Here is a 57,671-nt window from a genome sequence, read left to right on the forward strand (position 1 = left end):
AATCAGGAATTTGACCTCGCAAATTATCATTTCAAAATTTTGAAAATGAATAATAAGAGCGTTGAGCTTGTAGAATTGGTTTATAATGAGCCAAATAGCCTGAGTGATCTGGCTGATAAATTAGGGGAAGTTTAAAAATAATTAAAAATGATTTTTTATAACAGTATAAAAGATTACGAAGATCCAAAACGTCAATATGAAGAAGAAGTTCTGGTATTGGAAGAAACGGATGATGTTTATAAATTAATCTTACATAATGATGATATTCATACCTTTGATTATGTAATTGATTCTCTCATAGAGGTTTGTAAACATACGTTAGAACAGGCCGAGCAATGTACAATGTTGGTACATTATAAAGGCAAATGCACGGTGAAAACAGGATCTATGGATATTGTAAAGCCTATGCATGAAAAACTTATTTCAAGGGAATTAACTAGCGAAATCGTATAAATAAGAGCTCTGACAATTGTTAGAGCTTTTTTTGTTATACATTTTCTTTTTTATGAATTTTTAATGATTTTTTGTTAATTATTGTCAGGAATTATTAATATTTCGATAATATTTTTTATTTTAGCTAAATAACATAAAAAAAAATCACATGAAATTAAAAATTAATTCTTTAATTCTGGGCTGTGTACTTTCCTGCTCAGCATTGGCGGCGCAGGAATCGTCGTTGGAAGCTCCGGCTAAAAGGTGGCTCAGTGAAAATTCCAGAAGCTTGGGAATTCAGAATTTCAGTCAGCTTAAATTAAATTTCGTTAAGAAAGGAAGTACTGGGGAAACATTACGTTTCCAGCAGATGATTAAAGAAGTTCCGGTTTTTCAATCAGAAATCGTATTACACTTTAACAAAGAAGGAAAAATCACTTATACTTCTACAGACAGCTTTAAGAAAGATATTAAAGATATCAATACGAATCCTTCTTTAGCAGCTTCAGAAGCTCTTCAGAAAGCTCATGTAGCATCAAAAACGAAAGGAGAAATTACCTTTGAAGAAAATAAATTATTAGTTTATCTTACAGAAAACGGAGAAACTAAACTGGTTTATAGAATTCTTACCAATTCTCACGACAATCCTGGAAGTTGGGAAACAATCATAGATGCGCAAAGCGGAAACGTATTAAGCGTAAAAGATATTGCAAATTACCATCATGGTAAAAATGAGGCTCCAAAACCAACAAAAAAAAATCAAAAAAAAGAAATAAGCGCTAAAAAAGTTCTGGTATCTGGTTCAGGATATATTTTCAATCCGGATCCACTTTCTAAGATGCAGGTTGCGTACGCAGGACAGTATCTTGACAACAATGATGCTACCAATGCAAGTTTAGATGCAGCAAGAACTTTGGTTACAATCCCGGAATTGGATTTCACAGGCGGAGTTTATAAATTAAAAGGATCTTACGCAGAGATTAAAGATTTAGAAACACCTTCTACAGGGCTTTTTACTCAGGCAACCAATCAATTCTTATTTAATAGAAATGATCAGGGATTTGAAGCAGTAAATGCTTATTGGCATGTTGATAACAGCTTACGTTATATCAATCAAACATTAAATATTGCTTGTATACCATTAACTAACGCTGGAATATTATGGTACGACCCGCATGGGTTGGACGGTGATGATAATTCTTATTACAGTAACGGAAGATTAGTTTTCGGAGAGGGAGGGGTAGATGATGCTGAAGATGCAGACGTTGTTTTGCATGAATTAGGACACGGACTTCACGATTGGTTAACCAACGGAAGTTTATCTCAGGTTCAGGGATTAAGCGAAGGTTGCGGAGATTACTGGGCGCAGTCATACAGCAGAAGTTTAAATCAATGGCCTTCATCAGCACCAGCCTATAACTGGATGTTTAGCTGGGATGGTCACAATGAATATTGGGCAGGAAGAATCACCAATTATACTGTTTTGTATCCTGGATCAGGAGCGATTCATACAAGAGGGCAAATCTGGGCCTCTGCATTGATGAGAATATATGATAAAATCGGGAAAGCAAAAACCGACAGAGCCTTTTTAGAAGGATTATCCATGACAGATTCAAGTACAAATCAACAAAATGCGGCTATCGCTGTAAGACAGGCTGCTATTGATATGTTGGGAACTTTCGGATATACTTGTGGAGATATTGCTATAATGACGCAGGAATTTACTGCTGCAGGATACGTTTTGCCGGCTTACAATTGTCAGTTAAGTGTTGATGATGTTGCTAAAAAAGAAATTATCGCTATTTATCCAAATCCGGTTACTGATGTATTGAATATTTCAATGAAAATAAGCAAGGAGGAAAAAGTAGAAGTTTATAATATGGAAGGAAGAAAAGTGTTGGAAACTACCATTAATAATGGTAAAAACACTATAAATGTTTCTCATCTTCAGACAGGAGACTATATTTTAAATATCAAAGGAATAGAGTTGTCAACTAAATTTATCAAAAAATAAGACTTAAAAATTTGAATTAAAATCCGGTGTTTGCGCATCGGATTTTTTTATTGGGTAAATTCCGTACCCATTATTTTACTTGCATTCAACTAAAATAGTATATTTGTAAAAACTATATAGAAACAAAAAGAATGCTTGTAATAGGAATTGCGGGAGGTACAGGATCCGGCAAAACTACAGTTGTTGATAAGATACTTCAACAACTTGATATCGAAGGAATGAATATCCTTTCTCAGGATAATTATTATCATGATAACCATAATTTAACGCTTACAGAGAGAGAAGCCTTAAATTATGACCATCCAAAGTCGATAGATTTTGAATTGATGCTGAAACACGTAAAAGCTTTAAAGAATCACGAGCCTATAGAACAGCCGATTTACAGCTTTGTGACGCATTCCAGAACCGGAGATCACGTAACTGTAGAACCTAAAAATGTATTGGTCGTAGAAGGAATTTTGGTACTTACAAATAAAGAATTATTAAAGGAATTTGACCTGAAAGTATTTGTTCATGCAGATTCTGATGAAAGATTAATCAGGAGGATCAGGAGAGATACACAAGAGAGGGGAAGAGATTTGAGTGAGGTTTTACACCGTTATCAAACGACTTTAAAGCCAATGCATCAGGAATTTATTGAGCCTTCAAAAAATGAAGCCGATCTTATTATCCCGAACATGAAGCAAAATTCTGTAGCGATTGATTTTCTGACCACCGTCATCAAAAACTCGTTAAGAAAACACTAAAAATGGAAGAAAATAAACTTATTAAAGAAATTAAACCAAAGTCGGAGACATTCATATTTATTAAAAATTATGTTTTAAATAAATATGTATTAACAATCTGTCTATTTTTGGTTTGGATGGTTTTCTTTGATAAAACTTCGTTCTTGGTTATTAATGAACTCAATGGTGAGATCAATAAATACGAAGAGCAGTTAGCATATTATAAAACGGAATACGAAAAAAATGATACGTTTTATAAGAAACTAATGAACAATAAATCGGAAAAAGAAAAATACGCAAGAGAAAATTATTTTATGAAAAAGCCGAATGAAGAAATCTTTATTTTGGTTGTCGACAGCACAAATGTTGCTAAAAAATAATTAAAAAAGTGAATTATGAATAGTCAATTCGCTTTGCTTGTTAATTTTTAAAGATTTATTTTATTACTAATTACCCATTATTCATTACTTATAATTGATATGTCAAATACAGATACTTTTCCAAACTGGGAAAATTTAGTAAAGAAGCAGCTTAAAACAGAAGATATTTACACCATTCTAAAAAAAGAAAATTTAGAAGGAATTGATGTGAAACCTTTTTATAGTTCGGTTAAGAAACCTTTAGTAAACCTTCCAAAAGTCGAGGAAAGTACACATTTAGTGGCAAAGTACCATGAAAGTTTAGAAGATGATGTTTTCGCATTTCTATTGGATCATAATGTTGAAAATCTTGAGGAGAAAACAATTTTCATCAATAATAAAGATTTAGCGGAACATATTAGTCCCGCAGATAATGATCAGTATTTTTCGTTGATTGATGTATTTGATGAAAAAAATGGAGTTATTGATGATCAGCTGGCTAAAGAATTACTAGCTAAAGACTTCAAAAGAAACATCTGTGTTGATATTTCTCTTCACCAAAATGCCGGAGCTGCAATCTATCAGCAATTAGGGATTGCTTTAGCAAAAACAAAAGAACTTGTAGAAGTTTACGGACAGGAAATTTTAAATAAACTGATCTTCAAAATAGCTGTAGGAGGAAATTATTTCTTCGAAACGGCTAAATTAAGAGCTTTTAAACTGGTTTTCAATCAACTTTCTAAAGAATACGGTTTAGATGAAATCCCTTACATTTTTGCTGAAACTTCATTAAGAAATAAAGCAATTGTGGACAGCGAAAACAACCTTATCCGTTCTACATTGGAGCTTGCTTCTGCGATGATCGGAGGTGCAGATGCTGTCTACAGTACAAATTATGCTGTTGAAAAAAGCACGGAAAATTCGGAAGAAATATCCTTCAAACAACAGATCGTTTTGGCTTACGAAAGTATCATTAATGTATTTGAAGATGCGTCTAACGGAAGTTATTATATTGAAGATATTACCCAGCAAATTGCAGAAAAATCTTGGGCTTTCTTTGTTGAAATTGAAGATACCGGAGGCTATTTAGAGCTTTTAAAAAATGGAGTTATCCAAAAAAAGATATATGATCAAGCTATCGAAGAGCAAAACTGGGTTGAAGAAGGTAAAATAAAAATAATTGGAGTTAATTTATATCCAAAATTAGACATTAAAAAGTCTGTTGCTGAATTATATAACGAAAAAGAAATAAAAGCCGTTCGTTGGGCTGAAATGTTTGAATAATGAAAGAAAAACTAATTGATTTATTTGAATATACCTATCATTTCAACCATGAAATGATCAAAATTATTTCAGAAAATATCTCAAAGATCGACGAAAAAACAATCAGTTTGATCAACCATACTTTAAATGCGCAACAAGTTTGGAATTCAAGGATTTTAGGCGAAAAATCTTTCGAGGTTTGGCAAATCAATCATTTTGAAAATTTGCAGGATATTAATCATCAAAACTTTCAGAAAAGCATTCAAATTGTTGAAAAATCAGATTTTGACCGAAGAATTGAATACCAAAATTCAAAAGGAGCAAAGTTTGAAAATAGTATTTTTGAAATGCTTTTTCAGGCAATTAATCATTCAACATATCATCGAGGTCAGATCAATTCTTTGTTAAAACAAACTGGAATTGAGCCCGTATTAACAGATTATATTTTTTATAAAAGATAAATTTAAATAGATGCTTCGACTTCGTTCAGCATGACAACGCTACAAAATGACGTTTAGTATTAGAGATGTCATGCTGAACGAAGTCGAAGCATTTCCATCAAAGAATCTTACGAATCTGTGGGAAATAAAATACTAAACAAAGAAATCCAAAACTACATCAATGCAAATCTAACCACAGACTTGCATTCATTACTATTAAAAAAATCCCCATTTCCTGAAACTTCTATGCAGGAAATTGTTCAACAGATCAAAGGAAAACAAGTCGCACAGAGAAAATTCCCTTTTTTATTAAAAGAAGGAATTATCTTCCCTCCACAACTTAATTTAGAGCAATCATCCTCAGAAAAAACAGCTTTATATAAATCTGAAATTTTAAAAGGAAAGAAATTCATAGACTTAACCAGCGGCTTCGGGATCGATGCTTATTATCTATCTCAAAACTTTGATGATATCACGCTTGTTGAACAAAATTCAGAGCTTTTAGAAATTGTAGAACACAATTGGAGTGTTTTAGAAAAGAGAGCGAAATTTATCAATCAAAAATTAGAAGATTTCCTTACTGAAAATCAAGAAACTTTTGATGTCATTTATTTAGATCCAGCGAGAAGAGATAACAATAAAAACAAAGTCTTTTTGTTGGAAGATCTTTCACCAAATATTCTTGAAATTCAGAAAAAATTATTGTCAATTTCAAATGAAGTGGTGATAAAACTATCTCCATTGATCGATTTGAAATATTTAGTTTCCGTATTACCGAATATTTTCAGAATTGAAATTATTGCTCTCAAAAATGATGTAAAAGAAGTTGTCGTTTTCTTATCAAATGAAAATTCAGGGAAGATTATTTGTAATTGCGTAAACTTAGAAAGCGGAGAATCCGACTTCGAATATCAGTTTGGAGACGAAGAAAATGCCCATTCTGAATATTCTGAGCCCGAAAAATACATTTATATTCCAAATAATTCAATTTTAAAGGCAGGAATTTTTAATTTGATCTCAGAAAAATTTAAGCTAAAAAAGCTTCATCCAAATAGTCATTTCTATACTTCTGATGAAAAAATAAATGATTTTCCGGGAAGAGTTTTAGAAGTAAAAGTGATTGACAGTAAGGGTATTAAGAAGAAAGAGCAATTTAATATCATCTCAAAAAACTATCCGCTAAAACCCGAAGAACTCAAAAAGAAATACGGACTAAAAGACGGTGGTGAGAGCTACCTTATTTTTACACAATCCAAAAAAGGAAAAATTATTTTAAAATCAATATAAAAATGTTGCCGAAAAAAGCAAGATTTCTTAATTTTGGGCAATCAAAAATTTAGGCATGAGAAAATTAATTATATGTTTAGCTATTGCAACTGTAGCTGTAAGCTGTAAAAAGATACAAGCTGGAGGAAACAAGAATATCATTAAACTTGAAGAAGGTACAGAAAGATATTCTGATGATCATCAGGGAGGCGCTGAAGCTCACGGTCATGGTCACGAAGCTGCTGCAGAGCATAAAGAAGAGGCTACTGCTGAAAAACACGGTGCTGAAGCTCCGAAAACAGACAGTACAGCTGCTGTAAAACCTGCAGAGGCTGATAAAGCTAAAGCTGAACACTAATTATTTAGTAAAATATAAAGAATGTCCTGCAGAAATGTGGGATATTTTTTTTTGAAGCTTTATCCCGCTTTCCGCACTCGCTATTTTGGTAGTTTCGGCGCGGTGGCTTTGCCTCCGCGCCGAAACTACCAAAATGAGCTCAAACAAATGCTGCAATCGGGGCTAGGGTTGCAGTCGGTTCATCAATTTCTCACACCAAAATAATAGTCATTAGGCTTGAAAACTCTTCATAATAATAAACCTGAGGAAAATTATACGTTTTTGTTTGCTCCTGCAGGGCATTTTTTTTACTTTTAGCAAAACAAATTTTTACAATGCAAGAGACATTAAATTACATTAACGAAAACAAACAGCGTTTCGTAGATGAATTATTTGAGTTACTGAGAATTCCTTCTATTTCTGCTGATCCTGCTTATAAAGATGACGTATTGAAATGTGCAGATGTTGTCGCAGAACACCTTAAAAATGCAGGTGCTGATCATGTTGAAGTATGCCAGACAAAAGGATATCCTATCGTTTTTGGAGAAAAGATTTTAGATAAAAACTTACCGACGGTATTGGTTTACGGACATTACGATGTTCAGCCTGCTGATCCGTTGGAACTTTGGACAAAACCTCCTTTCGAACCTTATATCGAGAAAACAGCACTTCATCCGGACGGAGCAATCTTCGCAAGAGGTTCTGCAGATGATAAAGGACAGTTTTTCATGCATTTAAAGGCTTTTGAAGCGATGATGAAGACAAATTCTCTTCCTTGTAACGTTAAATTTATTTTAGAAGGAGAGGAAGAGGTAGGCTCTGTAAGCTTAGGAGATTTCGTAAACGAAAACAAAGAGAAACTATCTTGCGACTGTATCTTAATTTCTGATACTCATATTTATAGCAATGAACAACCAACTGTTACAACAGGTTTAAGAGGTTTAAGCTATGTTGAAGTTGAAATTGAAGGTCCAAACAGAGATTTACACTCAGGACTTTACGGTGGAGCGGTTCCAAACCCGATTCACGTACTTTCTAGAATGATTGCTAAATTGATCGATGAAGACGGACAAATCACAATTGACGGGTTCTATGACAACGTAGAAGACGTTTCAGACGAAGACAGAGCTGATATGAATAAACTGAAGGATAATCCTGAAGAATTCAGAAAATCAATCGGATTAGAAGGGGTAGAAGGTGAAAAAGGATACACAACATTAGAAAGAACTTCTATTCGTCCTACATTAGACTGCAACGGAATTTGGGGTGGTTACACAGGAGAAGGTGCAAAAACAGTTATTCCTTCTAAAGCTTCTGCTAAAATTTCGATGCGTTTGGTTCCTTATCAGACTCCGGAAGAAATCACTGAAAAATTCACGAAATATTTCAATAAAATCGCTCCGGATAATGTAAGAGTAAAAGTAACTCCGCACCACGGAGGAATGCCTTATGTTTTACCGACTGACACTAAAGAATTTGCAGCTGCAAAAAAAGCAATGGAATCATCATTCGGAAAAGAAGTTCTTCCATACAGAGGTGGAGGAAGTATTCCTATTACAGCAATGTTTGAGCAGATCTTAGGTGCTAAGTCTGTTTTGATGGGATTCGGATTAGATTCTGATGCGATCCACTCTCCAAATGAACATTACGGATTATTCAACTTCTATAAAGGAATTGAAAGTATCCCATTGTTTTTTGAGAACTATTCAAAATAATTTGAAATTATAAAATGATAAAACGCTCTTATTTTAGGGCGTTTTTTTGTTGTCTAAATGTTTTCCATCTTAATATAAATGATTGATAAGTGATAAATCTTAGTATGAATAAACCATTTTTATTGACAGGTTTTATTTATTTTAGAGAATTAAAATTAATTCTATGTTAGAAAATAAAGTCGCATATATAACAGGAGGAACCAAAGGAATAGGTTTTGGTATTGCAAAAATTTTACTTGAAAACGGTATTTCGGTGGCATTTTCGGGGAGAAAAAAAGAAGATGTAGAAAAAGCGGAACAGGAATTAAAACAATATTCTCAAAATGTTTTAGGTGTTATTTCTGATGTGAAACTTCTTGCCAATGAAGAAGAAGCTGTAAAACAAGCAGTTGAGAAATTCGGAAGATTGGATTTTGTGATCGCCAACGCAGGATTAGGAATTTTCAAACCGGTTGACGAATTATCTGCCGAAGAATGGAACGATATGATAGAAACCAATCTTACAGGTGTTTTTTATACTTTAAAAGCCTCTGTTGATGAACTAAAGAAGTCCGAAGGCTATTATATCACCATCTCAAGTTTAGCAGGAACTAATTTCTTCGAAAACGGAACGGGTTACAACGCCTCAAAATTCGGAGTTGTAGGATTCACACAAGCTGCAATGGTTGACTTAAGAAAATACAATATCAAATCTACGGTAATAATGCCGGGATCGGTAGCAACCAATTTCAACGGAAATATACCTTCAGAAAAAGACGAATGGAAGATCCAGCCCGATGATATGGGAAATCTGGTTTTGGATATTTTAAAAATGAATCCTAGGGTTTTACCTAGCAAGATAGAGTTTAGGGCAACAAAACCAGCCAAGTAAATACATCTAATGCTTTGAATAATAAATTAATAAGTATTATGCATGCATAATATATTTTTTATTTATATTAGCAAAAATTAATTAAAACAAAATCTCTTCATAAAACACCTGTTTTTATGGTGTAAAAAAGGGAAACAATAAAATAGTACACATGAAAATATTAGTTTGTATTAGTAGTGTTCCGGATACTACTTCCAAAATTAACTTCACAGCAGATAAATCTGCATTCGACAAAAACGGTATTCAGTGGGTTATCAATCCATTAGACGAATTTGCGTTGACAAAAGCGGTTAAACTTCAGGAGTCTCAAGGAGCTACTGTAACAGTGATCAATGTAGGAGATACTGCTACGGAACCGGTAATCAGAAAAGCTTTGGCAATCGGTGCAAATGATGCGGTAAGAGTAAATCTTGATCCAAAAGACAGTTATTCTACAGCTAAAGAAATTGCTGCTGTTGCTCAAAATGGGGGTTATGATTTAATCCTTTGTGGTAAAGAATCTATCGATTATAACGGTGGATCTGTTCCGGGAATGGTTGCTCAGTTGTTGAATCAGCCTTTCGTAAATGCATCTGTAGGTTTAGATGTAAACGGAGCTGAAGCTACTGCAGTAAGAGAAATTGAAGGTGGTAAAGAAACTATTTCTGTGAAATTACCTGCTGTAATTGCTGGTCAGAAAGGATTAGTGGATGAAAAAGATTTGATCATTCCAAACATGAGAGGGATTATGTCTGCAAGAACAAAGCCTTTGCAAGTTGTAGAGCCTACTTCTTCAGAAGTGAAAGTTCAGGGAGTTTCTTATGACAGTGTTCCTCCAAGAGCTGCTGTAAAGCTTGTTTCTCCGGATAATTTAGATGAATTGGTAAGATTACTTCACGAAGAAGCTAAAGTTATCTAATCTTTTAATCATTAAATTTTTTAATCTTTAAATTAATTGTAAAATGGCAGTATTCGTATACGCAGAAAATATAAATGGAGTTTACAAGAAAGCAGCTTTTGAAGCGGTTTCTTACGCTAAAGCTGTTGCAGATCAGGCTGGAGATACCGTTACAGCGATCTCTGTAAACCCTACAGATTCTTCAGATTTATTATATAAATATGGAGCATCAAATGTTATCAATATTAAAGACGAAGGTCTTAAAAGCTTCTCAGCTAAAGCTTATGCTCAGGCTGTAAGTGAAGTAGCAAACGGAAACATCATCGTTTTCCCTCACACTACAGATGCCTCTTCAGTTGCTCCAATGTTGGCAGTAATGAACGGACATTCTTTAATTACTAATGCTTTGGATGCTCCGGAAAGTCTTTCTCCATTCCAAGTGAAAAGAAGAGCTTTCTCAGGAAAAGGTTTCATGCATGCAAAATCTGAAGCAGCTGGTGTAATCATCACTGTTTCTCAAAATGCTTTCGGTGTTAAAGAAAATGCTGTTTCAGGTTCTGAAGAAGTGAAAAACTTATCAGTAGCAAACGAAGATACTAAAGTAATTTCTCACGAACAGAGTTCTGGAAAACTAGACCTTAAAGAAGCTGAAGTTGTAGTTTCTGCAGGTAGAGGTATGAAAGGTCCTGAAAACTGGGGAATGATCGAAGAATTAGCAAACGTTTTAGGCGCTGCTACAGCTTGTTCTAAACCAGTTTCGGACATCGGTTGGAGACCTCACACAGAGCACGTTGGACAGACTGGTAAAGCAATTTCACCAAATCTTTACATTGCAGTTGGTATTTCTGGAGCTATTCAGCATTTAGCTGGAGTTAACTCTTCTAAAACTATCGTTGTAATCAACAGTGATCCTGAAGCTCCGTTCTTCAAATCAGCTGATTACGGTGTAGTTGGAGATGCTTTCCAAATTATTCCTGCATTAACTGAAAAGATTAAAGCAATCAAAGGATAAGAAAGTGAATTGTGAATTTTGCTTCGCAAGCCAATAGTAAATTTTTAAAATTGACAACGAAGTGAATTGACATTTGACTATTCACATTCAAATAAATACAATAAAAGCTCGGCTTCCGGGCTTTTATTTTTGTCTAAAAAGTAAATCCTACAATAAAAAATTAATTTATATTTGTAGTTATGGATTATAAACAGCTAATTATTCGCGGAATATCGTACAGCCAGACCCAATCAGGGGCGTACGCTTTGTTATTGGAACATGAAGAAACACACATAAAATTACCTGTTGTTATAGGAAATTTCGAGGCACAATCCATTTCTCTTGGTCTGGAGAAAGATATACATCCGCCCCGTCCTCTTACACACGATTTATTCACAAAATTTATAGTTTCTGCTAATTATGAATTGATCTCTGTGATCATCTATCAGATCGTAGACGGCGTTTTCTTTTCAAATATTAATTTAAAAAATAAAGTTAATGATGAAGAGTTAATTCTTGATGCCAGAACTTCCGATGCTGTTGCAATGGCAGTAAGATTCGATGCTCCTATTTTTACCACTCAACAAGTTTTAAATGAAGCAGGAATTCTTCTTGAACTTGATGATGTTGCTAAAGAAGAGCAGCCGTTTTCTGAAACCATTCAGTCGGAAGACAACTTAATATCTCTTTCTATGGAGGAGCTTCAGAAATTATTGGATGAAGCCGTAAAAGAAGAGGATTATGACACTGCTTTGGAGATCCAGGAGGAGATCAAAAGAAGGAAAAAGAAAATTGACTAAAAGAGATATTTTACACTAACTATGAATTTAAAACTACGACTTACCATCCTTAGCTTTCTTCAGTTTTTTGTCTGGGGAGCATGGCTAATTACGATGGCTAATTTCTGGTTCGGTACAAAACATTGGGACGGAACTCAGTTTGGGGCTGTTTTCGGAACAATGGGAATAGCTTCTATTTTTATGCCAACCCTTACAGGAATTATTGCCGACAGATGGGTGAATGCAGAGCGAATTTTTTCTGTTTTACAAATCCTTTACGGGGTTACACTTTTCATTTTACCACATACAGAAACTCCCAGTTCTTTTTACTTGATAATGCTTGTTGCGATGTGTTTTTATATGCCGACAATCGCTCTTGCGAACTCTATTTCTTATACTGTTTTGAAGAACAGTAATTTGGATGTTGTTAAAGATTTCCCCCCGATTCGTGTTTGGGGTACAATAGGTTTTATTGTGGCCATGTGGGTTACCAATCTTACAGGAAATAAGGCTACGGAAGGACAATTTTATATTGGAGGAATTGCAGCCATTATTTTGGGAATTTACGCGTTGACTTTACCAAAATGCCCGCCACAGAAATTAATAGATAAAAGTACATCTTTATTTGAGCAATTAGGTTTGAATGCATTCAAGCTATTTACTAATTATAAAACGGCTTTATTTTTCGGATTTTCTATGCTTTTGGGAGCTGCGTTACAGTTGACAAACGCTTATGGAGACGTATTTTTGAGTGAGTTTTCTCATTTTCCAAAATATGCAGATTCTTTTGTAGTTCAGAGATCCACCATTGTAATGTCTATTTCTCAGGTTTCTGAGACGTTATTTATTTTGGCGATTCCTTTCTTTTTAAAGAGATACGGAATCAAAAAAGTAATGTTGATTTCAATGTTTGCATGGGTATTAAGATTCGGATTCTTTGCATATGGAACTCCGGAAGGATATGGTGTTTCATTAATCGTTTTATCTTGTATTGTTTACGGGATGGCTTTCGATTTCTTTAATATTTCGGGTTCACTTTTCGTTGAAACGACTACAGATAAGAAGATGCGCTCTTCTGCACAGGGATTATTTATGATGATGACAAATGGTTTTGGAGCGTATTTCGGAAGTAATATCGCAGGTTGGGCAATTGATAAATTCTTCACCCATAAATTTGTAAATGCTACAGAATTATCAACTTATCTGGATACAACACCAAACAATCCTACTTTTCTTGAGATTCTTAAAAATACATTTAATTCAGCTGTAAATGCAGATGGAACTTTATCTTCTGCAGTAATGCTAAGAGACTGGACAAATATTTGGCTGGCTTTTGCAGCTTATGCGTTGGTTTTAGCTATTTTGTTTGCTGTTTTATTCAGACATGAACATAAACCTGAAGATGTTTCTGTTGTAAAACATTAATTTATTTCACGGATTATTAAAATATTAAATTGCACTTTTGAAAAAAAGTGCAATTTTTTTTGTTTTCAGGCAACCTTTTGCAATTTTTACCGTCTTATAAATAGAAACTGATACATGAAGCATTTAGAAGAGAATTTTATTTTAGCTAAAAAGCAGGATCGGAAAGGGCAGAAAGCTCTTTACGAGATGTTTTCGGCTAAAATGCTTGCCATAGCAAATTCTTACACCAATAACCTTCATGATGCGGAAGATGTTCTACTCAATGCATTTATGAAGTGTTTTTCTAAACTTGATGAATGCCGAGATTGGAAAAGTTTTCCTTTTTGGCTGAGGAAAATCGTGGTGAATGACTCAATAAGTTTTGTTAGAAAAAATAAAAACGTCCTGTACGTTGATATGGAAATTGCCGATGATTACACAGATGATAATTTTGAAGAGAGACTAAATGAAATTAATATTGAAGAAATATTTTCTCAAATGCCAACCGGATATAGATTGATTTTTAATCTTTATGTATTTGAAGAGAAAAAACATCAGGAAATCGCTGATATTCTCAATATTACAGAAGGAACGAGCAAAAGCCAATTAAGTAAGGCTAAAAAATGGCTTACTGATTATTTAAAAGCAAAAGAAAATGAAAAAAGAAATACTGAAACAGCTAAAATCTGATTACGAAAAGCTCGAAACAAAGCCTTCCACAGATCTTTGGGATAGATTGGAGCTGGAAACAGATAAAATCCCTCATTTGCCTGCTAAAAGATCTTTTCAATGGTTGAAATATGCAGCTGTGATACTGCTTTTACTTACTGTAGGAGGTTTGTTTTATTTTAGTTCAAATCAAATTGAAAAGGAGAATATTGTTGCAAAAATTAATCATTCAACAAAACCGAAACAATTAAAACCGGAAGTTGAAATTATTCATTCAAATATAAATCAGCCTGAAAATAATGTAGTTGCTTCCAATGTAAATAAGATATCTGAAACCAAATCTGAAGAGAAAATACCATTTGTTCTACAATCTTTACCTTCATACTCAGATCAACAGGTTTTAGTTAAAGAAGAGGAGAAAACAGTCATTATAAACTCTCCTGCTAAGGCTTTAATAATAACTGGAGAAATCAATCAGCCTGAAAAAGCTTTAATAGCTGAAAGAAAAAAGGCCAATTATATAAAAGCTGATGAACTGCTTTTGGGAAGAGAATTTGATAAAACCCGCGAAGAATATCAGGATGAAAAAGGAAAATTTGGTGTTCTAGATGCTACAAAAATTAAATTTAAAAGTCCAAATTCCTTAAAAATATTAGGAATGACCGTTTTCTCTGATTCCTCAGATACTAAATAAATATTTAAAATTTTAACTAAAAATATGCTGTTCAAAAAAACGAACAGAGGTAAAATATTGTCTAAAAATTAATCTAAAAATATGAAAACCAAAATTGCTCTGATGGCCGCCGTAATGGCATTTTCTTACAGCTTTGCTCAGGAGAATCCACACTTGGCATCTTACTCCCAAAAGATCGACAGTATTGTAGTTTCCGAAAAATCAAAAATGGATACGGAACTTGATGCAGTTGATAAAAACTTTAAATAAAAGAAGATTTCTTCCGAAGAAAAGCAAAATCAAAGAACTGAAATTGCTTCAAAATATCAAAAAAATATCAATGAAAAAGTAGACGCACAACAGTCTGAGCTTGAAAATGCAACTAAGGAAATGGTGAAAAATGCTGTTTTAGGCAGCAAAGACACTATTGTTTGGAATAAAAATGAGATGCAGCTGGGCACATCCGGAATGAGAATGAAATTTAACAAGAATAAGAAAACAATGAAAGATTACCTGCATTCATGGCAACTTTCTGTGAGTTTAACGGGCGCAAATCTTACCTCAAAAGACGAACCTTTTAAGTTTTTTAATCAAGGTTCTGATGTGAAAAATACGATCATTAACTCTACAAATTCAACGTTGAGGTATGAAAATCAGTTGGGAGGTTTTACGAGTCCGTTTTTCTATCGTGTTGGTCTAGGATTTCGTTCAGACAGATTTGCACCTAAATATGGTAAAGTTTTCGCGCAGGAAAATCAAAAGCTTGTTGTCGAAGATTTCACAAGAGGAGATTTGAAAAACACCTATTTAAATAACTCTTATATAATGATTCCTTTGGATGTAAGATTTGTTTTAAATCCTCAATATAAAGTTGTAGACGGCGTGAAATATCTTGACAACAGGAAAAGTCAGTTCTCAATTGTGGCGGGTGTTTATGGCGGTACAAGAGTGTTCAGCACTATTTATAACAGATTTTCAAATGAAGATTCCAGAAGAATTGTGGAGAGAGAAAGAGTAAAACAAGGCGTAAACAATTTTATTTTTGGAGGCAAATTGGGTGTAGGTTATGGTGGATTTAATTTGTTTATTCAAAAAGATTTTACCCCTGCATTTAATAATGATGCCATGCTGAAGAAGAAATATGGTTTACAAATAGGTATTGAAATCGCGAATGTTGATTTTTAATTAAATAATAAAACGATGTTTTTATTGTGAAATATTTAAAATTATAATATTTATTTTGAAACTAACAAATGTTTGTATGCAAATAATTTGTTTTTAAAACACACTGATATAAAGTGTGTTTTTTTTTGTATTTTGGCACTTTAAGAATTATGAAAAATATTCAGTTATTAGGATTGTTATTGGTGGTTGTGGGTAGTTTTTTACCCTTGGTTCATGTTCCGATTATCGGTAATTGGAATTACTGGAAACTAGACCATTTTCTGGCCATTGCATGCTGGGTTCTCTCTGCCTGCGCCCTTTTCGGGATCGTGAATAATAGTGCGAAAATCGTAAGAAGTTTTGCGGTTCTTTTAATTCTTTTATTTATCCTTAGTTTGATTGCTATTAAAGTTCAGTCTTTAGATTATTTCAGCTTTTTGCCGTTTAAATCTTGGAGAGAGACTTTTGCCGGCGTTGTAAAGCTAAAATGGGGTTGGGCAATTGAATTTTTAGGTGCTTTCCTAATGATTTTTGCAAAAAATAATAAAGTAAAATAACACACAGATATGAAGTACATAAAAACAATTTCCCTTGCAGTATTATTTTTGGGTGTTTCTCAAATGAACGCTCAGAAAAAAGCAACCGATACTCAGAAAAAGGAAACTGCAAAACAAAAGCAAGTAGATAATCCTACCAAATGCAGTAATATAAAGGATGGAACATTTTTACGTGTTAATTATCCGAAAAATCTTTGGTACATGACCGTGAAAGATAATGTTCAGACAGAATATTATAATGATGGAAAAGATCATATAAAATCAAGTATAGTTTTTGTGGACGATTGTAATTATAAATTGATAGTGCTTGAAAAAACTGAGGAAGCTAATCTTATAAAGATAGGGGATGTTTTCAGTAATAAAGTTGTTGCAACACAGGATAATTATATTAAGATTCAAAGTAAGATTGATAATGATCAGTTTGATTTGGTTTTAATAAAGGCAAAAACAAAATAACCGAAAAAGGTTAAGGTAAATTTAAAATAGAAAAAATAAAGATATACACATGAAAGAAGTATTCATCGTTTCTGCAGTAAGAACTCCAATGGGAAGTTTCTTAGGAAGTTTATCAACTGTTCCGGCTACAAAGTTGGGATCGGCTGCAGTAAAAGGAGCATTAGATAAAATTAACCTTGATCCTAAAAATGTTCAGGAAATCTATATGGGGAACGTTTTACAGGCAGGTGAAGGACAGTCTCCGGCTCGTCAGGTTGCTTTAGGAGCGGGACTTTCTAATGAAACGATCGCTACAACAATCAATAAAGTTTGTGCTTCAGGAATGAAAGCGGTAAGTATGGCTGCACAGGCGATCAAAGCAGGTGATGCAGACGTAATTGTTGCAGGAGGTATGGAAAACATGTCTTCAGTTCCTCATTATTACAATGCAAGAAATGCTACAAAATTAGGAGACGTTAAAATGTTGGACGGAATGGTTCTAGACGGTCTTACAGACGTTTACAACAAAGTTCACATGGGAGTTTGTGCTGAAAAATGTGCAACTGACTATAATATTACAAGAGAAGAACAAGATAATTTCGCGATAGAATCTTATAAAAGATCTGCAAAAGCTTGGAGCGAAGGGAAATTTGCTGAAGAAGTTGTTCCGGTTTCTATTCCTCAAAGAAAAGGAGATCCAATAATTTTCGCTGAAGATGAAGAATACAAAGCAGTAAATTTTGACAGGCTTCCAACACTTCCAACAGTATTTAAAAAAGAAGAAGGAACGGTAACTGCAGCTAATGCATCTACTTTAAATGACGGTGCTTCTGCATTAATCCTTGTTTCTAAAGAAAAAATGGAAGAATTAGGTCTTAAACCTTTAGCAAGAATCGTTTCTTATGCTGATGCTGCTCATGAGCCTGAAAACTTTACAACTGCACCTTCAAAAGCTTTACCAATTGCTCTTAAAAAAGCTGGTTTAACGCTTGCAGATATTGATTTCTTCGAATTTAACGAAGCTTTCTCTGTGGTAGGTTTAGCAAACAACAAAATTTTAGGATTGGATGCTGCTAAAGTAAACGTGAACGGTGGAGCGGTAGCTTTAGGACACCCACTTGGAAGTTCAGGTTCTAGAATTATTGTTACCTTGATCAATGTTTTAAAGCAAAACAATGCAAAATATGGTGCTGCAGCGATCTGTAATGGAGGCGGTGGTGCATCTGCAATTGTTATTGAGAATTTATAATACTTTTTAAAGTATATTTACAACCATTAAGGATTTGATAATTTTTTTAAATTGTTATCAATTTCTTAATGGTTTTTTTATTTTTGCTAAATTAATACATATTATAAATGTCTGAAACAGGGAATCAACCATCACAAAATATTAAGAATAATCCAAAGATTATGAAAGCTTGGGCAGTCTACGACTGGGCCAATTCTGTGTACTCTTTGGTAATTACCTCTGCAATATTTCCTATTTATTACACCATTCTTACCACTGCCTACAACAAGAAAGAATATGTTGCGGCGGCAGGTGAGATTCAGGAAATTCCTGTGAGAACGATGATAAAAATATTTGGAGAAACCTATGAACCGGATGCTGTTCTTAGTTTTTCTTATGCTTTGTCATTTTTCTTAGTCGTTTTATTATCTCCGTTTTTGTCTTCTTTGGCAGATACAATTGGTAATAAAAAATCTTTTTTACAGTTTTTCTGTTATTTGGGAGCGACTTCTTGTATGGGATTGGCGATGTTTACGGGAATGCACAATTTCTTCTTAGGACTTCTTTTCAGTGTAATGGCGAGTGTCGGGTTTTGGGGCAGTCTTGTATTTTATAACTCGTTTTTACCCGATATTGCAACACCCGAAAAGCAGGATTCACTTTCTGCAAAAGGATATATTTACGGTTATGTCGGGTCTGTTGTATTGCTAATTATCTGTTTGGTTTTAATACAGGTTGTTGCTAAAGGCGCGCACCAACAGAATATATTTATCCGAATCAGTTTCTTGCTAACAGGAGCTTGGTGGTTCGGTTTTTCACAATATACCTTCAAACATTTACCTCAATTTGGAGATGTTAAGGAAGAAAAACTTCCAAAAGATTTAGTATTATTAAACTATAAAAATATCTTTAAAAAACACGAAGAGCAAGGTGGGTTTCTTGAGGTTTTAAAAGATAATATCAGTTTTTATAAAGATATAGCTAAAGAAAGCTTTAGAGAATTATTTAGAGTAGGAAATAAACTTTTTGCGGATAAAAGCCTGAAGTTTTTCTTATCAAGTTTCTTCTTTTACAGTGTAGGAATGCAGACAATATTTTTAATGGCAACCCCATTTGGAAGTAATGTAATTTTCCCTAAACAGGATGAAAAATATAAACTGATTATTACTATTTTAGTTATACAGATCATTGCTATTTTTGGAGCATTTTTATTCTCAAAAATTTCAAAAAAGATCGGAAACAAAAACGTAATTACCATTGCTGTAATTATTTGGATCATTTGTTGTCTTTCTGCATTTTCATTAAATAAAGAAAACCCGAATATTCAATATCAGTTTTACGGTTTGGCGGCACTTATCGGTTTGGTAATGGGTGGTTTACAGGCAATGTCCAGATCTACTTATTCCAAATTGTTACCTGAAAATTCTATGGAAAATACAACGTTTTTCAGTTTCTATGACGTTCTTGAAAAGCTTGCTATTATCTGTGGAATGTTAATATTCAGTGTGCTTATTCAAAAGTTTGGAAATATGCAGTATGCCTTTATTGCAATGTCCGGATTCTTTGCGGTAGGAGCAATTTTAATACGTTTCTTAAAAATTGATTCTCATAAAAATTAAGAATAAAAACTAAATTTTAAGCAAGAAATTTATAAAATAATAATTTTTTGAATAATTAATAATAAAAGCCTGATTTTGTCAGGCTTTTTTGCTAACTTTAAGATATTAAATAAGGTTTTTAAGATTTTATTTAATAATAAGAATCTATTTTCTGTTAAAATAAGTTATAATTCGGCGTGGATTTTGCTTATACTGAGCAGAATAATTTTAACTTTGCAAAAAAGATTTATTATATAATGACAAACCCTTTATTTTACGCAAAAATTCTTTTGTTCGGAGAATACGGAATCATTGAAGATTCCCAAGGTTTGACATTACCTTATAGTTTCTATAAAGGTACCCTCAAGTTTTCATCATTAGATTCCGATTTTGAAAAAAAGTCTAATGAACATCTTACAAAATATGCAGAATATCTACTGAATTTAGAGCTTCCGGAAGGTTTTGAAATTAATGTTTCAATATTTAAAGAAGAGATTTCAAAAGGTTTATTCTTCGACAGTAATATTCCGCAAGGATATGGAATTGGTAGTTCAGGCGCTTTGGTCGCTGCTATTTTCGAACGTTATTCAATTACAAAACGTAATCCTGAAAACATTTCTAAAGACGAACTTAAAAATTTAAGAAGCGTTTTTGGCTTAATGGAAAGTTATTTCCACGGAAAAAGCTCTGGAATTGATCCGCTTATCTGCTACATGAACCTTCCGATTTTGATCGAAAGTAAAGAAAGTGTAGACAAAGTAGCGATTCCTAGAAGCCAGGAAGGTAAAGGAGCAATTTTCTTAATTGATTCTGGAATGACAGGCGAAACCGGACCAATGGTTCAGATTTTCTTTGAAAAAATGAAGACCGCAGGTTTCCGTAAAACATTGAAAGAAGAGTTTATCCGTTACAATAATGCTTGTATCGAGGCTTTCCTTAAAAAAGATATGAATCCTTTCTTTAGAAATTTAAAGAAACTTTCTCATTGGGCATACGAACATTTTCGTCCGATGATTCCTGAAAGTATCTTTAATGTCTGGAAAAAAGGGTTGGACTCAAATGCTTATTACTTAAAACTTTGCGGAAGCGGAGGTGGAGGTTATATTTTAGGTTTCACTAAAGACTATGAAAAAGCTGAAAAAATGCTTGACGGCTTCCATAAAGAAGTGATTTACAGATTTTAATTGTATTGGGAATGAATTCTGAAAAAGAAACTTTCCAACAAAAAAACTTTGTCCAAAAATCTCTATTTTACAGATTTTCACAATTCGTGGGCTTTCTTTTGGGCGCACGATTTTTTGTAGCTATTCTGCTCACTTTTGCATTGTATGTTTCTACTTTTTTCTTGTTTAATCAGGATGAAAGTTTCAGGAAATTTGTCTTCGATTTTAAAGTTCACGGCATTATTTTCTGTACCGTTTTAACCATTTTGGCGGGTGGAATTATCAACCAATTCTACGATTTTGAAAAAGATCATATCGTAAAACCGTTCCGAACGAGAGTTCAAAGCTTTATAAAACAGAAGTATTTCCTTTACGCTTACCTATTTTTAAGCATCATTTCGTTGGGAGTTGCATGGACAATTTCACATAATGTCTTTGTTTTTTTTGTCGTTTACCAGTTTTTCATGTGGTTTTATAGCCATAAATTAAGTCGAATTTTAATACTAAATAATCTCACTTTTGTAAGTCTTACACTCTATCCTTTTTTCGGAATGATGGTGTATTATGAGACGTTTTCAAAGAAAGTTTTACTGATGGCGATCTTCCTTTTTCTGATGCTTTTATGCATTGATATTGTAAAAGACACGCTCACAAAAAGTGTAGATAAAGCCTTTGGATATACTACAATTCCGAATTATTTTAAGACTAAAACAACTAAAGGAATCATTATTTCTTTGCTGGTTATTACAATGGCAGTTTCCATGAAACTGATTCTCAGAACAGGAATTTCCGGTTTTATGGCTTATTATTTTTCTGGTGGATTGTTTGTTTTCATCTTTTGTATTTATTTACTTTTAAATTCTTCTAGGAAAAGTATTTTTTTGACAATCAATATATTAAGACTTTGGGTTTTTGTAGGAATCATTGCGATGCTTCTGAACGGAATTGAAGGTAAAATATAGCAGAAAATGTTGGAAAAAGATTAAGGTTATCCTTACCTTTGCAAAACTAAATTTAATAAAAAGGAATGCCCATTTTTAACGATACCAAAGTTGCATTTGCAGATAAATCTGATGCACAGTTAAGAAAAGCGTACTGGATGTTCAAAATGATTGAACAGCCCGCTCTTACAAGTCTTGGAACTTCTATCCTTAATTTCACTGTTCATAATAATTTCCCTTTCGTTACCGGAATTGTAAAAAACACTTTGTTTGACCAATTTTGTGGTGGAGAAACACGTGAAGAAAGTATGAAAGCAGTGAAACAACTCTTTAAAAGAGGGGTAGGAAGTATTTTCGATTACTCGATTGAAGGTAAAGAAGACGAAGAAACATTTGATGCAGTTTGCAAAGAAATTAAAGATATTGTAAGATTTTCTGTAGGAAATCCTGCGATTCCTTTTATCGTTTTTAAGCCTACTGCGTTCGGTAGAATTGATCTTTACGAAGCTGTTGGAAAGAATTCAGAGCTTACTTCAAGTCAAAAAGAAGAGTGGGAAAGAGTTGTAAAAAGATTCGATGAAGTATGTAAACTTTGCCATGAACACGACAAAAAAGTAATGGTAGATGCCGAGGAAACATGGATGCAGGATGCAGCTGATCACTTGTGTGAGGAGATGATGGAGAAGTACAATCAGGAAAAACCTATCGTTTGGAATACAATCCAAATGTATAGAACCGGCAGATTGGAATACATGGAAGAGAACCTTCAGAGAGCCAGAGAAAAGAATTATTTCATTGGATATAAGATCGTTCGTGGAGCTTATATGGAGAAGGAAAGAGCGAGAGCTGCAGAAAAAGGATATGCAGATCCTATCCAGCCAAATAAAGAGGCTTCTGATAAAAATTACAATGCAGGAATTGATTTTGTAATGAATCATTTGGATAAAGTTTCGGCTTTTTTCGGGACTCATAATGAAGTTTCTTCCGAGCTGGTAATGGATAAAATGAAGGCTAAATCTCTTGATAATAACAATCCTCATATCTATTTCGGACAACTTTACGGAATGAGTGATAACATTACATTTTATTTGTCTGATAAAGGCTATAATGCAGCAAAATATCTTCCGTATGGACCCGTAAAAGATGTTGTTCCTTATCTTACGAGAAGAGCTAGAGAAAACACTTCTGTGGCAGGACAAACAGGACGGGAATTAGGTCTTATTCAGAAAGAATTGGACAGAAGAAAGAATAAATAATTTCATTTAAAATATAAATACCTTGCATTTTTTGTGAGGTATTTTTTTATCTATAGTTTAAATTGATAATATGTATTAAATAATTTATTATGTTAATTATATAATATTAAAATAAAAATTTTATTGTCAAGTTCGTAAACTTTTTGTAATTTAGTTGAGCAACATAAAAAAAGCAATAAAATGAACACTCATTTTACTTTAAATAGCTGAAAAATATAAAGCTTTAGCTTTAGTTTTCTTCTTCAAATATTTTTTTGCCTGGTCATTTTCTTTGATCAGGCTTTTTTATGGCTCAAAACTTTCAAATTTTCCGTTTTCGTAGAACAAGACAATACGTTTTATCTTATTAGATTGATTTCCAATTACTTGATCGAGTATTTGCTGATTAGATTTTTCTAATCGCTGAGAATCGAATATTTTCTCCTGAGGTATACTTTGGTGTGGTATAAAAGATTCCTGAGGCCTCTCATTGGGAAGCTCAATTTCTGTTTCATCCGCTCCAAAATCATCATCATTATTCATCATCGTAAACAGATCGGGAAGTGAAGTAGGTTTGGCTTTATCTTCGTCGATTTCCAATTCTAATTCTTCCAAATCGTTCGTTTCAGGTAATTCGGATTTCAACATTTCGCCATCGCCGTTCACCAACCAGTCCCATAAAATCTCCGGGAAGCGGGATTTTATTTTAATGATAAATTCTAACGACGGTTTATTTCTTCCTGAAGTAACATGAGAAATAGAAGATCGTTGTACATCGATCTCATCTGCAAATTCAGAAGATGTCAATTTTGAATACTCTATAACTTTGGAAATTCTTTCATTTAAACTCATAAAATAAGCTTTTAATCACTTTACAAATGTAAAGATAGTATTTACAATTGCAAAATACAAATGTAAATCAAAATAAAGTTACTGACAATACATTTGTAAATTGTTCTATTTAACTAAATACCAAGTATTTACATTATGGATAAAATTAAATCACAAATTTTATTTAACATTTTATCCGCAAAATTCACTTTTTAATATTTTACTTAAAGTAATAGGCGAAGTAAGCTGATTATTGAACGTTTTAACCTTGTATAAGCTATTAAATAACCTATCAAAGAGGATTCATGTAAACATCTGCTCATAATTTTAACAGATAGAGTGGGAGATTAGCTAAATGCTTTATTTTGTAGATATTTACTGATTACAAATGTATGTTTTGGATTATTTCACTTCCGTAAACACCCAATACAGGCTCATTTTAGTGTTTAATTATAGTTAAACAACAAAACCTATTTCAAATAAATTTCAAGACGAGTTACGCTTTTATTTTAATTCAAATTAAACACTGATTTTTAAGGTAGTTTTCTAAATAATTAACAATTTACATTTGTATATAAAAAGTAATTAACATACTTATCCACTATCCACATGTTTAAGTTAATTACACTCATTTCGTGATAAATAGGGTTTTCCACACTTAAAGTAATGTTATAAATAATATTTAAATAGATTTTGTAATTAACTGACTTTAAGTTATTTAAATATATTTAATTAAATTATCCACAATCCACAATTTTATTCACAGACAATCTGTCATTTTACATCGTTTAACAAGTTTACAAACGTTAATTTTATTTTTTAACTAAAAATGGTTAAATTTGACTCTTGTAAACTATTCCACAATGAATTTTGAACAGATCTATTTAGAAAACCCTAATTTCCCAAACCGCTATATTTCCCCTGAAAAATTATTTTCATACTTACAGACGAATCTCGCAGACTCTATTCAGGAGATCGGAAAATCGTATTTGGAAAAACCTATTTATAAACTAAGCATCGGAACCGGAAACATAAATATTCTGGCCTGGTCACAAATGCACGGAAATGAGTCGAACGCTACACATGCAATGTTAGACTTGTTGATCACTTTAGATAAAGCTCCGGAATTGAAGGAAGAACTTTTCAGTAAGATCAAACTGGATTTTATTTTTATGTTAAACCCTGACGGCTCTGAAAAATGGACAAGGCTCAATGCTTCGGATATTGATCTTAACAGAGACTTCCATAACGAGTCAAGTAAAGAGATTAAATTTCTGAAAAATGCTGTTGCTTCAAAGAAGTATGATTACGCTCTAAATTTACATGAGCAGAGAACAATTTTTACAACAGACGGAATCCATCCTGCGACTTTATCGTTTTTGGCACCTTCGGAAAATGTTGAACGTACGCTTACCGAAAACAGAAAAAAATGTATGGCAGTAATTTCGGAAGTTTATCATCATTTGAAAGAATTAATTCCAAATCAGATCGGCAGATATTCTGATGAATTTTATCCGACCTCTACAGGTGATAATTTCATCAAAGCAGGAATGCCTACGATTTTATTTGAAGGCGGACATTTTGTAGATGACTACACGAGAAAGGGAACGAGAAAATATTATACAATTGCGTTGTATTATGCACTAAAAGCGATCAGTGAATTAAACTCTGATATTACAGGCTGGGAAGGCTATCTTGAAATTCCCGAAAATCAGGAAACGCATTACGATATCGTTTACAGAAATGTAAAGTTGAATACCGATCATGAATGTATTTTAGACGTCGCTGTTCAGTACCGCGAGATTATGGAGGAGGGCAAGGAGGAAATATCTTTTGTACCTTTTGTAATGGAAGTCGGAGATGTGAAGAAAAGGCAAGGCTGGCTCGAGATCGACTGCACCGGAAAGAAATTTATTTCTGCCACTAAATATCCAAAACTGGATGCTGTAGTAGAATTTAAAATAGAAGACTAAAAAAGCGGAACAATTTGTTCCGCTTTTGTTTTATGTAATTTTTTAAACGTTTGCTTTATCAGCAAATTTATTTGCCATTCTTTGCTCCTTAAAAATTGGAGGCATCAAAATAAAACTTTGCGTTTAAAATTTTAGAATTATTAGTTCACAACCTTAATTCCGTTCGCTACAAATCTTATCTCTTCTTTTGGAGTCGTGATCGCGTCAATTTCAGCTTGAGGTTTTTTAGCATCTTCTGCGTAATGTTTTTGCTCATCGATAGAAGTTACTTTTCTTTCAGCACTTCCGTCTAACACAACAGTTTTACCTTTCAAAGCAGTCGGAACGAAAAATGCATAATCTTTCATTTTTACGAAGAACTGAGAATTATCTTCAGTCTGGATCGTTAACCAACAACCTTTTTTATCACAAACATCTACAACTTTTCCTTTGATAGCTACGTTTTCTACTTTCTTGTTCTCTTTTTTAAGCTTTTTGCTTAATTTATCTACAGAAATAGCTTTGGATTCTACTCCAGAAGACACTGCGCTTCCGTAAGTATCACCAACCACTGCATTTCCTGCAGGTGGACCGAATTTCTTTGTCTCCTGTGCAAAAGCTAAAGTGGATGCACTTACAGCGACTGCAAATAATATTGCTTTGAATTTCATTATTAATATTTTTTCCAAAAATACTAATAAATATTGAATCAGAAATTGTTAAAAACTTGATAAAAAACAGGTCAGACTTTCTCGTGTTTAAATTCATTTTAAATAAATTTATTTGTTGGAAAATTATTTTTATCGCAATATCCGCAAAGGTATTTCGAACTAATCTTGAAAAAAATAAAAACTATTTATTACAAAAAAACCTTGCGATCGTTGCCTTTAAAATAATAAATATACTTTTCCATTCCAACTGAGCTTAATTTTAAACAAAATCCGAAACGAATCACATATTTATTTATATTTGACGCCTATACTTGACTATGCAAAAAAAACTAAAACTTTGGGACGCCATTATGCTGGTAATGGGTTCTATGATCGGAAGTGGAATCTTCATCGTAAGCGCCGACATGATGCGGAATCTAGGTTCCGGATATTGGCTTATCGTTGTTTGGGTGATCACGGGAATCATGACGGTTGCTGCAGCGATCAGCTATGGCGAACTATCAGCCTTATTTCCTAAAGCAGGAGGGCAATATACATACCTTAAGGAGATCTTCGGCAAAAAGATGGGGTTCTTGTACGGATGGGGATTATTTACCGTAATACAGACCGGAACGATTGCCGCAGTTGCTATGGCTTTTGGGAAGTTTACTGCTTATTTGATTCCTTCTCTTAATGATGCAGCTCCGATATTCCAAAGTGGAGAGTTTAAAATTACCTGGATACAGATTTTAGCCATCGCTATTATTCTTTTGCTGACGTACATTAACACAAGAGGTGTTGAAAGCGGAAAAATATTACAGAATGTTTTTACAGGTTCTAAAATCATAGCTATATTAGGCTTAATTGCTGCCGGATTTATTTTAGTTGATTTCTCTCATTTGGCGGAAAATTTCAGTTTAGGACATGATTCTTTTAATAACCTTAAAAAAGATTTCACAGGAAATTTCCTTAAAGAAGGTTGGCAGCCCATTGGTGGAATGACCTTAATGGGCGGAATCGCAGCAGCAATGGTAGGTTCCGTATTCAGTTCTGTGGCTTGGGAAAGTGTAACTTTCGTTTCGGGGGAAATAGATAATCCGAAAAAGAACGTAGTAAAATCTATGATCTACGGAACATCTGCCGTAATGATTTTATATATCTTAGTAAATTATGTTTATCTAAATGCGTTGGACAGAGACGCGATCGCCTTTGCAGAAAATGACAGAGTAGCAGTTGCTGCTTCACACAATATTTTCGGAAGCGCAGGAACGGTAATTATTGCTGTTTTGGTAATGGTTTCTACTTTTGGTTGTAACAACGGATTAATTTTGGCTGGATCAAGAGTTTTCCAAACCATGGCCAAAGACGGAATGTTCTTCAAACAGGCCGAAAAAAACAACAAAAACGAAGTTCCCGCTAATGCACTATGGATGCAGGGAGTTTGGGCTTCTTTGCTGTGTTTAAGCGGTCAATACGGGAATCTTTTGGATATGATCTCATTCGTGATCGTTTTATTCTACATGATAACTGTTTTTGGAGTTATTTATTTAAGATTTAAGCAGCCGGATCTCGAAAGACCTTACAAAACATGGTTATATCCGGTTACGCCGATCGTTTATTTACTTATTGGTTCTGGTTTTTGTATTTTATTATTAATTTACAAGCAACAATATACTTGGCCGGGCTTCGTAATGGTCTTGCTCGGACTTCCGGTTTATTATTTTATTAATCGAAATAAGAAAATAGAAGAATAAATTTCAAAAGCTGTTTGACTAAGTCGGGCAGCTTTTTTTATTACTTATTATTTTTTTCAGAAGCTATTTCCCGCTTTCCACTGTATCTTTTTTGTTACGGCCTGCGCTTCGCTCCGGCCGCAACAAAAAAGGATGTCGTTTCAATCGCGGCTAATGATAATATTCTGCAAATAAACCTAACAGGTTTCCAAAACCTGTTAGGTTTGAACAATAACAAAAACAAAAATAACGCAGAAAGAATTTTAAACAGCAATTTTAAAATATACAATACTCTATTTCGTGAAAAATGTTTAATTTGGTATTTCGTTTCAAGTAAACAAGACTATGACGTAAAAAATAAAGCTGAATCATGGACACACCAAATTACAGAATGCCTTTTGTTCCATCAACATTAATGACGGAGGGAGGAAGTATCGACACCTGCGACATGGGTGAAAGTATTGCCCACAACATTATGTTGCTGATAACCACCAAAAAGGGCGAAAACAGATATGATGAAAATTACGGAAACGACGTTTGGAATCTGGAATTCGATAATGGAGTTACAAGTGCCGTCTGGGAAAATATTTTTATCAAAAGTCTCAAAAGACAGATACAGGAATACGAACCCAGAATCGTTCAGCCGCAGATTGATGCCAACATTCAGTTTGTAGAACACAATTACGACACAAAAGAACATACGGAAATCAAAAAGAAAGTAAGAGTTGCCATTAATGCAAAAATGGAGGAGTCGGGAGAGCGTTTCAGCTTTTCTACAGAATTATTTTTGAGCCCGATGTCTATCGACTAAATATTTTTATTGTAATTAGAATTTATGAATTTAGACCAGAATATTTATTCCAAAGAATCTGTAAAAGCAAGAATGCTTCAGAACGCAACCAAAGTTTGGGGATTAAAAAGTCCGCAGTCTCTGGATCCTTTCGTTAAATTACTGATCGATGCGTTCAGTACAGAAGTTTTTAAAGCAAACAACGAAATACAGACGGTAAATGCCCGCATTTTAGAAAAGTTGGCGAAATTATTGACGCCGTCCATCTATACTCACCCGATTCCTTCGCACGCAGTTGCCTTTACACAACCTTACGAATCTTCGGAGGTTTTGTTGGAGCATACCGAGTTTTTCTTCAAAAAGCAAATGACTTCCACGGTAAAATCGGAGTCGGACAAACAGGTGAATATTCCTTTTACACCGATCGGGAATGTGAGAATCAATAAAGCTCAGACATCAATCATGTTTGTTGGAAATACTTGTTACAGTATTGATGATCGATTAAATAAAATTCCAATTTCAAGATTTCAGGGAAAACCGGAAGATTACAGAAAAGTAACGATCGGAATCAATGTCAGCAAATATGTTAGCGAAAATTTTCCTAAATATTTAAGTATTTTCTGTTCAAATCCAGCTTTTGAGCATTTGGATTTTGTTTACAAACTGTTGCCGTACATCACGGTTACCAGCAACGGAAATCCTTTGTTTGTAAGAGAAGGTTTATCTTATTTGAAAAGCAGCCAGCCGGAAGGGTATGAGCAAATGTTCCGTGAACAGTCCATCAGAACAAAAACAATTGAAGATATCAAAAGCATTTATCATCACAAATTCATTGAGATCACAGGAACTTCGGACAGTCTTTTTTCTGAACCCGGAAAACTTCCACAAAATTTGGATTTCCTTGAAGAAAAAGATGAAATTTCAAAACATATTGAAGGAAAACGTTATTTGTGGTTGACTTTTGAGTTTCCACCACAGTTTTCTGCTGAGATTTTAGATAATTTTTCTTTTGTATTAAATGCTTTCCCGATCTATAACAGAGCCTGGAAAAAAACAGAATACAGTCTGGATATTATGGGAAATAATATTCCTTTGGTAACAGATGAGGGCGAGCATTTTCTTTATGTTGATGAGGTTCAGGACGGAGAAGGAAGAAGATATACGGAAATCCCTTTCACTCCTGCAGATGATTTAAAGAAAGGGTTGTACACCGTCCGAAAAGGTGGAATGGAACGTTTTACCAACAGAAATGCAGTCGACATGATTGCAAATGTGTTGGAACTGACAAGAGATGAGATCGCAGCGTTTTCACTTTTAAACAGAGATAATGTAAAAGGTGTGTTGAGCGAAATGTCTGACAAAATGAAATCAATGGTTCAGAAAGTGAATAATGCGAAAAGAAGCATTAAACAGGAACTGAATTACGTAATCATGGAGCCTGTAGAAAAAACAGATCATACATACGCCTCATTTTGGGTAACTCATTGTACGTTGGCCAATCACATGCGCCCTGGAACGGAACTTTCCAATCAATTAAAATCGCAGTCGTTGGTACTTCTTACCGAAAGTATCGGCGGATCTGAAGAGCAAAAAGGAACCGACAGTATTCAGGCTTATAAATACGCTTTGACGACAAGAGATAAGATTATTTCTCTGGAAGACGTTAAAAATTATTGCAGAATGGTTCTGAAAGACGAAGTAAAAGACGTGCGAGTAAAACGTGGAACTATGATCAGCAACCGACCGAAAGAAGGTTTCGTGCGAACCGTTGAGGTTGAGATTATTCCCCAAAATTATTCTTTCTACGGAAGAGCTTATTGGGAAAATATGGCGAATATCCTTAGGAATCAAATTATTTCAAAAGCGATTGACGGAATTGAGTACGTTGTAAAGATCAGCAACGAAGATGTAGATTTCTTTGAAAATTAAAATGTAAATTTTTAAACTAAAGATCCTTCGACTTCGCTCAGGATGACATCTCTAATACTAACTGTTACCTATGCAGAATAATTTAACGCTGTCATCCTGAGCGAAGTCGAAGGATCTTATATAATTTCAGAAACATTACTATTTTCAAGAAAAGGGATGATTTGCTCTGCTACCAAACTTTTTAGCTTTAAAAATCTTTGATTTTATAATAATTACCAAAAAAAATTGCATTAAAAAAATCATGACTACTAAAATTAGACATTCAAAAAAATTAATTTAAAACAAAAAATTCTCTCTTAACCGTTAATTAAACTAACATTTTTTAACACAAAAAATTCCATAAAATTCCGTAATTTTGCACAGCGTGATTTTCAGGTAAGATCACATCAAATTATGAGTAAATCAAAAGAATATATAGAAGTTTACGGTGCACGAGAGCATAATCTTAAAAACATTAATGTCAAAATTCCTCGTAATGAATTAGTCGTAATCACGGGACTTTCCGGAAGCGGAAAATCTTCATTGGCTTTTGATACGATTTTTGCCGAAGGTCAGCGTCGTTATATCGAAACATTTTCAGCGTATGCCCGTCAGTTTTTGGGAGGTTTGGAACGTCCTGATGTAGATAAAATTGAAGGACTTTCACCTGTAATTGCTATCGAACAGAAGACAACCAACAAAAACCCTCGTTCAACAGTAGGAACCGTTACAGAATTGTACGATTATCTTCGTCTTTTGTATGCGAGAGTTTCGGATGCTTATTCACTTTCCACAGGAAAAAAATTGGTAAGCTACACGGAAGAACAGATTCTGGATACCATCAAACAAAATTATAAAGGGGAGAAATTGATGTTGATGGCGCCTGTTGTGCGTTCCAGAAAAGGTCATTACCACGAACTTTTTGTTCAGATGGCTAAAAAAGGATACGGACAGGCAAGAATTGATGGAGAATTACAAGATATTGAATACGATTTAAAACTTGACCGTTACAAAACCCACGACATCGACATTGTGATCGACCGTTGGATCATCGGAGAAAGTGCTTCCGAAAGCAGAATGGAAAAATCATTACGTACAGCAACGGAAATGGGAGAAGGCCTGATCGGAATTCAGAAGTTGGGAAGTACGGAAATTGAATATTTCTCAAAAAACTTAATGGATGCAGAAACAGGTCATTCATTAGCATTGCCCGAGCCCAATACTTTTTCGTTCAACTCTCCAAAAGGGAGTTGCCCAGATTGTAAAGGTTTAGGAACCATCAAAAAAATCAACACTGATTATTTTGTTGAAAATAATAAATTATCAATCAATCAAGGAGGGTTATTGCCTTTAGAAGATATTAAATCTAATAAATGGATCTTGTCTCAGATCAAAAGTATTCTTGAGATCTTCGGACTTGGTTTAACGACTCCTTTTAAAGATATTCCGGAAGAAGCATTAGACTATATATATAATGGTTGTCATAAAGAATTTAATAAAGATCTGAAATATGCAGGAATTGCGAAGAAGATAAAGATCAGTTTTGATGGTTTGATTCCTTTTATGGAAGAAATGATTGATGAAAGAGAATCTTACGAAGCTATTTTACTGGAAAGACATTTCACAACAGAAGAAACTTGTCCTTCATGTGGCGGAGCTCGTCTTCAACCTGGAAGTTTAAGTTTTAAAATTGATGGAAAAAATATTGCTGAGGTTAACGGATTAAGTTTAGCCGACCTGAAAGACTGGTTAGCTGATATTAAAGACAAGTTTTCCGAAAAACATAAAATCATCGCTCACGAAATTTTAAAGGAAATCGAAACCAGACTTCAATTCTTATTAGATGTTGGTTTGGATTATTTAAGTTTGAGCAGAAGTTCAAAAACACTTTCGGGAGGAGAATCTCAAAGAATTCGTCTGGCAACACAGATAGGTTCTCAATTGGTGAATGTCTTGTATATTTTGGATGAACCAAGTATCGGATTACACCAAAGAGACAACGAAAGGCTTATTGCTTCATTAAAAAATCTTAGAGACATTGGAAACTCTGTTTTGGTAGTTGAACACGACAAAGATATGATCCTTGAAGCCGATGAGGTATTGGATATTGGTCCAAGAGCCGGAAAATTCGGTGGTGAGATTCTTTGGCAGGGAAAACCAAAAGACTTATTGAAAGCTGATACAATAACAGCCGATTATATTACAGGAAAAAGAAAAATTGAAGTTCCTGCTGAAAGAAGAGCCGGGAACGGAAAAAATATAGTTCTAAAAGGAGCAACAGGAAACAATCTTAAAAATGTCAACCTTGATATTCCGTTAGGAAAATTGGTAGTTGTAACAGGAATTTCAGGAAGTGGAAAATCTTCTTTGATCAATGGGACTTTGTATCCGATCCTTAACAAACATTTTTACAGAGCTGTTCAGGAACCTTTGCCTTACAAGAAAATCGAAGGACTTGACAATATTGATAAAATCGTAGATGTAGATCAGACTCCGATCGGAAGAACACCTCGTTCAAATCCTGCAACCTACACGGGAATGTTTACAGACATCAGAAATCTTTTTGCAGAATTACCGGAAAGTAAAATTCGTGGGTATAAGCCGGGAAGATTTTCTTTCAACGTAAAAGGCGGAAGATGCGAAACCTGTCAGGGTGGTGGTTTGAAAGTCATTGAAATGAATTTCTTACCTGATGTTTATGTTCATTGTGAAACTTGTAATGGAAAACGTTTTAACAGAGAAACGCTGGAAGTTCGTTACAAAGGAAAATCTATTTCTGATGTGTTGGATATGACGATTGATGAAGCGGTAGATTTCTTCCAACCGATTCCTAAGATTTTTGCTAAGGTTAAAACTTTGCAAGATGTAGGTTTGGGATATATCACATTGGGACAACAATCGACTACACTTTCTGGGGGAGAGGCTCAACGTATTAAGTTAGCGACAGAATTAGCAAAAAGACAAACCGGAAATACATTATATATTCTTGATGAACCAACAACGGGACTTCATTTTGAGGACGTAAAAATTCTGATGGAAGCAATCAATCAATTGGTAGAACTAGGAAATTCATTCATTATTATTGAACATAATATGGATGTGATAAAATTAGCAGATCATATTATCGACGTTGGCCCAGAAGGTGGAAAATACGGCGGAGAAATTGTAGCCAAAGGAACTCCTGAGGAGATTGTGAAATCTAAAAAGAGTTTGACGGGGAAGTTTTTGAAGAGGGAATTGGAGTAAATCTTAATACATGAACACATTAGCACAAAAAGATGGAAGAAACTCAAAGTATTTTGAAATTCAGGAAGACGGAGTTTTTGTAAAAAATAATTTTGCAAAAGAAATAAATGAGTATAAGGTTTATTTTTCTGATATTCAGGATGATGAAACTGTATTTAGAAAAAAGAAAGATCCTGTATTGATTGGAATAGTCATTTCTATGGTATTTAATTCGATATTGGTAACTATCTTTATTAACGACAGTTATCAACTTTCCTATTCAATAGGCATGATCGTTTTTGTTATTGCCTTGTTTCCTACTTTGATTGTAGGTGGTATATGTAATAATGAATTCAGAAAGGAAAATTCTAAAAGTCTTACAGCTTCAAAGCCTATTATTTTTTCTTATGCGAAGAAAGAAATGGAAGAGGTTAATTCATTTATTACTAAAATTAAGGAAAGTAAGAAAGACTATTATTTGAGAGAATATTATAAAGTAGACAATTTGATTCCAACTCATGTACAAATATCAAGAATTCATTGGCTTTATGAAAGTAAGTATATTAATGAAAGCGATGCAAAATTTATTTTAGATGAAATTGATAGTAAGAGAATTATAGAAGGTTTATAATTTTAAAATACAGGCTAAACAGACAAAGTTTAGCCTTTCTCATACCCAATATTAACTTCCAATGTTAAATTTTCAATTATTTTAAAATTTTATTTGATTGATAATCAGTATTTTAAATTTCAATGTTAACCCAATGTTAACGACATGTGAATTTAATATTAATTATTTTTAATACCTTTGGTCAAGAGATACAAAATAAGTTTAATATAATATTTAAAACCAAAGAGTTATGAAAAATAAAATTCAAATATTCGTTGCTACAGTTTTCGTTTGTGGATTTATGGCAGTTGTAAATACAGTTAAAGCTCAGACCACTTCAAATAATACGATTCAGGAAGTACAACTGAATAAGAATGATGCTTTCAGTGAGATCAGAAATCTTTTGATGTCTAATTTCGACTTTACAAATTCTGATTACAAACAAGGTGTTGTGAATTCTCAGGTGCAGTTTGAAGTTGCCGAAAACGGAAAAATTGTAAATGTACATTCTAAAGGAGACTGCAAAAATGTAAGTAAAGAAATTGAAAAAGTATTAAGCAGCCTTCAATATAAAATTGACAGCAAAAAGCTTAATGAAAATATGATCGCTTCTACCTACGTGATGCCTGTAAAAGTAGACATCAACAACAGATAATATTTATAAGATATTTTATATAAAAACCACACAATCAATTTGTGTGGTTTTGTTTTTTTATAGTGATTAATCTTTAACAACTTTGCGAATTTTAAAACAGTCAGTTTGTCAAAAAAACTTTGTGCTCTTTACGTTTAAAAATATATTATTAAGTATTATTTAAAACTGTAAATAGTGAAAATTTTAAATATAAAATTGTAATAATTGAGTATGAATTTCGTTTTAACTTTAACCAACAAAATTAAAACAATATGAAAAATTTAAAGAAACTTAACAAAGAAGAACTAAAGTCTGTGTACGGTGGACAGCCAAAAAAGTATTGTGTATACTGTGAAAGATTGAATCAGACGGTATGCAGCGAGGTTCCAATTGCTCAATGTCCGTAAAAAACAAAAGCTGCTTGAATCAAGCAGCTTTTTTATGTTGAAAATTTAAATTTATTTTTTAGCTCCGGAAATAAAACTTTGTAAATTAGATTTCAAATCCTTTCCTGCTGCCTGCTTATCAGAGAAAGTAATGTTATCTACTTTCCATCCGCTGTCAATAGCATTTACTAAATGTACTGTATCGGTCCAAGTGATTTTCGGAGAAACTTGTGAATTTTCGAAATCAACTGTAACATTGGCCATCATACCAACAGGTTTTGTGCTTTCCGTAACATCAATCGATTTTATTTTATACGTTGTAAATCCTTCGTATAAACTCGTGAAGGTTGATCCTTCCATTAATAAAGGCTTATCTGTAGGATGGTCACTCTTTTTTACTTTCTCAACATCAGCTTTTGATATATTTATTGCTTCTTGAAAAGTTTTTTCCAATTCGTTTGAGAATAGGTCTTTTGTAATCGGTTTGCCATAAATTACATCACTGGACTTTCCGTAAGTCGTATACAATGTATTTACTTTTTGAGTGATTTCAGCATCAGTCGATGTTTTAGGTTTAGCTTCTTTGTTTTTACAGCTTGTAAAAACAAGAAGAATACTTAGGCAAAAAAATAATTGCTTCATAATTTTTGTGTTGTATTTAATTTTTTCGAAAAAAGGAAATCAAAACTTATGCCAACATGAGCATGAAAATTACGTTATCTATTTACGATTTCGTATTTCTTTTTCAGGTTTAAGAAAAATTTTTCATAGGTTACAAAAGATAGCCATGATATAAGAATAGATATCAATAGAACGGTAGAATATAATACTGTATTATACAAAAAAAGGTTATCTGTTTTCGGGATGTATCTTACTAATAAAATAACAATGATCCAGTGATAAAGATAAATGCCGTAAGATATTTTCCCTAAAAATCTAGTAACAGAATTATCAATATTTATTTTAGGATGCTGAACAATGTTATAAATTGAAAAAGCAAACAATACAGCATAAATTTCATCACCTAAATGTGCGGTTTTAAATTGAAAGAACCACAATACAAAAGGAAGCAATGTTAAAGCTATGGTTAAGAAATTATATTTAAACAAAATCTTATTAATGTATTCTTTATTCCTGAAAAATAAGAAACCAATCAAAGTGCCTATTCCTAAACAATTGAATTTTGTTCCATAAAAGAATCGACTAATTATAGTGTAAATTTCTTCACTTTTAAAAAAAATCTGATTGATAAACTTTAAGCCGAAAGGTAGGAGCGTAAAAAATACAATTAGTGCAATAATATAGTTTAATGCTTTTTTTCTTTTTGAGATAAACATGAAAATTAATGGCCAGACAATATAAAATTGCTCCTCAACGCCTATTGACCAGATCTGTGGACTGATGTCCCATGTTTCCTGTAATGCATACGCTACGTTTGGAAATATTAACGCAGGTAATAAAATTCTAATCAAAGAATAATCCGGATTGAATATAATATAAGAAAGGAATAATACTAGGTAGTAAAGCGGCCAGATCCTTAAAACTCTTCTCATATAAAAGTTTTTGAGATCGATACGGCCACTTTTTTCCTGTTCTGCTAACAACAAATAAGTAATTAGAAATCCGCTGATCACAAAAAATAAGATTACAGAAAGATGGCCGTCTGGATAAATTAGGGTAGGATTATCAATAAAATTATGAATCCCGTTGTCTTTTTTGATGATTTCCACATGATCCACCACCACAATTGTCGCGGCTAATGCTCTTAATGTATCTAATCCCTTTAAATGTTTCATCATCTATGACCTGATTGACGGCAAATTTAATGTTTATATTTAAAACTAAAGTAATTCCTTTAAACTTGAAATTATTATCACAGCAAATCATAAAAATCAATACATTTGATACTATAAATAAATTCTTGTGAATCCCATTCTAGATGTAGTTGTCCGCTCGCTTTGTGTTTACCTTTTCATGATGGTAGCTATTCGGTTGTTTGGAAAAAATCAGCTTTCTCAGCTTAATGCTGGAGATGTGGTTTTGTTATTGCTGATTTCCAATGCGGTTCAGAATGCAATGGTAGGGCAGAATACTTCTTTACAGGGAGGATTAATCGCAGCTCTGGTTCTTTTTGCAGCCAATTTTGTTGTAAAAAGATTAATGTTTGCAAATAAATCTTTTAAAAGTTTTATGGAAGCAGATCCTGTAATTTTGATAAAGGATGGTAAAGTAGATGAAAAAGCTTTAGATGATGTTAAAATAAATATTGATGAACTTGAAGAAGCCATTCGCGAACATGGTGTTGATGGAATTAAAAATGTAAAGTTATCTATTTTGGAGGTTGACGGAAACATAAGCGTAATTTCCGAGGACGAGAAAGATAAGCAGACACACTATTCCAGAATAAAAAGAAAAAACAAAAGAAAATATCACTAAATACAATGAATTACGAAATAAGAGAAATGCTTCCCGATGACGAACTCAAGGTTCTGGAGATTTATAAGCAGGGAATAGATGGAGGGGTGGCTACTTTTGAAACAGAAGTTCCCAATAGAGAAGTTTGGAACACAGAGTTTTTTAACGATTGCAGATGGGTTTTGGAAAATGAAAATAATGAAGTGGTAGGCTGGTGTGCTCTAAAACATGTAAGTAAAAGAGAATGTTTTAAAGGCGTTGCAGATGTGAGTATTTATTTGGACAATAAATATCAGGGACTAGGTTTAGGTTCAGTTTTGCTTAAAAAGATGATTTTGGACAGCGAAAACCACGGATTCTGGACTTTACAAGCTAATATCTTCCCCGAAAATGAAGCGTCGATCAGATTTCATCAAAAAAACGGATTCAAAAATGTTGGTCTCCATAAAAAAATCGCAAAATTAAATGGCAAGTGGAAAGATCTTATCTCTTACGAAAGAAGAAGCGAAATAGTTTCTTAGATTATGTTTAAGTTGAAAAAATTATAAAGTTTCTTAAAAATTTCGCATAATTCAATAATAAAATAATATTGGCATCAGACTTGCAAGTTTTCATATCGTAATTTGAAAATAGTTGATTTATGAAAATGCTAACTAAAGTAGTAGGATTTTTCTTACTGATTTTTTCTTTTGCTTATTATCAAGCATCACCTCTCCAAAAAGGCCGTCATCACCGTGGACATGGACCATCGAAACATTATTATAACGGGCCGAGACCGCATTATAGACCTGTCGCTTACAGGTATCACAGACCTGCAAGACATTATTATAAACCGAATCATTATTACAGACCGGTAAGGCCTCACAGATATTCTCAGCACAGAAAATATAGAAGACATTACGCGTCACCTAGACCAGTAGTTGTCGTAAGATTATAAATAAAAAAGCACTGAAAATTATCAGTGCTTTTTGCTTTATGTTAAAAACTTTGATTTCAATTTTTAAAATTAAAATCTAGACTTCTTCGGATTTAAAAAAGTATTGAAGATCATTACTTCCTGTCCAAATTTATTTTCAACGATTTCAGTGATATTTAAAAGTTCACTTTCCATAAAATCATTTCGGACATCATTATTGTCAAACATCAAAAGGAGGTTGTAATTTTTTCCATCTTCGATATAATCGCTGTGTACTTCAGAAAGGATATATTTATCTACATCCAGTAGGTTTTCAGTCATTAAAACCAATGTTTCATCCATATAATTTTCCCATTTTTCGATATTATCTTTTGTGCAGTGGAAAGTTATACTTAATACGCTCATATTTTATGAATTTTTAAGATTTTGTTGGTAAATTCTAGGGCAAAAATCGACAAATTTTTCGTAAATTAGCACGTTAATAAAAAATCAAAATAGATAATTTTCAGACTCACAGCTAATGGTCTGAATATCATTATAATAAAATTTGTTTATGCAAAAAGAAGGAGAAAGACTGATTCCTATCAACATTGTTGATGAAATGAAGTCATCTTATATCGATTATTCGATGTCGGTTATCGTGTCAAGAGCGTTACCTGATGTAAGAGATGGCTTGAAACCCGTTCATAGAAGAGTGCTGTATGGTATGTATGGATTAGGGGTTTTTTCTAATAGAAAATATTTGAAATCTGCGAGAATTGTTGGGGATGTTTTAGGTAAATATCACCCGCACGGAGACTCTTCAGTATACGATGCAATGGTAAGAATGGCTCAGCCATGGAGTTTACGTTATCCTCAGGTTGATGGTCAGGGTAACTTTGGTTCAATGGACGGTGACCCACCTGCAGCAATGCGTTATACGGAAGCAAGATTGAAAAAAATCTCTGATGATATTCTTTCAGATTTAGATAAAGAAACTGTTGATTTCCAGAATAACTTTGATGATAGTTTAACTGAGCCTACAGTTATGCCTACAAAAATCCCTAACCTTTTGGTTAACGGAACTTCTGGTATTGCAGTAGGTATGGCAACAAACATGGCTCCTCACAACTTATCTGAGGCTATAAATGCTATTGGTGCCTATATCGATAATAGAGATATTACGATTGATGAATTAATGCAACACATCATTGCTCCCGATTTCCCTACAGGAGGGATTATCTACGGTTATGATGGTGTAAGAGATGCTTTCCACACAGGTAGAGGTAGAGTAGTTCTAAGAGCTAAAGTAAGCTTTGAAGAAGTACATAACAGAAATGCAATTATCGTTACTGAAATTCCTTTCCAGGTTAATAAGGCTGAAATGATTGCTAGAACAGCCGAATTGGTAAAAGACGACAAGATTGTAGGAATCTACGAAATCAGAGATGAGTCAGATAGAAATGGTCTTCGTATTGTTTATGAATTGAAAAACGATGCAATTCCTAATGTTGTTCTGAACTTATTATATAAATATACGTCGCTTCAAACATCTTTTAGTGTTAATAATATTGCTTTGGTACACGGTAGACCGGAACAATTGAACTTAAAAGATATCATTCATCACTTCGTTGAGCACAGACATATTGTCATTGTAAGAAGAACTCAGTACGAGCTTAAAAAAGCGAAAGAAAGAGCTCATATCTTAGAAGGATTCATGAAGGTGATCGGATCTCAAGCTTCGTTAGATAAAGCGATTGCTATTATCCGTAATAGTACAAACCCTCAAGGTGCAAAAGAAGGATTGATTCAGGAATTTGAACTTTCTGACATCCAGGCTCAGGCAATTCTAGACCTTCGTTTGGCTCGTTTAACGGGAATGGAACTTGATAAGATCCGTGATGAGTATGATGCGATCATGAAAGAAATTCAGGACTTGGAAGATATCTTAGCTAATGAGCCTAGAAGATTCCAGATTATTAAGGATGAATTAGCTGAGGTTAAAGAAAAATACGGCGACGAAAGAAGAACTGAAATCGATTATTCAGGAGGGGAAATGTCTATTGAAGATATTATTCCGAACGAAGCGGTAGTTCTAACAATTTCTCACGCAGGTTATGTGAAGAGAACGTTGCTTTCAGAATATAAAATTCAAAGTAGAGGTGGTGTTGGAAATAAAGCGGCTACAACAAGAGATTCAGATTTCTTGGAGTACATCGTTTCTGCGACCAATCACCAATATATGTTGTTCTTTACTGAAAAAGGTAAATGTTACTGGTTAAGAGTGTTCGAAATTCCTGAAGGTTCTAAAACCGCTAAAGGTAGAGCAGTTCAAAACTTGATTAATATCGAACCGGATGATAAGATCAAAGCATATATCAGAACCAACGACTTGAAAGATTTAGATTACATCAATCAAATGAGTGTTGTAATGATTACTAAAAACGGTACGATCAAGAAAACATCTCTTGAAGCCTATTCAAGACCAAGAGTAAATGGTATTAATGCTATCGAAATTAGAGAAAACGATCAGTTGTTAAGTGCGTATTTAACGAACGGAACTTCTCAGATTATGATTGCTACTAAAAATGGTAAATGTATCCGTTTCCCTGAGGAAAAAGTAAGAGAAGTTGGTAGAGGATCTATCGGTGTACGTGGTATTACGATGGAAGAAAGCGATGAGGTTATTGGTATGATTGTTGTGAACGATGTAGAAAATGAAACGGTTCTTGTAGTATCTGAAAAAGGATACGGAAAGAGAACTGCAGTAGAAGATTACAGAATTACCAACAGAGGAGGAAAAGGAGTTATTACCTTAAACATTACCGAAAAAACAGGAAATCTGATTGCTATTCAAAACGTAACAGACGATGATGGATTGATGATTATCAATAAATCTGGTGTTGCCATCCGTATGAATATGGATGAAATGAGAGTAATGGGTAGAAATACTCAAGGGGTAAGAATGATCAATCTTAAGAAAAATGACGAAATCGCAGCCATTGCAAAAGTAGCGATGGATAAAGATGTAGAAGAAGATTCTGAAGAAATTCAAGAAGGAAGTGAAATTGTAGCTGATAACCAAGAAGACAATACAGCACCTCAGGTTGAAAATGAAAATCCAACCACTGAGGAAACAGAGAATTCTGATTCTGAAGAATAAAATTGTACAATTAATATAAAATAGTGATTATGAAGAAACTAATTTTAGGTATGGCTATCGTAGCATCAGCTTTAGTTTTCGGACAAAAAGAAGATGCAAATGCTAAGCTACAGGTTGCTAACAAAGCAGCTATGGATGCATACAGTGCGAAAAATTATACCACCGCGGCTCCTAAGTTTTTAGAAGTTTATAACTTATTGAAAACGAATGGTCAGGACGATAAAACGTATATGTATTATGCTGGATTAAGCTATGCTTTGGCAAACAACAGTGATGAAGCGATTAAAATCTATACAGAATTGATCAATTCAGGATACACTGGTATTCAGACAACATATACTGCAAAAGAGAATAAATCAGGACAGGTTGCAACTTACGATAAAAGTACTTGGGATTTGTTGAAAAAATCTTCTTCAAAAGATTATTCTGATTTCAAAACTGAGCAGACTAAAAGTGTAGAGCCAGATTTGTATGAAACTTTGTCAACGCTACTTTTAAATGCTAAGAAGAATGACGAAGCAGTAGCTATCATTGAAAAAGGATTGGCTAAATATCCTAATAATGCTAAGTTGAAGGAGCTTCAAGGAACAGGATATTATCAGTCAGGAAACAATGATAAGTTTTTAGCTAATTTAAAAGAGCAATTGGCTAAAAATCCTAATGATCCTACTAATTGGTATAATTTAGGAGTTTTACAAGCTAAAGATCCAGCTACTACAAACGATGCAATAGCTTCTTTCCAAAAAGCAATTGAGCTTGGTGGTAGTGATCCTAAAGTGACTAATAATGCTTATCAAAATTTAGTATATACAACTATTGGTGATGATGAAAAAGCTGTAAATGAGATCAATGCACTTAGAAAAACAAAGCCGGATGATGCAACTAAATTGATTGAAGCTAGAAAAGAGAGATTCAATAAAGCTCTTCCTTATGCTGAAAAATGGTATCAGGCAAGTCCTACAAATTTAGACACTGTTACTATGTTGAGGGAAATATATATGATGACTAAAAATCAGGCTAAAGCTGCTGAAATGAAAGCTAAAGAAGCTGAACTTAATGCTAAAGCAAAATAATAATTCAACCTTAAAGGTAGAAATCAAACCGAAACAATTTTGTTTCGGTTTTTTTTGTGACTTATCATTCAGAACAAAGCGAAAGTAAAGTGAAGAATCTCTTTTTTCAATTAAATCATTAAAATGCATCAACAGGAACGGGCTTTAGTCTGTTTAAAAAAAAGGCATAAATATTTTCACAAATAAACACAATCATCTGTGTAAATCTGAGAAATCTGTGGTAGAAAAAATAACCACAATTTCTACCATTTCGACCAAGGAGAAACCTATCTTTATAAATTCTTCACCGCCTTCTTTCTTTACTGAGCCGAACGCCTTTGCTATCAAAAATATCCTCAATAATTTAAAAAAAACTTATCGCTCTTTGCCTTAAATCTAATTTCATCCAAAATAATTTAAAAGATAAATTTTAAGTCAAAAATTCTCATAAACTTTCCAATGATTATCATCAAAAATCAATGTTAAAATTCTCTGTAATTCCGTATCTTTGGGAAAAATTTTTACAAGATGATCGAGTGGAAAACCGTCAAAGAATACGAAGATATTACCTATAAAAAATGTAATGGTGTAGCAAGAATTGCCTTCAACAGACCGGAGCTTCGAAATGCTTTTCGTCCAAAAACTACTTCCGAATTATACGATGCTTTTTATGACGCTTCTGAAGATTCGTCGATAGGCGTTGTTTTGCTTACGGGTGAAGGGCCAAGTCCTAAAGATGGAGGTTGGGCTTTCTGTAGTGGAGGAGATCAAAAAGCTAGAGGACATCAAGGGTATGTTGGGGAAGACGGCAGACATCGTTTAAATATCTTGGAAGTTCAGCGTTTGATCCGTTTTATGCCAAAAGTTGTTATCGCGGTAGTTCCGGGATGGGCTGTGGGTGGCGGGCATTCACTTCACGTGGTTTGTGATCTTACTTTAGCGAGTAAAGAACATGCAATTTTCAAACAGACGGATGCTGATGTTACAAGTTTCGACGGAGGTTATGGTTCAGCTTATTTAGCAAAAATGGTTGGGCAGAAAAAAGCCCGTGAAATTTTCTTTTTAGGTAGAAATTATTCAGCTCAGGAAGCGTTGGAAATGGGAATGGTAAATGCCGTAATTCCTCACGACGAATTAGAAGATACAGCTTACGAATGGGCTCAGGAAATTTTAGGCAAATCTCCAACTTCTATCAGAATGCTGAAATTCGCAATGAACTTAACAGACGACGGAATGGTTGGTCAGCAGGTTTTTGCTGGTGAAGCAACTCGTTTGGCTTACATGACGGAAGAAGCAAAAGAAGGAAGAAACGCATTCTTAGAAAAAAGAAAACCGGATTTCGGAAAAGATCAATGGATATCATAATTAATTGTTGGTTTGTGGTTGTTAGTTGATAGAAATTACTGACGACCATAAACAATCAACCATAAACAATCAACCAAAATTTATGTCGGATTGGATAAAAGCCGCAAGGCTACGAACATTACCGCTTTCTTTAAGCGGAATTATCATGGGAGCTTTCATCGCAAAATGGAGGCTTTATGGCGAAGGTGGAATTTGGGACTGGAAAATTTTTGCTCTGGCACTTGTCGTGACCTTGTTGTATCAGGTACTTTCAAACTATGCCAATGATTATGGCGATGGAGTAAAAGGAACAGATGCAAAAAGAGCAACAGAAGCAGAATCCAGAGCGGTAGCTTCAGGACGAATTACAGCAAAACAAATGAAAAATGCGGTGATTCTTTTCTCTGCTTTATCTTTCGTAGCAACGATTGCTCTTTTATACATTGCTTTCATTCCGAAATATATGAATGAGTTTTACATTTTCATAGGATTGGGAGTAGCGAGTATTTTGGCAGCAATTGGTTACACAGTTGGTAAAAAACCTTACGGATATATGGGATTGGGAGATCTTTTCGTATTTATCTTTTTTGGTTTGGTTTCGGTTTGTGGAAGTTATTTTCTGTTTACAAAAACTTTCAGCTGGGATATGTTATTGCCTGGAACAGCAGTCGGAATGATGAGTATGGCTGTTCTTAACCTTAACAATATGAGAGATATAGAAAGCGACAGATTATCGGGAAAAAATAGCTTTGCCTTAAGAATTGGTTTCAAAAATGCAATGATTTATGAAATGATTTTATTGCAGCTTCCTTTGATCTTAATTATGATATTTTTAGGGTTAAATGGTTTCATTCAGAATCAAAATTATTATGTTTTCATCGTGATGATATTATTAATTCCGTTTGCAAAGCTGAGAAGAAAAATCATGGCCGTAAAAGAACCTAAAGAATTAGATCCATTCTTAAAACAAGTTGGAATTCTGACATTTACAATGGCAGTTCTTACTGCAATTGGACTTAATTTTTTTAAATAAACTTCCAATCTTTGCTGAGTGTTAACGCCTTTGCGAACTTAAAAACATTTAGTTTATTAAAAAAATCTTAGCGCTCTTTGCGTTTAAATAAAAAACACAAATAACACCAATATTTACACGAACTTTCACTAATATTTTAATTGTGTTATTCGTGTAAATATTTGAGCTATTTGTGTTTAAATGTTTAAAAATTAAAACAAAAATAAATTAGAAATGAAAATACAATACTTAGGACAAAACTGTTTTTTGTTCAATTATAAAGACAAAACTATTTTGAGTGACCCTTTCTATAACTACAAAAAAGCAGAATCAGGGTTTGATATTTCAACTCAAAAAATTGATTATATCTTATTGACTCACGCACATGGAGATCATATCGCAGACGTAGAAGAAGTTTTACAATTTCATCCTGATGCTACGATAATCGGAGTTCCGGAAGTTTGTGCGTATTTCAAAACAGCTAAAAATAAAGACGATGTAAACTTAGGAGGATCGGCAAAAATCGACGATCTTAAAATCTCTATGGTAACGGCTCATCACACGAGTTCTTTCCCTGACGGAAGCTATGGAGGTGTTCCTGTAGGATATATTTTCAGATTACCAGAAGGCAAAAACCTTTATATGGCAGGAGATACAGGTGTAATGGCTGATATGGAATTATTCCCAAGACTTTTCGGAAACATCGATTTATCAATCTTACCAATCGGAAGTCACTATACAATGTGTCCGAGAAAAGCAGCTTTTGCAGCAGCAGAATTATTGAAAACGCCAAAGGTTATCGGATGTCATTTTGATACTTTCCCTGCAATTGAAATTAATCATGAGAGTGCATTAAAGCATTTTGCAGATAAAAATGTAGAACTTGTTTTGCCTAAACTAGGAGAGGAGTTTGAATTTTAAGTAAAGATAAAAGGTAATTTGAAAATGAAGATTGAAATGTTGAAACGTATAGAAACAAAAAAAGATAATTCTAAAATTACCTCTGTTCAACTTGAAAATAAAAAAATGGCAAGCTACCTAAATCACACCGCTACGACCAATTACCTTTGCTGCGTTCCCACCCTGGAGGGTTCTCAGGAGCTGGTTGTTTAGGACTTGCCGTTGCAAAGGTAGGAATATTTTATAAACTTCAAAATAAAATCAAAGAAAAATAATCTGAAAAATCCTTTATTGAAGCTAAATTGCTGAAATTTAGACTAATAATTTTTCAAAAAATTTCTAAAAAATTAAACATGACGAAAAGTCCAACTACAATAGGAATTATACTTTTTATAGCCACTATGATCGTTTTTTTCATAGTATATTACTTCTTTTCAGGAATACATTATTTCGATATTTCATTGAAAGCCAACGCTTTCGTTTTACCAGTTTTATACGCCGGAGCTGCATTTTGGTCGGTAAAAGTGTATTGGAATGATCACCGATTAAATTTCAGACAAGCTTTTAAAAGAGCATTCATCCCCATGTTTATTGGCGGGATTCTTTCAATTTTCAGCATATATTCATTCTTAACTTTTGTTGATACAGACGCAAAAAAGTTGTTAAATTACCAATATGTTCAAAGACAAAAATCGGAATTGGACAAAGAATATCTGTCTGCCAAGAAGATTTTAAAGCATCAAAAAGATATTGATGAATTAGAACAAAAATACAAAGAAAGACTTCCAAGTTTTACACCGGAAGCTGTGAAAGGAAAAGATATGCTTACGGCAAGTCATTTTTCAGGATATTTTGCGGCAATTCTTATATTTTACGTAGTTTTGTCTTTATTTTTCGGAGCATTTTTCAGAACAAGAAGTGTTCACGAGGAACCAATAAATCAAGAATAATTTTTTATTAAAATTAAATGAATCTATCTATAGTTATTCCGTTACTTAATGAGGAAGACTCTCTGGAAGAGCTTTTTTCGAGGATTGATAATGTTTGTAAAACAAGCAGTTTATCATATGAAATCTGGTTTGTGGATGATGGAAGTACGGATCTATCATGGAATATTATTGAGAATTTGAAGATCCAACATCCTCAGATTCACGGAATTAAATTTTCCAAAAATTACGGAAAATCTCAGGCGCTTCACGCAGCTTTTGAAAGAACAAACGGAGATGTAATCATCACAATGGATGCTGATTTACAAGACTTTCCGGAAGAAATCCCTGAATTGTACGACATGGTAATTAAAGACAATTACGACATCGTTTCCGGTTGGAAAAAGAAGCGTTTTGATAATGTGATGACGAAAAATGTTCCGTCAAAATTATTTAATGCCGCAGCAAGAAAAGTTTCGGGGGTTGAGCTTCATGATTTCAATTGCGGATTAAAAGCTTACAAAAAACAGGTGGTAAAAACAATCGATGTGTATGGAGATATGCACCGTTATATTCCTGTTTTGGCTGCCAATGCAGGTTTCAGAAGAATTACTGAAAAAGAAGTTCAGCATCAGGCAAGACCTTACGGAACTTCAAAATTCGGAACAGAAAGATTTATCAGAGGGTTTCTGGATTTGGTAACACTTTGGTTCGTAAGCCGTTTTGGAGGTAGACCGATGCATTTTTTTGGTGCGGTAGGAACAATCATGTTTATTTTAGGTTTTCTTTCTGCAGTTTGGTTAGGAGTTTCAAAATTAATTGATGTTGCAAGAGGAATTTATGGTCATTTGATCACCAATAATCCGTGGTTTTTCATTGCTTTAACGATGATGATTATGGGAACTTTGCTGTTTATTGCAGGATTTTTAGGTGAAATGATTATCAGAACGAATAGAGAACATAAAAATTATAATATTGACGAGGTTATTTAGGTAACATATGAGTAAAAAGAGTTGTTTAAACTGCGGTCACACGATTTCCGGTGAGTTTTGTTCTCATTGCGGACAAAAATCTGACACAGCTAGAATAACTCCACATTCTCTTATCAAAAATGATATTTTAGGATCGATTTGGCATGTTGAAGCTAAATTTTTCCATACACTAAAAGACGTTTTATTCAAACCCGGACAAACGGCAATGGATTACATTTCAGGGAAAAGAATTAAGTATTATAATTTATTTTCCCTGTTGCTTATCTTGTTTGGATTCAATGTTTTAGCACTTCATTTTTATCTGGATTTAAATCCTCAGGAGATTCCTGCAGACAGCTCAAATATTATGGGTTTCTTCTCTAAATATTCTAAAACAATTTTATTTGCGCTCATCCCAATTCTTGCCTTCAATGCTTTGATTATTTTTAAACGCATGAAGCTGAATTTTGCGGAACATATAATTATTGCATCTGTCAGTCTTTCAGCAATTTTGACGATTTTATTATTAGATGATATGATTAGTATCATCGGAATATATGATCCTTTGTCGAAGATTATTAATATTTTAGATAAAATTTTAGTGTACGGACTTCTTTTATTTCCTGCTTTTACCTATTTTAATGCCTTTAAAAATTCGTATTCAAAATCAGGATTATTATGGAGATTGTCTGTATTTTATGTGATATTAGGAATCGAAATTTTTACTATAATTATACTTATATATAAAATATTTTAATAAAAATAATGAAGAATATATTTTATGCAGTTGCTGTTTTTGCTTTAGTTTCTTGCGGAAAAGTATCTCCGAAAGGAAAAATTGAAACTAAAGATATTGATGTTTCAGAATTTGTAAATCTTGAGCTTGAAGGTAAATTTCGTGTTTTCTACGCAAGAGGAACCAAAAATTTTGTTGAAATAGAAACGTATCCGAATGTCGCCAATAATTTAGATGTTGATGTGAAAGATAAAACACTTTTCATCAAAGAAAACAGAGGAACGAAAGGTGTTGATTTCTATAATGTAACGATCTATTCAAAATATAATCTGGAGAAAGTTTCTATCTCAGATTCTGTGGAAATGAACATTTCAAGTGAAATTAAGACTGATAATTTTAGGCTTAATTTAAAAAATAATGCTACTTTTATGGGTTCCGTGAATACGAGAAGAGCAGAAGTAGATATGCAGAACAGAAGCCGTGCAAATTTTCTTGGACTGACAAAAGATGCTGTCATCAAAATCTCTGATACAGCAAGTTTAATTGCTCCTTACTGGAAGATTACCAACCTGAAAATAGACTCCAAAAATGGAAATTATGCAGAAGTAAATGTAAAAGATTCATTAAAAGGACAAATTCAGAATACTGCGAAATTTATTTATTATGATAACCCAATTCGAGCTTTTAAGATTGATAAAATGGCAAGGGTTGAGAATAAAAGGTTGGATTAATAAGGTTTGAAGAGGGAAGCTGGAGGATGGAAGAATCGAAGTCTTTCAATTTTAAAAGTAAACAAAGTATTAATTGATGAGTTTCAAATTTGAAAAATTAATTATTTGGCAAAAGTCAATGGAGTTTGGAGAAGATATTTTTAAATTATCTCAAAATTTTCCAAAAGATGAGTCATTTAACTTAACATCACAAATTAGAAGAGCTTCTGATTCTGTTGCACTTAATATTTCTGAAGGAAGTATTTTACAGTCAAAATTAGAATTTAGAAAATTTTTAGGATACTCAATCCGTTCTCTAGCGGAAGTGGTAACTTGTTTATATAAAGCGAAAAATAGAAAATATATTTCGGAAGAAGATTTTAATAAATTATATAATGATAGCTATAATATTATGAATCAAATTATAGCATTTAGAAACAAAATAATAGAATAGGGCTGGAAGCCTAAAGCAGAATAATGGAAAACTTCCTGCTTCAAACTTCTAGCTCCCAACTTAAAAAGAATACAAAATACACATATGACAACATTAGAAAAAGCAAAACTTTGGTTAAGTGACACATTCGATAATGAAACAAGAGACGCTGTTCAATCATTAATTGACAGCAATTCGCCTGATTTAGAAGACTCTTTTTATAGAGAATTAGAGTTTGGAACAGGAGGGATGCGCGGAATTATGGGTGTCGGAACCAATCGTTTAAATAAATATACGTTAGGTCAAGCAACACAGGGACTTGCGAATTATATGTTAACGCAATTTCCTAATGAAGAAATCAAAGTTGCGATTGCTTATGACGTGCGTCACAATTCAAAAGAATTTGGAAAATTGGTTGCTGATGTTTTAACGGCGAACGGAATAAAAGTGCTTCTTTTTAAAGATCACAGACCGACTCCAGAATTGTCTTTCACGGTTCGTGATAAGAAATGTAATGGAGGAATTGTATTAACGGCTTCTCACAATCCGCCTGAATATAACGGTTACAAAGTATATTGGAATGACGGTGCGCAAATCGTTCCGCCACATGACGAGGCGATTATTAATGAAGTATATTCTGTAAAATTTGATGAAATTAAATTCGAAGGAAACGATGATTTAATTGAATGGATTGGGCCGGAACAAGACGATGTTTACATTGATGCTTGTATCGAAAACTCTACGTATCAGAACGTTGGAAAAGAAAATTTAAACATAGTTTTCACTTCAATCCACGGAACGACTTATACAACGGTTCCTAAAGCTTTAGAAAAAGCAGGTTTCAAAAAGATCGATCTTGTTAAGGAGCAGATGATTCCGAGCGGAAATTTCACAACGGTAGAATCCCCAAATCCTGAAGAGCCTGCAGCGTTGGAAATGGCAATGGATTTAGCAAAAATTACTAATGCAGACATCGTTATCGGAACAGATCCTGATGGCGACAGATTAGGAATTGCTGTTAGAAATCTTGAAGGAAAAATGCAGTTATTGAATGGTAATCAGACAAATACGATTCTTACCTACTATATTTTAAATGAATGGAGAAAATTAGATAAAATCACAGGTTCTGAATTTATCGGTTCTACGATCGTAACTTCAGATATTTTCTTTGATATTGCTCAGAAATTCGGTGTTCAATGTAAATCTGGACTTACAGGTTTCAAATGGATCGGAAAAATGATCCGTGAAGCAGAAGGAAAAGAAAAATTCATTTGTGGTGGTGAAGAAAGTTTTGGTTTTATGACGGGAGATTTCGTTCGCGATAAAGATTCTTGTGGAAGTATCCTTGTTGCGTGTGAGATTGCTGCATGGTGTAAAGCCAATGGTAGAACGATGTATCAATATTTAATCGAGATTTATCAGGAAGTAGGAATGTACTATGAGGGGTTGGTAAATCTTGTAAGAAAAGGTAGAGACGGAGCTGAAGAAATTCAGAATATGATGAAAAACTTCCGTGAAAATCCTCCTAAAGAATTAGCAGGTTCGCTGGTTGAAGAAGTAAAGGATTTTAAAGAGCAGACTAATTTTGTCGTTTCCAAAAACGAAAAATTGATGATGAACGAAATTCCAAAATCTAACGTATTAATTTATTATACTCAGGACGGAACAAAAGTTTGTGTAAGACCTTCTGGTACAGAACCTAAGATCAAGTTTTATATTTCAGTAAAAGACAGTATTAATTCTGAAGCAGATTTCAAGAAAAAACTGGAAAGTTTGGAAGAAAAAATTCAGGAAGTAAAAAAAGATTTGAAGCTGGATTAATTTTCCAATATCAGAATTAATGATAAAAAAGAGTTTAGTAATTTTTATTCTGTGTATTTCTTTGTTTTCCTGTAAAAAAGAGGTGTCAAAAACTTCTGAAATAAAACAGGAAAATGATTCTATTGCAAAAGTAGAAACAAAAGGAGATCTGTACAAACCTATTGATACTGCATGTTCTTCTCAAAATAAAACGGAGGATTATATTGCTGCACTTCAATGGTATCAGACAAAAACAGAAAAAGAAATTGCTAAAAACTCACCGGAACAGAATGATAAATTATACGAAGATTATGTAAAAATTCGTAATAAATATATCGGTTGTCTCAGTAATACACTTGGTGATATTTTGGAAAAATATGTCAATTATTATGATTCTGAAAGCGAAAGCTATAAGTTTCCTGAAAACATAAAGAAACTTACAGCCGAGTTTAAAAAAGGAGGTCTTGAATTCAGAGAAGTAGGAGAAGGGTACACCGAAATTTGGTCGAAACCGGATCATTATTATTCTGTTTTTAAAAATAAAGTAACTCCTGATTATGAAGCATATATCTCTCAGACTGCAAAAGAAAACGAGGGGAATTATGCTGCCGATGCAGGTTTAATGATTACTTGGAAAGAATTGGGCGACCGATTGATCTTTTGGGAGAATTTTATTAATAAATATCCTAAAAGTCCTTTAATTTCCAGAGTGAAAGAGGATTATAATAATTATCTGTACGATTATCTGTTTGGAATGGACAATACACCGACTTATGAAAACTCAGACGGAAAATTGTACGATGAAAACAAGGCGGAATTCAACAGAATGATTAAAAAGTATCCAAATTCGTATATTGCAAAAAAAGCACAGGAGCTTTTGAATCTTTTTGATTCTAAAACTCCGACAGAACAAATTCGTGAGAAAATAAATATCGAGAGAAAATATTAGTAAATTTTAAATAAAAATAAAGTGAAAGTTTCAAAATTAGCGGCGAACCTGATTGGTTCTGAAATTGTAAAAATTGGTAATGAAGTAAATGATTTAAAGGCAAAAGGAGCGGAAATAGCCAATCTTACCATTGGTGACCTGAATTCTAATATCTACCCGATACCTACAAAGTTGAAGGAAGAAGTTCAGAAAGCATATCAGAACAATCTGACAAACTATCCGCCGGCAAATGGACTTTTATCTTTAAGAAATGAAGTTTCTAAAGACTTGAAAACGAGATGGAATCTTGACTATAATGCTAATGATATTTTAATCACGGCAGGTTCAAGACCTTTGATTTATGCGGTTTACAAAACGATCGTAGACGAAGGAGATAAAGTGGTTTATCCAACACCATCTTGGAACAATAATCACTATGCTTACCTTACTTCGGCTGACGCTATTGAGGTAAAAACAACTCAGGAAAATAATTTTCTTCCGACTGCGGACGATTTAAGACCACATTTAGAAGGAGCAGTTTTGGTAGCTCTTTGTTCACCATTGAATCCTACAGGAACAATGTTTACAGAAGAACAACTTTCTGAAATCTGTGAATTGATTTTAGCTGAAAACAAAAAAAGAGGCGAAGACGAAAAGCCGTTATATTTAATGTATGACCAAATTTATTCTAACCTTACTTTTGGAGCAAAACATTTCGATCCGGTTTCTCTTTTCCCTGAAATGAGAGAATATACGATCTATATCGACGGTATTTCTAAGTGTTTGGCAGCAACTGGAGTTCGTGTTGGTTGGGGATTCGGTTCGGCTCATATTATTGATAAAATGAAGGCTCTTCTGACTCACGTTGGAGCTTGGGCACCAAAACCGGAGCAGGAAGCTACTGCAAAATATTTCGAAAATCCAGAGGATGTAAATACTTTCGTTGATGATTTCAAAGGAAAGCTTGAAGCGAGTTTAAAGGTTCTTCACCAGGGAATCCAAGATCTAAAAGGTAAAGGATTGGCTGTAGAAAGTATTGAACCAATGGGTGCGCTTTACCTTACAATTAAATTAGATTATATCGGAAAAACAAAACCTGACGGAACTGTTATCGAAAATTCTTCAGACTTAGTATTTTACCTGATTAATGAAGCTGGAGTTGCTTTAGTGCCGTTTTCAGCGTTCGGAGAAGAAAAATCTGAGCCTTGGTTCCGTGCTTCCGTTGGAGGACTGCCTATCGAAGAAATTTCAGGTATGATGCCTAAATTGGAAAATGCTTTAAACAAATTAAAGTAATTTCATATAAATAAATGCTTCGACTAAGTTCAGCATGATGTCGCTAAAATTTACCGTTAAATTAGAACAGTTAGTATTAGAGATGTCATGCTGAGCAGAGTCGAAGCATTTTGATAATTAGCAATCAGAATCAGCAGATTATTAATGAAATTTCCAAAAAAATCTTTTTTAGAAACTAAACTTCTTAGCTATTCAACATTAGGAATTATTATTTTGGTAATTCTAAGTGTTTGGCTTTCAGGAACAGGTTCTCATAGATCTTTATTTCTAAATTCTATTTTGTCAACTTCAATTTTGGCTGGTGCATTTTTTCTTTTCATCAGTTTGGGATTGTATTATGGATTGAAATTAAAAGATAATATTGGAAATGTTTTAAATCATGAAAGAATAAAAAAGGTTTCAGACAAAACACCAACAATTGATGGTTTTGACTTCGATCCTCCTGATATTGGAGACGGAATTGGGGGAATTATAATTTCAATCATTGTTTGGTTCTTGTTTTCAATTATTATTACATTTTTATTTTATATTCTCGGAGTTTTCTTTTGGGCTGTAATTTTATTATTCATAGCAATGTTATATTGGATTTTTTTCCGAGCTTTACGTTTGGTATTTAAAAATTCAAGGCATTGTAAAGGAGATTTATTAAAAAGTTTAGCATTTGGATTTTTTTATTCATTTCTTTACATTTCATGGATTTACGGAATTATCTTTTTAGCTAATTATTTAAATTAAAAGAAACTCATAATTAACAACTTATAACGATTTTACCTTATGAAAATCATCGCTGTTATTCCTGCACGTTACGAAGCAAGCCGTTTTCCCGGAAAATTAATGCAGATTTTAGGCGAGAAAACTGTAATTACAACAACGTACAAAAATGTTGTTGAAACAGGTTTGTTCGACGAAGTTTTTGTTGCCACCGATTCTGAAATTATTTTTAATGAAATTGAAAATAACGGCGGAAAAGCTGTCATGACAGGACAACACGAAACAGGAAGCGATAGAATTGCAGAAGCCGTACAAGATATTGATTGTGATATCGTTATCAATGTTCAGGGTGACGAACCGTTTCTTAAATTAGAGCCTTTAAAACAATTAATTGAAGTTTTTAGAGAAGATGAAAATCAGGAAATCTCTTTAGCTTCATTAAAAATACAACTGACTGAAAAAGAAGAGATCGAAAATCAAAATAACGTGAAAGTTATTACAGATAACAGTGGTTTTGCCTTGTATTTCAGCCGTTCCGTGATTCCTTTTCACAGGGAGATTTCTTATGATGTAAAATATTTTAAACATATTGGCGTATATGCTTTCAGAAAACATGCTTTACTTCAGTTTTCAAAATTAGAAATGAAACCGTTGGAAATATCAGAAAAGATAGAATGCATCCGTTATTTAGAATATGGTATGAAAATCAAGATGATAGAAACCAATTTTGTCGGAGTTGGAATTGATACACCGGAAGATCTTGAGAAAGCCAGAAAAATAATATCAGAATAATTGGTAAATTACTAGATTGATACACTGGTAAATTATTTAAAGCCTTATATTTGAATTTATAAATTGAATTAATGAAGAAATTACTTTTAGTATTCGTCCTGATTTATTCGCAAACTTTTTTTGCACAGACGGCAAAGGAAATCATAGAAAAAAACATCGAATTATCCGGAGGATTAACCAATTGGAAACTGTTAAATTCAGTATTACTTCAGGGAAAAGTAGTCTTAGGAATTAAAGACGAATATCCGATTAAAATTTTTCAGGAGCGTCCGAATCTTACCAAAACCGTTCTTACAATAAACAATAAAGAAACAGCCATTGAAGGCTACGACGGAAACAAAGGGTATGCAATGAACTATGCAACCAACAAAGTTCAGGAATATCCGAATTATGTGCCCGAAAGTTTCGATAACGATTTCATAGACTGGGAAAATAAAGGTTTTGATGCAAAATATTTAGGAAAAGAAAAAGTCGGAGAAATTTACTGTCATAAAGTTGAATTGACGAAAAACGTAAATAAAAATTACTATTATTTCGACACCAAAACATACATGCTTTTGAAAGAAATCAAGAAAGATGAAACAGTAAGCTACTCTGATTATAAGAAAGTTGGAAACCTGGTAATGCCTTTCAGAATAGAATCCTCAAGCGCGAAAAAAGACGGAGATTATGTAATGTTAATCAATAAAATTGACATCAATAAAGTATTTCCTACGAATATTTTTAAGTTTTAATTAAAGAAAATAAAATATACTAAAATGAAAAAGGTTTTCTTATTGATGCTTTCTTTCGTAGCATTTCTACAAAGTTGCACCAACCAAAAAAGTGAATTGTCTAAAACTAAAACCAACGAACTTATGGGAAAAACAATATACGATTTCAAAGTTAACGCTCTGGAAGAAGGTAAAGAGATCAACTTTGCAGATTTCAAAGGAAAGAAAATCCTTATCGTAAATACAGCTTCAGAATGCGGATTTACTCCACAATATGCTGATCTTGAGAAAGTTTATGAAGAATATAAAGATAAATTGGTAATTGTAGGTTTCCCAGCAAACAATTTTGGAGGACAGGAACCAGGAACAAATACTGAGATCGGTGCTTTTTGTCAAAAAAATTATGGAGTAACATTTCCACTAGCTGCAAAAGTTTCAGTGAAAGGTGATGATACTGCACCAATATTTAAATATTTAACTGAAAAAGATTTAAACGGAGTAAAAAATACAACCATCCTTTGGAATTTTACAAAGTTTTTAATTGATGAAAACGGTAAATTGGTTGATAGTTTTATCAGTACTACAAAACCTACTGATCAGGCGATTACAAAATATTTGAAATAAGATTAAAAAAATATATTTTTGCAGAGTGGATGTTTTTCATCCACTTTTTTTTATTTTTAAAACTATGAAAAAACTATTAATCATTTTTATTTTGATTTTTTCTATTAAAGGGTTTTCACAAGACAGCTATTTTTTAGGAAAAACAAATTATTGTACCCCTGAAAAAGCTGAATCAAAAAAGAATTTTGAGTTAGGTATAAAAGCACTTCAATATCCCGAGTTTTACGAAAAAGCAACTCGTATTCTTGTTTTGGCTACAGATAAAGATCCCAAATATTGTGATGCTTTTTTCTTGGCGGGATATCTTTTAAGATTACAGGACAAGCATGAGGATGCTATTGCATATTATTATGTTGCAGATAGTTTAGCACAAAATAAAGCGCCGATATTTAAAC

At 33.4% G+C, this 57,671-nt stretch carries 60 protein-coding genes and 1 other RNA gene (2 of these 61 running past the window's edge); 55 read left to right on the forward strand and 6 right to left on the reverse strand.

Annotation, left to right across the window (positions count from 1 at the left end; genetic code table 11):
• The 26 genes from A0O34_RS18645 to A0O34_RS18765 all read left to right on the forward strand — a co-directional run.
• On the forward strand, nucleotides 1-135 hold the 3' portion of the coding sequence (locus A0O34_RS18645) for a hemolysin family protein (RefSeq protein ID WP_066758107.1). 1,224 nt of this gene lie to the left of the window's left edge; the window shows 135 of its 1,359 coding nt (coding positions 1,225-1,359); its start codon lies off the left edge, out of view; it ends in the stop codon at nucleotides 133-135.
• A 12-nt stretch (nucleotides 136-147) separates the two neighbouring features.
• The gene (locus A0O34_RS18650) at nucleotides 148-453 is read left to right on the forward strand and encodes an ATP-dependent Clp protease adaptor ClpS (protein WP_066758110.1); all 306 of its coding nucleotides are present in this window, start codon (nucleotides 148-150) and stop codon (nucleotides 451-453) included.
• Between the two features lie 148 nt (nucleotides 454-601).
• A complete protein-coding gene (locus tag A0O34_RS18655) occupies nucleotides 602-2,446 on the forward strand; it encodes a T9SS type A sorting domain-containing protein (RefSeq protein WP_066758114.1) in 1,845 nt (614 codons plus the stop codon).
• 131 nt (nucleotides 2,447-2,577) lie between these two features.
• The gene (gene udk / locus A0O34_RS18660) at nucleotides 2,578-3,192 is read left to right on the forward strand and encodes a uridine kinase (protein WP_066758117.1); all 615 of its coding nucleotides are present in this window, start codon (nucleotides 2,578-2,580) and stop codon (nucleotides 3,190-3,192) included.
• 2 nt (nucleotides 3,193-3,194) lie between these two features.
• A complete protein-coding gene (locus A0O34_RS18665) occupies nucleotides 3,195-3,551 on the forward strand; it encodes an FtsB family cell division protein (RefSeq protein ID WP_066758120.1) in 357 nt (118 codons plus the stop codon).
• Between the two features lie 99 nt (nucleotides 3,552-3,650).
• Nucleotides 3,651-4,814, forward strand: coding sequence for a methylmalonyl-CoA mutase family protein (locus A0O34_RS18670; protein WP_066758122.1), 1,164 nt, complete (start codon nucleotides 3,651-3,653; stop codon nucleotides 4,812-4,814).
• Entirely contained in the window at nucleotides 4,814-5,254 is a 441-nt protein-coding gene (locus A0O34_RS18675) for a DinB family protein (protein WP_066758124.1), read from the forward strand. Before A0O34_RS18670 ends, A0O34_RS18675 begins: the two co-directional genes overlap by 1 nt.
• A gap of 117 nt (nucleotides 5,255-5,371) precedes the next feature.
• Complete coding sequence (locus A0O34_RS18680) at nucleotides 5,372-6,520, forward strand: class I SAM-dependent methyltransferase (RefSeq protein ID WP_066758126.1); 1,149 nt, start codon at nucleotides 5,372-5,374, stop codon at nucleotides 6,518-6,520.
• Between the two features lie 55 nt (nucleotides 6,521-6,575).
• Nucleotides 6,576-6,857 carry a hypothetical protein gene (locus A0O34_RS18685; RefSeq protein ID WP_066758129.1) on the forward strand — a complete coding sequence of 94 codons (282 nt, stop codon included), beginning with the start codon at nucleotides 6,576-6,578 and terminating at the stop codon, nucleotides 6,855-6,857.
• 314 nt (nucleotides 6,858-7,171) lie between these two features.
• Nucleotides 7,172-8,551, forward strand: coding sequence for a dipeptidase (locus tag A0O34_RS18690; RefSeq protein ID WP_066758132.1), 1,380 nt, complete (start codon nucleotides 7,172-7,174; stop codon nucleotides 8,549-8,551).
• A 163-nt stretch (nucleotides 8,552-8,714) separates the two neighbouring features.
• Nucleotides 8,715-9,422, forward strand: a complete 708-nt coding sequence (locus tag A0O34_RS18695) for an SDR family oxidoreductase (RefSeq protein ID WP_082891206.1) — start codon at nucleotides 8,715-8,717, stop codon at nucleotides 9,420-9,422.
• Between the two features lie 151 nt (nucleotides 9,423-9,573).
• A complete protein-coding gene (locus tag A0O34_RS18700; protein ID WP_066758136.1) occupies nucleotides 9,574-10,320 on the forward strand; it encodes an electron transfer flavoprotein subunit beta/FixA family protein in 747 nt (248 codons plus the stop codon).
• A 43-nt stretch (nucleotides 10,321-10,363) separates the two neighbouring features.
• A complete protein-coding gene (locus A0O34_RS18705; protein WP_066758138.1) occupies nucleotides 10,364-11,311 on the forward strand; it encodes an electron transfer flavoprotein subunit alpha/FixB family protein in 948 nt (315 codons plus the stop codon).
• A 179-nt stretch (nucleotides 11,312-11,490) separates the two neighbouring features.
• Nucleotides 11,491-12,090: a bifunctional nuclease family protein gene (locus tag A0O34_RS18710; RefSeq protein ID WP_066758140.1), complete on the forward strand. Its 600-nt coding sequence runs from the start codon at nucleotides 11,491-11,493 to the stop codon at nucleotides 12,088-12,090.
• Nucleotides 12,091-12,111: 21 nt separating this feature from the next.
• A complete protein-coding gene (locus A0O34_RS18715; RefSeq protein ID WP_066758142.1) occupies nucleotides 12,112-13,494 on the forward strand; it encodes a nucleoside permease in 1,383 nt (460 codons plus the stop codon).
• Between the two features lie 114 nt (nucleotides 13,495-13,608).
• The gene (locus A0O34_RS18720) at nucleotides 13,609-14,163 is read left to right on the forward strand and encodes an RNA polymerase sigma factor (RefSeq protein ID WP_066758148.1); all 555 of its coding nucleotides are present in this window, start codon (nucleotides 13,609-13,611) and stop codon (nucleotides 14,161-14,163) included.
• Nucleotides 14,129-14,836 carry a hypothetical protein gene (locus tag A0O34_RS18725; protein WP_066758149.1) on the forward strand — a complete coding sequence of 236 codons (708 nt, stop codon included), beginning with the start codon at nucleotides 14,129-14,131 and terminating at the stop codon, nucleotides 14,834-14,836. The genes A0O34_RS18720 and A0O34_RS18725 overlap by 35 nt, the downstream gene beginning before the upstream one ends.
• An 81-nt stretch (nucleotides 14,837-14,917) precedes the next feature.
• Nucleotides 14,918-15,085: a hypothetical protein gene (locus A0O34_RS22430; RefSeq protein ID WP_157886065.1), complete on the forward strand. Its 168-nt coding sequence runs from the start codon at nucleotides 14,918-14,920 to the stop codon at nucleotides 15,083-15,085.
• 120 nt (nucleotides 15,086-15,205) lie between these two features.
• Nucleotides 15,206-16,000 carry a hypothetical protein gene (locus tag A0O34_RS18730; RefSeq protein ID WP_082891207.1) on the forward strand — a complete coding sequence of 265 codons (795 nt, stop codon included), beginning with the start codon at nucleotides 15,206-15,208 and terminating at the stop codon, nucleotides 15,998-16,000.
• A gap of 149 nt (nucleotides 16,001-16,149) precedes the next feature.
• Complete coding sequence (locus tag A0O34_RS18735) at nucleotides 16,150-16,536, forward strand: hypothetical protein (RefSeq protein WP_066758150.1); 387 nt, start codon at nucleotides 16,150-16,152, stop codon at nucleotides 16,534-16,536.
• 9 nt (nucleotides 16,537-16,545) lie between these two features.
• The gene (locus A0O34_RS18740) at nucleotides 16,546-16,992 is read left to right on the forward strand and encodes a hypothetical protein (protein ID WP_066758156.1); all 447 of its coding nucleotides are present in this window, start codon (nucleotides 16,546-16,548) and stop codon (nucleotides 16,990-16,992) included.
• Nucleotides 16,993-17,041: 49 nt separating this feature from the next.
• On the forward strand, nucleotides 17,042-18,220 hold the full coding sequence (locus A0O34_RS18745; protein WP_066758159.1) for an acetyl-CoA C-acyltransferase: 1,179 nt from the start codon (nucleotides 17,042-17,044) through the stop codon (nucleotides 18,218-18,220).
• 107 nt (nucleotides 18,221-18,327) lie between these two features.
• On the forward strand, nucleotides 18,328-19,818 hold the full coding sequence (locus tag A0O34_RS18750) for an MFS transporter (RefSeq protein WP_066758162.1): 1,491 nt from the start codon (nucleotides 18,328-18,330) through the stop codon (nucleotides 19,816-19,818).
• Nucleotides 19,819-20,054: 236 nt separating this feature from the next.
• The gene (locus A0O34_RS18755; protein ID WP_066758164.1) at nucleotides 20,055-20,981 is read left to right on the forward strand and encodes a mevalonate kinase family protein; all 927 of its coding nucleotides are present in this window, start codon (nucleotides 20,055-20,057) and stop codon (nucleotides 20,979-20,981) included.
• Between the two features lie 11 nt (nucleotides 20,982-20,992).
• Nucleotides 20,993-21,922, forward strand: coding sequence for a UbiA family prenyltransferase (locus tag A0O34_RS18760; RefSeq protein WP_066758167.1), 930 nt, complete (start codon nucleotides 20,993-20,995; stop codon nucleotides 21,920-21,922).
• A gap of 65 nt (nucleotides 21,923-21,987) precedes the next feature.
• Nucleotides 21,988-23,157 (forward strand): proline dehydrogenase family protein, encoded by a 1,170-nt coding sequence (locus tag A0O34_RS18765; RefSeq protein ID WP_066758170.1) that lies wholly within the window; start codon nucleotides 21,988-21,990, stop codon nucleotides 23,155-23,157.
• Nucleotides 23,158-23,442: 285 nt separating this feature from the next.
• Here A0O34_RS18765 and A0O34_RS18770 read toward each other — a convergent pair whose 3' ends face one another.
• Complete coding sequence (locus A0O34_RS18770) at nucleotides 23,443-23,988, reverse strand: helix-turn-helix domain-containing protein (protein WP_066758172.1); 546 nt, start codon at nucleotides 23,986-23,988, stop codon at nucleotides 23,443-23,445.
• Nucleotides 23,989-24,830: 842 nt separating this feature from the next.
• Between A0O34_RS18770 and A0O34_RS18775 the strand changes: the two genes are divergently transcribed.
• The gene (locus tag A0O34_RS18775) at nucleotides 24,831-25,940 is read left to right on the forward strand and encodes a M14 family zinc carboxypeptidase (RefSeq protein WP_066758174.1); all 1,110 of its coding nucleotides are present in this window, start codon (nucleotides 24,831-24,833) and stop codon (nucleotides 25,938-25,940) included.
• A gap of 140 nt (nucleotides 25,941-26,080) precedes the next feature.
• Here A0O34_RS18775 and A0O34_RS18780 read toward each other — a convergent pair whose 3' ends face one another.
• Entirely contained in the window at nucleotides 26,081-26,590 is a 510-nt protein-coding gene (locus A0O34_RS18780; RefSeq protein WP_066758175.1) for a DUF4920 domain-containing protein, read from the reverse strand.
• 317 nt (nucleotides 26,591-26,907) lie between these two features.
• On the opposite strand from A0O34_RS18780, the gene A0O34_RS18785 reads away from it, so the two are divergent.
• The 7 genes from A0O34_RS18785 (at nucleotide 26,908) to A0O34_RS22160 (ending at nucleotide 35,876) form a co-directional block, all read left to right on the forward strand.
• A complete protein-coding gene (locus A0O34_RS18785) occupies nucleotides 26,908-28,323 on the forward strand; it encodes an APC family permease (protein WP_066758176.1) in 1,416 nt (471 codons plus the stop codon).
• Nucleotides 28,324-28,672: 349 nt separating this feature from the next.
• Entirely contained in the window at nucleotides 28,673-29,113 is a 441-nt protein-coding gene (locus A0O34_RS18790; protein ID WP_066758179.1) for a GPW/gp25 family protein, read from the forward strand.
• A gap of 24 nt (nucleotides 29,114-29,137) precedes the next feature.
• Nucleotides 29,138-31,021: a type VI secretion system baseplate subunit TssF gene (locus tag A0O34_RS18795; protein WP_066758181.1), complete on the forward strand. Its 1,884-nt coding sequence runs from the start codon at nucleotides 29,138-29,140 to the stop codon at nucleotides 31,019-31,021.
• Between the two features lie 393 nt (nucleotides 31,022-31,414).
• On the forward strand, nucleotides 31,415-34,246 hold the full coding sequence (uvrA, locus tag A0O34_RS18800; protein WP_066758185.1) for an excinuclease ABC subunit UvrA: 2,832 nt from the start codon (nucleotides 31,415-31,417) through the stop codon (nucleotides 34,244-34,246).
• A 10-nt stretch (nucleotides 34,247-34,256) separates the two neighbouring features.
• Entirely contained in the window at nucleotides 34,257-34,856 is a 600-nt protein-coding gene (locus tag A0O34_RS18805; protein WP_066758191.1) for a hypothetical protein, read from the forward strand.
• A gap of 229 nt (nucleotides 34,857-35,085) precedes the next feature.
• Nucleotides 35,086-35,490, forward strand: coding sequence for a hypothetical protein (locus tag A0O34_RS18810; protein ID WP_066758194.1), 405 nt, complete (start codon nucleotides 35,086-35,088; stop codon nucleotides 35,488-35,490).
• A gap of 251 nt (nucleotides 35,491-35,741) precedes the next feature.
• Nucleotides 35,742-35,876, forward strand: coding sequence for a bacteriocin-like protein (locus A0O34_RS22160; protein ID WP_082891208.1), 135 nt, complete (start codon nucleotides 35,742-35,744; stop codon nucleotides 35,874-35,876).
• Between the two features lie 51 nt (nucleotides 35,877-35,927).
• On the opposite strand, the gene A0O34_RS18815 is transcribed toward A0O34_RS22160, so the two are convergent.
• Entirely contained in the window at nucleotides 35,928-36,497 is a 570-nt protein-coding gene (locus tag A0O34_RS18815; RefSeq protein ID WP_066758197.1) for a hypothetical protein, read from the reverse strand.
• Nucleotides 36,498-36,571: 74 nt separating this feature from the next.
• Entirely contained in the window at nucleotides 36,572-37,654 is a 1,083-nt protein-coding gene (locus A0O34_RS18820; protein ID WP_066758200.1) for an acyltransferase family protein, read from the reverse strand.
• 124 nt (nucleotides 37,655-37,778) lie between these two features.
• Between A0O34_RS18820 and A0O34_RS18825 the strand changes: the two genes are divergently transcribed.
• From A0O34_RS18825 to A0O34_RS22435, 3 genes are all read left to right on the forward strand, one after another.
• A complete protein-coding gene (locus tag A0O34_RS18825) occupies nucleotides 37,779-38,291 on the forward strand; it encodes a DUF421 domain-containing protein (RefSeq protein WP_082891209.1) in 513 nt (170 codons plus the stop codon).
• A gap of 5 nt (nucleotides 38,292-38,296) precedes the next feature.
• Nucleotides 38,297-38,791, forward strand: a complete 495-nt coding sequence (locus A0O34_RS18830) for a GNAT family N-acetyltransferase (RefSeq protein ID WP_066758205.1) — start codon at nucleotides 38,297-38,299, stop codon at nucleotides 38,789-38,791.
• Nucleotides 38,792-38,910: 119 nt separating this feature from the next.
• Nucleotides 38,911-39,207 carry a hypothetical protein gene (locus A0O34_RS22435; RefSeq protein ID WP_157886066.1) on the forward strand — a complete coding sequence of 99 codons (297 nt, stop codon included), beginning with the start codon at nucleotides 38,911-38,913 and terminating at the stop codon, nucleotides 39,205-39,207.
• Nucleotides 39,208-39,276: 69 nt separating this feature from the next.
• On the opposite strand, the gene A0O34_RS18835 is transcribed toward A0O34_RS22435, so the two are convergent.
• Nucleotides 39,277-39,591: a DUF4286 family protein gene (locus A0O34_RS18835; RefSeq protein ID WP_066758208.1), complete on the reverse strand. Its 315-nt coding sequence runs from the start codon at nucleotides 39,589-39,591 to the stop codon at nucleotides 39,277-39,279.
• A 148-nt stretch (nucleotides 39,592-39,739) separates the two neighbouring features.
• Here A0O34_RS18835 and gyrA point away from each other — a divergent pair, with 148 nt between their 5' ends.
• From gyrA to A0O34_RS18860, 5 genes are all read left to right on the forward strand, one after another.
• Nucleotides 39,740-42,328, forward strand: a complete 2,589-nt coding sequence (gene gyrA, locus A0O34_RS18840; RefSeq protein WP_066758211.1) for a DNA gyrase subunit A — start codon at nucleotides 39,740-39,742, stop codon at nucleotides 42,326-42,328.
• A 29-nt stretch (nucleotides 42,329-42,357) separates the two neighbouring features.
• The gene (locus tag A0O34_RS18845) at nucleotides 42,358-43,401 is read left to right on the forward strand and encodes a tetratricopeptide repeat protein (protein ID WP_066758214.1); all 1,044 of its coding nucleotides are present in this window, start codon (nucleotides 42,358-42,360) and stop codon (nucleotides 43,399-43,401) included.
• Nucleotides 43,402-43,908: 507 nt separating this feature from the next.
• Complete coding sequence (locus tag A0O34_RS18850; protein ID WP_066758217.1) at nucleotides 43,909-44,745, forward strand: 1,4-dihydroxy-2-naphthoyl-CoA synthase; 837 nt, start codon at nucleotides 43,909-43,911, stop codon at nucleotides 44,743-44,745.
• An 82-nt stretch (nucleotides 44,746-44,827) separates the two neighbouring features.
• Nucleotides 44,828-45,757, forward strand: coding sequence for a 1,4-dihydroxy-2-naphthoate octaprenyltransferase (menA, locus tag A0O34_RS18855; protein WP_066759829.1), 930 nt, complete (start codon nucleotides 44,828-44,830; stop codon nucleotides 45,755-45,757).
• A 213-nt stretch (nucleotides 45,758-45,970) separates the two neighbouring features.
• Nucleotides 45,971-46,657, forward strand: coding sequence for a metal-dependent hydrolase (locus A0O34_RS18860; RefSeq protein ID WP_066758219.1), 687 nt, complete (start codon nucleotides 45,971-45,973; stop codon nucleotides 46,655-46,657).
• 103 nt (nucleotides 46,658-46,760) lie between these two features.
• On the opposite strand, the gene ffs is transcribed toward A0O34_RS18860, so the two are convergent.
• An RNA gene (ffs, locus tag A0O34_RS18865) (signal recognition particle sRNA small type) lies at nucleotides 46,761-46,858 on the reverse strand.
• Between the two features lie 131 nt (nucleotides 46,859-46,989).
• On the opposite strand from ffs, the gene A0O34_RS18870 reads away from it, so the two are divergent.
• The 13 genes from A0O34_RS18870 to A0O34_RS18930 form a co-directional block, all read left to right on the forward strand.
• Entirely contained in the window at nucleotides 46,990-47,586 is a 597-nt protein-coding gene (locus tag A0O34_RS18870; RefSeq protein ID WP_066758221.1) for a DUF4199 domain-containing protein, read from the forward strand.
• Nucleotides 47,587-47,603: 17 nt separating this feature from the next.
• A complete protein-coding gene (locus A0O34_RS18875) occupies nucleotides 47,604-48,554 on the forward strand; it encodes a glycosyltransferase family 2 protein (protein ID WP_066758222.1) in 951 nt (316 codons plus the stop codon).
• A gap of 7 nt (nucleotides 48,555-48,561) precedes the next feature.
• Nucleotides 48,562-49,290 carry a DUF3667 domain-containing protein gene (locus A0O34_RS18880; RefSeq protein ID WP_066758226.1) on the forward strand — a complete coding sequence of 243 codons (729 nt, stop codon included), beginning with the start codon at nucleotides 48,562-48,564 and terminating at the stop codon, nucleotides 49,288-49,290.
• Between the two features lie 8 nt (nucleotides 49,291-49,298).
• A complete protein-coding gene (locus A0O34_RS18885; protein ID WP_066758229.1) occupies nucleotides 49,299-50,000 on the forward strand; it encodes a GIN domain-containing protein in 702 nt (233 codons plus the stop codon).
• Nucleotides 50,001-50,076: 76 nt separating this feature from the next.
• The gene (locus A0O34_RS18890) at nucleotides 50,077-50,433 is read left to right on the forward strand and encodes a four helix bundle protein (protein WP_066758231.1); all 357 of its coding nucleotides are present in this window, start codon (nucleotides 50,077-50,079) and stop codon (nucleotides 50,431-50,433) included.
• An 84-nt stretch (nucleotides 50,434-50,517) separates the two neighbouring features.
• Complete coding sequence (locus tag A0O34_RS18895; RefSeq protein ID WP_066758233.1) at nucleotides 50,518-52,233, forward strand: phospho-sugar mutase; 1,716 nt, start codon at nucleotides 50,518-50,520, stop codon at nucleotides 52,231-52,233.
• Between the two features lie 82 nt (nucleotides 52,234-52,315).
• Nucleotides 52,316-53,161, forward strand: coding sequence for a hypothetical protein (locus tag A0O34_RS18900; RefSeq protein WP_157886067.1), 846 nt, complete (start codon nucleotides 52,316-52,318; stop codon nucleotides 53,159-53,161).
• A gap of 21 nt (nucleotides 53,162-53,182) precedes the next feature.
• Nucleotides 53,183-54,436 (forward strand): pyridoxal phosphate-dependent aminotransferase, encoded by a 1,254-nt coding sequence (locus A0O34_RS18905; RefSeq protein WP_066758237.1) that lies wholly within the window; start codon nucleotides 53,183-53,185, stop codon nucleotides 54,434-54,436.
• A 144-nt stretch (nucleotides 54,437-54,580) separates the two neighbouring features.
• On the forward strand, nucleotides 54,581-55,171 hold the full coding sequence (locus A0O34_RS18910) for a hypothetical protein (RefSeq protein ID WP_066758240.1): 591 nt from the start codon (nucleotides 54,581-54,583) through the stop codon (nucleotides 55,169-55,171).
• Between the two features lie 39 nt (nucleotides 55,172-55,210).
• The gene (kdsB, locus tag A0O34_RS18915) at nucleotides 55,211-55,939 is read left to right on the forward strand and encodes a 3-deoxy-manno-octulosonate cytidylyltransferase (RefSeq protein ID WP_066758255.1); all 729 of its coding nucleotides are present in this window, start codon (nucleotides 55,211-55,213) and stop codon (nucleotides 55,937-55,939) included.
• A gap of 71 nt (nucleotides 55,940-56,010) precedes the next feature.
• Nucleotides 56,011-56,673, forward strand: coding sequence for a histidine kinase (locus A0O34_RS18920; protein WP_066758265.1), 663 nt, complete (start codon nucleotides 56,011-56,013; stop codon nucleotides 56,671-56,673).
• A 24-nt stretch (nucleotides 56,674-56,697) separates the two neighbouring features.
• The gene (locus A0O34_RS18925) at nucleotides 56,698-57,276 is read left to right on the forward strand and encodes a glutathione peroxidase (protein WP_066758267.1); all 579 of its coding nucleotides are present in this window, start codon (nucleotides 56,698-56,700) and stop codon (nucleotides 57,274-57,276) included.
• Between the two features lie 64 nt (nucleotides 57,277-57,340).
• Nucleotides 57,341-57,671, forward strand: the 5' portion of a protein-coding gene (locus A0O34_RS18930) for a tetratricopeptide repeat protein (protein WP_157886068.1). It continues 464 nt past the right edge of the window; only the first 331 of its 795 coding nucleotides appear in the window; it begins with the start codon at nucleotides 57,341-57,343; the stop codon falls past the right edge of the window.

Source organism: Chryseobacterium glaciei, from assembly GCF_001648155.1.
GTDB lineage: Bacteria > Bacteroidota > Bacteroidia > Flavobacteriales > Weeksellaceae > Chryseobacterium > Chryseobacterium glaciei.

Excerpts from the sequence above, each read along its gene's own strand:
- A0O34_RS18650 (WP_066758110.1), top strand. The coding sequence starts at position 148 with ATGATTTTTTATAACAGTATAAAAGATTACGAAGATCCAAAACGTCAA.
- A0O34_RS18655 (WP_066758114.1), top strand. The coding sequence starts at position 602 with ATGAAATTAAAAATTAATTCTTTAATTCTGGGCTGTGTACTTTCCTGC.
- udk (WP_066758117.1), top strand. The coding sequence starts at position 2,578 with ATGCTTGTAATAGGAATTGCGGGAGGTACAGGATCCGGCAAAACTACA.
- A0O34_RS18665 (WP_066758120.1), top strand. The coding sequence starts at position 3,195 with ATGGAAGAAAATAAACTTATTAAAGAAATTAAACCAAAGTCGGAGACA.
- A0O34_RS18670 (WP_066758122.1), top strand. The coding sequence starts at position 3,651 with ATGTCAAATACAGATACTTTTCCAAACTGGGAAAATTTAGTAAAGAAG.
- A0O34_RS18675 (WP_066758124.1), top strand. The coding sequence starts at position 4,814 with ATGAAAGAAAAACTAATTGATTTATTTGAATATACCTATCATTTCAAC.
- A0O34_RS18685 (WP_066758129.1), top strand. The coding sequence starts at position 6,576 with ATGAGAAAATTAATTATATGTTTAGCTATTGCAACTGTAGCTGTAAGC.
- A0O34_RS18690 (WP_066758132.1), top strand. The coding sequence starts at position 7,172 with ATGCAAGAGACATTAAATTACATTAACGAAAACAAACAGCGTTTCGTA.
- A0O34_RS18695 (WP_082891206.1), top strand. The coding sequence starts at position 8,715 with ATGTTAGAAAATAAAGTCGCATATATAACAGGAGGAACCAAAGGAATA.
- A0O34_RS18700 (WP_066758136.1), top strand. The coding sequence starts at position 9,574 with ATGAAAATATTAGTTTGTATTAGTAGTGTTCCGGATACTACTTCCAAA.
- A0O34_RS18705 (WP_066758138.1), top strand. The coding sequence starts at position 10,364 with ATGGCAGTATTCGTATACGCAGAAAATATAAATGGAGTTTACAAGAAA.
- A0O34_RS18710 (WP_066758140.1), top strand. The coding sequence starts at position 11,491 with ATGGATTATAAACAGCTAATTATTCGCGGAATATCGTACAGCCAGACC.
- A0O34_RS18715 (WP_066758142.1), top strand. The coding sequence starts at position 12,112 with ATGAATTTAAAACTACGACTTACCATCCTTAGCTTTCTTCAGTTTTTT.
- A0O34_RS18720 (WP_066758148.1), top strand. The coding sequence starts at position 13,609 with ATGAAGCATTTAGAAGAGAATTTTATTTTAGCTAAAAAGCAGGATCGG.
- A0O34_RS18725 (WP_066758149.1), top strand. The coding sequence starts at position 14,129 with ATGAAAAAAGAAATACTGAAACAGCTAAAATCTGATTACGAAAAGCTC.
- A0O34_RS22430 (WP_157886065.1), top strand. The coding sequence starts at position 14,918 with ATGAAAACCAAAATTGCTCTGATGGCCGCCGTAATGGCATTTTCTTAC.
- A0O34_RS18730 (WP_082891207.1), top strand. The coding sequence starts at position 15,206 with ATGGTGAAAAATGCTGTTTTAGGCAGCAAAGACACTATTGTTTGGAAT.
- A0O34_RS18735 (WP_066758150.1), top strand. The coding sequence starts at position 16,150 with ATGAAAAATATTCAGTTATTAGGATTGTTATTGGTGGTTGTGGGTAGT.
- A0O34_RS18740 (WP_066758156.1), top strand. The coding sequence starts at position 16,546 with ATGAAGTACATAAAAACAATTTCCCTTGCAGTATTATTTTTGGGTGTT.
- A0O34_RS18745 (WP_066758159.1), top strand. The coding sequence starts at position 17,042 with ATGAAAGAAGTATTCATCGTTTCTGCAGTAAGAACTCCAATGGGAAGT.
- A0O34_RS18750 (WP_066758162.1), top strand. The coding sequence starts at position 18,328 with ATGTCTGAAACAGGGAATCAACCATCACAAAATATTAAGAATAATCCA.
- A0O34_RS18755 (WP_066758164.1), top strand. The coding sequence starts at position 20,055 with ATGACAAACCCTTTATTTTACGCAAAAATTCTTTTGTTCGGAGAATAC.
- A0O34_RS18760 (WP_066758167.1), top strand. The coding sequence starts at position 20,993 with ATGAATTCTGAAAAAGAAACTTTCCAACAAAAAAACTTTGTCCAAAAA.
- A0O34_RS18765 (WP_066758170.1), top strand. The coding sequence starts at position 21,988 with ATGCCCATTTTTAACGATACCAAAGTTGCATTTGCAGATAAATCTGAT.
- A0O34_RS18770 (WP_066758172.1), bottom strand. The coding sequence starts at position 23,988 with ATGAGTTTAAATGAAAGAATTTCCAAAGTTATAGAGTATTCAAAATTG.
- A0O34_RS18775 (WP_066758174.1), top strand. The coding sequence starts at position 24,831 with ATGAATTTTGAACAGATCTATTTAGAAAACCCTAATTTCCCAAACCGC.
- A0O34_RS18780 (WP_066758175.1), bottom strand. The coding sequence starts at position 26,590 with ATGAAATTCAAAGCAATATTATTTGCAGTCGCTGTAAGTGCATCCACT.
- A0O34_RS18785 (WP_066758176.1), top strand. The coding sequence starts at position 26,908 with ATGCAAAAAAAACTAAAACTTTGGGACGCCATTATGCTGGTAATGGGT.
- A0O34_RS18790 (WP_066758179.1), top strand. The coding sequence starts at position 28,673 with ATGGACACACCAAATTACAGAATGCCTTTTGTTCCATCAACATTAATG.
- A0O34_RS18795 (WP_066758181.1), top strand. The coding sequence starts at position 29,138 with ATGAATTTAGACCAGAATATTTATTCCAAAGAATCTGTAAAAGCAAGA.
- uvrA (WP_066758185.1), top strand. The coding sequence starts at position 31,415 with ATGAGTAAATCAAAAGAATATATAGAAGTTTACGGTGCACGAGAGCAT.
- A0O34_RS18805 (WP_066758191.1), top strand. The coding sequence starts at position 34,257 with ATGAACACATTAGCACAAAAAGATGGAAGAAACTCAAAGTATTTTGAA.
- A0O34_RS18810 (WP_066758194.1), top strand. The coding sequence starts at position 35,086 with ATGAAAAATAAAATTCAAATATTCGTTGCTACAGTTTTCGTTTGTGGA.
- A0O34_RS22160 (WP_082891208.1), top strand. The coding sequence starts at position 35,742 with ATGAAAAATTTAAAGAAACTTAACAAAGAAGAACTAAAGTCTGTGTAC.
- A0O34_RS18815 (WP_066758197.1), bottom strand. The coding sequence starts at position 36,497 with ATGAAGCAATTATTTTTTTGCCTAAGTATTCTTCTTGTTTTTACAAGC.
- A0O34_RS18820 (WP_066758200.1), bottom strand. The coding sequence starts at position 37,654 with ATGATGAAACATTTAAAGGGATTAGATACATTAAGAGCATTAGCCGCG.
- A0O34_RS18830 (WP_066758205.1), top strand. The coding sequence starts at position 38,297 with ATGAATTACGAAATAAGAGAAATGCTTCCCGATGACGAACTCAAGGTT.
- A0O34_RS22435 (WP_157886066.1), top strand. The coding sequence starts at position 38,911 with ATGAAAATGCTAACTAAAGTAGTAGGATTTTTCTTACTGATTTTTTCT.
- A0O34_RS18835 (WP_066758208.1), bottom strand. The coding sequence starts at position 39,591 with ATGAGCGTATTAAGTATAACTTTCCACTGCACAAAAGATAATATCGAA.
- gyrA (WP_066758211.1), top strand. The coding sequence starts at position 39,740 with ATGCAAAAAGAAGGAGAAAGACTGATTCCTATCAACATTGTTGATGAA.
- A0O34_RS18845 (WP_066758214.1), top strand. The coding sequence starts at position 42,358 with ATGAAGAAACTAATTTTAGGTATGGCTATCGTAGCATCAGCTTTAGTT.
- A0O34_RS18850 (WP_066758217.1), top strand. The coding sequence starts at position 43,909 with ATGATCGAGTGGAAAACCGTCAAAGAATACGAAGATATTACCTATAAA.
- menA (WP_066759829.1), top strand. The coding sequence starts at position 44,828 with ATGTCGGATTGGATAAAAGCCGCAAGGCTACGAACATTACCGCTTTCT.
- A0O34_RS18860 (WP_066758219.1), top strand. The coding sequence starts at position 45,971 with ATGAAAATACAATACTTAGGACAAAACTGTTTTTTGTTCAATTATAAA.
- A0O34_RS18870 (WP_066758221.1), top strand. The coding sequence starts at position 46,990 with ATGACGAAAAGTCCAACTACAATAGGAATTATACTTTTTATAGCCACT.
- A0O34_RS18875 (WP_066758222.1), top strand. The coding sequence starts at position 47,604 with ATGAATCTATCTATAGTTATTCCGTTACTTAATGAGGAAGACTCTCTG.
- A0O34_RS18880 (WP_066758226.1), top strand. The coding sequence starts at position 48,562 with ATGAGTAAAAAGAGTTGTTTAAACTGCGGTCACACGATTTCCGGTGAG.
- A0O34_RS18885 (WP_066758229.1), top strand. The coding sequence starts at position 49,299 with ATGAAGAATATATTTTATGCAGTTGCTGTTTTTGCTTTAGTTTCTTGC.
- A0O34_RS18890 (WP_066758231.1), top strand. The coding sequence starts at position 50,077 with ATGAGTTTCAAATTTGAAAAATTAATTATTTGGCAAAAGTCAATGGAG.
- A0O34_RS18895 (WP_066758233.1), top strand. The coding sequence starts at position 50,518 with ATGACAACATTAGAAAAAGCAAAACTTTGGTTAAGTGACACATTCGAT.
- A0O34_RS18910 (WP_066758240.1), top strand. The coding sequence starts at position 54,581 with ATGAAATTTCCAAAAAAATCTTTTTTAGAAACTAAACTTCTTAGCTAT.
- kdsB (WP_066758255.1), top strand. The coding sequence starts at position 55,211 with ATGAAAATCATCGCTGTTATTCCTGCACGTTACGAAGCAAGCCGTTTT.
- A0O34_RS18920 (WP_066758265.1), top strand. The coding sequence starts at position 56,011 with ATGAAGAAATTACTTTTAGTATTCGTCCTGATTTATTCGCAAACTTTT.
- A0O34_RS18925 (WP_066758267.1), top strand. The coding sequence starts at position 56,698 with ATGAAAAAGGTTTTCTTATTGATGCTTTCTTTCGTAGCATTTCTACAA.